The organism is Pseudomonas sp. HLG18, from assembly GCF_051903985.1.
GTDB lineage: Bacteria > Pseudomonadota > Gammaproteobacteria > Pseudomonadales > Pseudomonadaceae > Aquipseudomonas > Aquipseudomonas fluorescens_BT.
Genome location: NZ_CP195831.1, coordinates 1,752,900 through 1,807,524 on the forward strand (window position 1 = coordinate 1,752,900; position 54,625 = coordinate 1,807,524).

63 protein-coding genes and 1 tRNA gene (2 of these 64 only partly in view) are annotated in these 54,625 nt (G+C 58.8%); 50 read left to right on the forward strand and 14 right to left on the reverse strand.

The genetic code is table 11. From position 1 onward, the window contains the following. The 16 genes from ACSPX5_RS08080 to ACSPX5_RS08155 all read left to right on the forward strand — a co-directional run. On the forward strand, window positions 1–343 hold the 3' portion of the coding sequence (locus ACSPX5_RS08080; RefSeq protein WP_439821395.1) for a DnaT-like ssDNA-binding protein. The gene continues 152 nt to the left of window position 1, outside the view; only the last 343 of its 495 coding nucleotides appear in the window; its start codon lies off the left edge, out of view; its stop codon occupies window positions 341–343. Between the two features lie 73 nt (window positions 344–416). Further along, complete coding sequence (locus ACSPX5_RS08085; RefSeq protein WP_439821396.1) at window positions 417–788, forward strand: hypothetical protein; 372 nt, start codon at window positions 417–419, stop codon at window positions 786–788. 112 nt (window positions 789–900) lie between these two features. Beyond that, window positions 901–1,674: a hypothetical protein gene (locus tag ACSPX5_RS08090; RefSeq protein WP_439821397.1), complete on the forward strand. Its 774-nt coding sequence runs from the start codon at window positions 901–903 to the stop codon at window positions 1,672–1,674. Window positions 1,675–1,677: 3 nt separating this feature from the next. Next, window positions 1,678–2,655, forward strand: coding sequence for a major capsid protein (locus ACSPX5_RS08095; protein WP_103485001.1), 978 nt, complete (start codon window positions 1,678–1,680; stop codon window positions 2,653–2,655). Window positions 2,656–2,709: 54 nt separating this feature from the next. Next, window positions 2,710–3,015: a HeH/LEM domain-containing protein gene (locus tag ACSPX5_RS08100; protein WP_439821398.1), complete on the forward strand. Its 306-nt coding sequence runs from the start codon at window positions 2,710–2,712 to the stop codon at window positions 3,013–3,015. 10 nt (window positions 3,016–3,025) lie between these two features. Continuing rightward, window positions 3,026–3,403: a hypothetical protein gene (locus tag ACSPX5_RS08105; RefSeq protein WP_439821399.1), complete on the forward strand. Its 378-nt coding sequence runs from the start codon at window positions 3,026–3,028 to the stop codon at window positions 3,401–3,403. Between the two features lie 2 nt (window positions 3,404–3,405). Then, window positions 3,406–3,795, forward strand: a complete 390-nt coding sequence (locus ACSPX5_RS08110; protein ID WP_439821400.1) for a hypothetical protein — start codon at window positions 3,406–3,408, stop codon at window positions 3,793–3,795. Window position 3,796: 1 nt separating this feature from the next. Beyond that, window positions 3,797–4,381 (forward strand): hypothetical protein, encoded by a 585-nt coding sequence (locus ACSPX5_RS08115; protein WP_439821401.1) that lies wholly within the window; start codon window positions 3,797–3,799, stop codon window positions 4,379–4,381. Continuing rightward, on the forward strand, window positions 4,378–4,806 hold the full coding sequence (locus ACSPX5_RS08120; protein ID WP_439821402.1) for a phage tail terminator-like protein: 429 nt from the start codon (window positions 4,378–4,380) through the stop codon (window positions 4,804–4,806). Before ACSPX5_RS08115 ends, ACSPX5_RS08120 begins: the two co-directional genes overlap by 4 nt. A 39-nt stretch (window positions 4,807–4,845) precedes the next feature. Beyond that, entirely contained in the window at window positions 4,846–5,505 is a 660-nt protein-coding gene (locus ACSPX5_RS08125) for a phage tail protein (protein ID WP_439821403.1), read from the forward strand. Between the two features lie 9 nt (window positions 5,506–5,514). Further along, the gene (locus ACSPX5_RS08130; RefSeq protein ID WP_439821404.1) at window positions 5,515–5,895 is read left to right on the forward strand and encodes a phage tail assembly chaperone; all 381 of its coding nucleotides are present in this window, start codon (window positions 5,515–5,517) and stop codon (window positions 5,893–5,895) included. A gap of 53 nt (window positions 5,896–5,948) precedes the next feature. Then, a complete protein-coding gene (locus ACSPX5_RS08135; protein ID WP_439822014.1) occupies window positions 5,949–6,218 on the forward strand; it encodes a DUF1799 domain-containing protein in 270 nt (89 codons plus the stop codon). Between the two features lie 27 nt (window positions 6,219–6,245). Beyond that, window positions 6,246–9,296 carry a phage tail tape measure protein gene (locus ACSPX5_RS08140; protein ID WP_439821405.1) on the forward strand — a complete coding sequence of 1,017 codons (3,051 nt, stop codon included), beginning with the start codon at window positions 6,246–6,248 and terminating at the stop codon, window positions 9,294–9,296. After that, window positions 9,296–9,634, forward strand: coding sequence for a phage tail protein (locus ACSPX5_RS08145; protein ID WP_439821406.1), 339 nt, complete (start codon window positions 9,296–9,298; stop codon window positions 9,632–9,634). The genes ACSPX5_RS08140 and ACSPX5_RS08145 overlap by 1 nt, the downstream gene beginning before the upstream one ends. Before the next feature lie 9 nt (window positions 9,635–9,643). Continuing rightward, complete coding sequence (locus ACSPX5_RS08150) at window positions 9,644–10,393, forward strand: phage minor tail protein L (RefSeq protein WP_439821407.1); 750 nt, start codon at window positions 9,644–9,646, stop codon at window positions 10,391–10,393. A gap of 1 nt (window position 10,394) precedes the next feature. Next, window positions 10,395–11,150 carry a C40 family peptidase gene (locus tag ACSPX5_RS08155; RefSeq protein ID WP_439821408.1) on the forward strand — a complete coding sequence of 252 codons (756 nt, stop codon included), beginning with the start codon at window positions 10,395–10,397 and terminating at the stop codon, window positions 11,148–11,150. A 70-nt stretch (window positions 11,151–11,220) separates the two neighbouring features. Here the strand turns inward: ACSPX5_RS08155 and ACSPX5_RS08160 are convergent, their stop codons facing one another. Further along, window positions 11,221–12,267, reverse strand: coding sequence for a hypothetical protein (locus tag ACSPX5_RS08160; RefSeq protein WP_439821409.1), 1,047 nt, complete (start codon window positions 12,265–12,267; stop codon window positions 11,221–11,223). Between the two features lie 229 nt (window positions 12,268–12,496). Between ACSPX5_RS08160 and ACSPX5_RS08165 the strand changes: the two genes are divergently transcribed. The 10 genes from ACSPX5_RS08165 to ACSPX5_RS08210 all read left to right on the forward strand — a co-directional run bounded on the left by ACSPX5_RS08165 (window position 12,497) and on the right by ACSPX5_RS08210 (window position 21,753). Then, on the forward strand, window positions 12,497–12,919 hold the full coding sequence (locus ACSPX5_RS08165) for a hypothetical protein (protein ID WP_439821410.1): 423 nt from the start codon (window positions 12,497–12,499) through the stop codon (window positions 12,917–12,919). A 53-nt stretch (window positions 12,920–12,972) separates the two neighbouring features. Next, window positions 12,973–13,575 carry a tail assembly protein gene (locus ACSPX5_RS08170; RefSeq protein ID WP_439822015.1) on the forward strand — a complete coding sequence of 201 codons (603 nt, stop codon included), beginning with the start codon at window positions 12,973–12,975 and terminating at the stop codon, window positions 13,573–13,575. Window positions 13,576–13,984: 409 nt separating this feature from the next. Further along, window positions 13,985–14,482 carry a KilA-N domain-containing protein gene (locus tag ACSPX5_RS08175; protein WP_439821411.1) on the forward strand — a complete coding sequence of 166 codons (498 nt, stop codon included), beginning with the start codon at window positions 13,985–13,987 and terminating at the stop codon, window positions 14,480–14,482. A gap of 60 nt (window positions 14,483–14,542) precedes the next feature. Next, entirely contained in the window at window positions 14,543–18,148 is a 3,606-nt protein-coding gene (locus tag ACSPX5_RS08180) for a host specificity protein J (protein WP_439821412.1), read from the forward strand. Between the two features lie 310 nt (window positions 18,149–18,458). Next, window positions 18,459–19,148, forward strand: a complete 690-nt coding sequence (locus ACSPX5_RS08185; protein WP_439821413.1) for a hypothetical protein — start codon at window positions 18,459–18,461, stop codon at window positions 19,146–19,148. 55 nt (window positions 19,149–19,203) lie between these two features. Next, window positions 19,204–20,205, forward strand: coding sequence for a phage tail protein (locus ACSPX5_RS08190; protein ID WP_439821414.1), 1,002 nt, complete (start codon window positions 19,204–19,206; stop codon window positions 20,203–20,205). A gap of 13 nt (window positions 20,206–20,218) precedes the next feature. Further along, entirely contained in the window at window positions 20,219–20,509 is a 291-nt protein-coding gene (locus ACSPX5_RS08195) for a hypothetical protein (protein ID WP_439821415.1), read from the forward strand. Next, window positions 20,506–20,748, forward strand: coding sequence for a hypothetical protein (locus ACSPX5_RS08200; protein ID WP_439821416.1), 243 nt, complete (start codon window positions 20,506–20,508; stop codon window positions 20,746–20,748). Before ACSPX5_RS08195 ends, ACSPX5_RS08200 begins: the two co-directional genes overlap by 4 nt. A gap of 58 nt (window positions 20,749–20,806) precedes the next feature. Next, entirely contained in the window at window positions 20,807–21,232 is a 426-nt protein-coding gene (locus ACSPX5_RS08205) for a cell wall hydrolase (protein WP_439821417.1), read from the forward strand. Continuing rightward, entirely contained in the window at window positions 21,232–21,753 is a 522-nt protein-coding gene (locus ACSPX5_RS08210) for a lysis protein (protein WP_439821418.1), read from the forward strand. Before ACSPX5_RS08205 ends, ACSPX5_RS08210 begins: the two co-directional genes overlap by 1 nt. On the opposite strand, the gene ACSPX5_RS08215 is transcribed toward ACSPX5_RS08210, so the two are convergent. Then, a complete protein-coding gene (locus tag ACSPX5_RS08215; protein ID WP_439821419.1) occupies window positions 21,725–22,081 on the reverse strand; it encodes a hypothetical protein in 357 nt (118 codons plus the stop codon). The genes ACSPX5_RS08210 and ACSPX5_RS08215 overlap by 29 nt on opposite strands. Before the next feature lie 304 nt (window positions 22,082–22,385). Between ACSPX5_RS08215 and ACSPX5_RS08220 the strand changes: the two genes are divergently transcribed. Then, window positions 22,386–22,589, forward strand: a complete 204-nt coding sequence (locus ACSPX5_RS08220; protein WP_439821420.1) for a DUF3606 domain-containing protein — start codon at window positions 22,386–22,388, stop codon at window positions 22,587–22,589. Here the strand turns inward: ACSPX5_RS08220 and ACSPX5_RS08225 are convergent. The 6 genes from ACSPX5_RS08225 to ACSPX5_RS08250 form a co-directional block, all read right to left on the reverse strand. After that, window positions 22,570–23,934: an ATP-binding protein gene (locus tag ACSPX5_RS08225; protein WP_439821421.1), complete on the reverse strand. Its 1,365-nt coding sequence runs from the start codon at window positions 23,932–23,934 to the stop codon at window positions 22,570–22,572. The two genes, ACSPX5_RS08220 and ACSPX5_RS08225, sit on opposite strands and share 20 nt — an antisense overlap. Continuing rightward, window positions 23,910–24,575 carry a response regulator gene (locus ACSPX5_RS08230; RefSeq protein ID WP_439821422.1) on the reverse strand — a complete coding sequence of 222 codons (666 nt, stop codon included), beginning with the start codon at window positions 24,573–24,575 and terminating at the stop codon, window positions 23,910–23,912. Before ACSPX5_RS08230 ends, ACSPX5_RS08225 begins: the two co-directional genes overlap by 25 nt. A 96-nt stretch (window positions 24,576–24,671) precedes the next feature. Next, the gene (locus ACSPX5_RS08235) at window positions 24,672–25,109 is read right to left on the reverse strand and encodes a hypothetical protein (protein ID WP_439821423.1); all 438 of its coding nucleotides are present in this window, start codon (window positions 25,107–25,109) and stop codon (window positions 24,672–24,674) included. 28 nt (window positions 25,110–25,137) lie between these two features. Continuing rightward, on the reverse strand, window positions 25,138–25,902 hold the full coding sequence (locus ACSPX5_RS08240) for a COG4705 family protein (RefSeq protein ID WP_169841589.1): 765 nt from the start codon (window positions 25,900–25,902) through the stop codon (window positions 25,138–25,140). 198 nt (window positions 25,903–26,100) lie between these two features. Further along, complete coding sequence (locus ACSPX5_RS08245; RefSeq protein WP_439821424.1) at window positions 26,101–26,310, reverse strand: hypothetical protein; 210 nt, start codon at window positions 26,308–26,310, stop codon at window positions 26,101–26,103. A 209-nt stretch (window positions 26,311–26,519) separates the two neighbouring features. Continuing rightward, window positions 26,520–26,607, reverse strand: a tRNA-Ser gene (locus tag ACSPX5_RS08250). A 122-nt stretch (window positions 26,608–26,729) separates the two neighbouring features. On the opposite strand from ACSPX5_RS08250, the gene ACSPX5_RS08255 reads away from it, so the two are divergent. Beyond that, on the forward strand, window positions 26,730–27,401 hold the full coding sequence (locus ACSPX5_RS08255; protein WP_027613775.1) for a Bax inhibitor-1/YccA family protein: 672 nt from the start codon (window positions 26,730–26,732) through the stop codon (window positions 27,399–27,401). 73 nt (window positions 27,402–27,474) lie between these two features. On the opposite strand, the gene ACSPX5_RS08260 is transcribed toward ACSPX5_RS08255, so the two are convergent. Together ACSPX5_RS08260 and ACSPX5_RS08265 are read right to left on the reverse strand one after the other, a co-directional pair. Then, entirely contained in the window at window positions 27,475–27,801 is a 327-nt protein-coding gene (locus tag ACSPX5_RS08260; RefSeq protein ID WP_207867397.1) for a YceK/YidQ family lipoprotein, read from the reverse strand. 57 nt (window positions 27,802–27,858) lie between these two features. Continuing rightward, window positions 27,859–28,296, reverse strand: coding sequence for an Lrp/AsnC family transcriptional regulator (locus ACSPX5_RS08265; RefSeq protein WP_064381847.1), 438 nt, complete (start codon window positions 28,294–28,296; stop codon window positions 27,859–27,861). Window positions 28,297–28,435: 139 nt separating this feature from the next. Between ACSPX5_RS08265 and ACSPX5_RS08270 the strand changes: the two genes are divergently transcribed. Next, entirely contained in the window at window positions 28,436–29,329 is an 894-nt protein-coding gene (locus tag ACSPX5_RS08270) for a DMT family transporter (RefSeq protein WP_439821425.1), read from the forward strand. A 3-nt stretch (window positions 29,330–29,332) separates the two neighbouring features. On the opposite strand, the gene ACSPX5_RS08275 is transcribed toward ACSPX5_RS08270, so the two are convergent. Together ACSPX5_RS08275 and ACSPX5_RS08280 are read right to left on the reverse strand one after the other, a co-directional pair. Then, window positions 29,333–30,370: an FUSC family protein gene (locus ACSPX5_RS08275; protein ID WP_439821426.1), complete on the reverse strand. Its 1,038-nt coding sequence runs from the start codon at window positions 30,368–30,370 to the stop codon at window positions 29,333–29,335. A 49-nt stretch (window positions 30,371–30,419) separates the two neighbouring features. Next, the gene (locus ACSPX5_RS08280; RefSeq protein ID WP_439821427.1) at window positions 30,420–32,045 is read right to left on the reverse strand and encodes an NADP-dependent glyceraldehyde-3-phosphate dehydrogenase; all 1,626 of its coding nucleotides are present in this window, start codon (window positions 32,043–32,045) and stop codon (window positions 30,420–30,422) included. A gap of 230 nt (window positions 32,046–32,275) precedes the next feature. Between ACSPX5_RS08280 and ACSPX5_RS08285 the strand changes: the two genes are divergently transcribed. The 16 genes from ACSPX5_RS08285 to ACSPX5_RS08360 all read left to right on the forward strand — a co-directional run bounded on the left by ACSPX5_RS08285 (window position 32,276) and on the right by ACSPX5_RS08360 (window position 47,409). Further along, window positions 32,276–32,638 carry a c-type cytochrome gene (locus tag ACSPX5_RS08285; protein ID WP_439821428.1) on the forward strand — a complete coding sequence of 121 codons (363 nt, stop codon included), beginning with the start codon at window positions 32,276–32,278 and terminating at the stop codon, window positions 32,636–32,638. 76 nt (window positions 32,639–32,714) lie between these two features. Next, window positions 32,715–34,043: a D-arabinono-1,4-lactone oxidase gene (locus ACSPX5_RS08290; RefSeq protein ID WP_439822016.1), complete on the forward strand. Its 1,329-nt coding sequence runs from the start codon at window positions 32,715–32,717 to the stop codon at window positions 34,041–34,043. A gap of 74 nt (window positions 34,044–34,117) precedes the next feature. Beyond that, entirely contained in the window at window positions 34,118–35,326 is a 1,209-nt protein-coding gene (locus ACSPX5_RS08295) for a DSD1 family PLP-dependent enzyme (protein ID WP_439822017.1), read from the forward strand. Window positions 35,327–35,486: 160 nt separating this feature from the next. After that, entirely contained in the window at window positions 35,487–35,921 is a 435-nt protein-coding gene (locus ACSPX5_RS08300) for a hypothetical protein (protein WP_439821429.1), read from the forward strand. A gap of 228 nt (window positions 35,922–36,149) precedes the next feature. Beyond that, entirely contained in the window at window positions 36,150–36,761 is a 612-nt protein-coding gene (locus ACSPX5_RS08305; protein ID WP_169430218.1) for a transposase, read from the forward strand. A gap of 63 nt (window positions 36,762–36,824) precedes the next feature. Continuing rightward, window positions 36,825–38,420: a ShlB/FhaC/HecB family hemolysin secretion/activation protein gene (locus ACSPX5_RS08310; protein WP_439821430.1), complete on the forward strand. Its 1,596-nt coding sequence runs from the start codon at window positions 36,825–36,827 to the stop codon at window positions 38,418–38,420. Window positions 38,421–38,434: 14 nt separating this feature from the next. After that, entirely contained in the window at window positions 38,435–40,234 is a 1,800-nt protein-coding gene (locus tag ACSPX5_RS08315; RefSeq protein ID WP_439821431.1) for a DUF2341 domain-containing protein, read from the forward strand. An 11-nt stretch (window positions 40,235–40,245) separates the two neighbouring features. Continuing rightward, on the forward strand, window positions 40,246–40,671 hold the full coding sequence (locus tag ACSPX5_RS08320; protein ID WP_439821432.1) for an ExbD/TolR family protein: 426 nt from the start codon (window positions 40,246–40,248) through the stop codon (window positions 40,669–40,671). 3 nt (window positions 40,672–40,674) lie between these two features. Then, complete coding sequence (locus ACSPX5_RS08325) at window positions 40,675–41,382, forward strand: energy transducer TonB family protein (protein ID WP_439821433.1); 708 nt, start codon at window positions 40,675–40,677, stop codon at window positions 41,380–41,382. A 39-nt stretch (window positions 41,383–41,421) separates the two neighbouring features. Further along, window positions 41,422–43,119, forward strand: a complete 1,698-nt coding sequence (locus ACSPX5_RS08330; protein ID WP_439821434.1) for a putative porin — start codon at window positions 41,422–41,424, stop codon at window positions 43,117–43,119. A 17-nt stretch (window positions 43,120–43,136) separates the two neighbouring features. Further along, on the forward strand, window positions 43,137–43,766 hold the full coding sequence (locus ACSPX5_RS08335; RefSeq protein ID WP_439821435.1) for a DNA repair protein: 630 nt from the start codon (window positions 43,137–43,139) through the stop codon (window positions 43,764–43,766). 29 nt (window positions 43,767–43,795) lie between these two features. Then, window positions 43,796–44,263, forward strand: coding sequence for a YbjN domain-containing protein (locus tag ACSPX5_RS08340; RefSeq protein WP_221533818.1), 468 nt, complete (start codon window positions 43,796–43,798; stop codon window positions 44,261–44,263). After that, on the forward strand, window positions 44,260–45,207 hold the full coding sequence (locus ACSPX5_RS08345) for a peptidylprolyl isomerase (RefSeq protein ID WP_439821436.1): 948 nt from the start codon (window positions 44,260–44,262) through the stop codon (window positions 45,205–45,207). Before ACSPX5_RS08340 ends, ACSPX5_RS08345 begins: the two co-directional genes overlap by 4 nt. A 39-nt stretch (window positions 45,208–45,246) precedes the next feature. Beyond that, window positions 45,247–46,224: a LysR family transcriptional regulator gene (locus ACSPX5_RS08350; protein WP_439821437.1), complete on the forward strand. Its 978-nt coding sequence runs from the start codon at window positions 45,247–45,249 to the stop codon at window positions 46,222–46,224. 67 nt (window positions 46,225–46,291) lie between these two features. Further along, entirely contained in the window at window positions 46,292–46,801 is a 510-nt protein-coding gene (locus ACSPX5_RS08355) for a GNAT family N-acetyltransferase (RefSeq protein WP_439821438.1), read from the forward strand. A gap of 116 nt (window positions 46,802–46,917) precedes the next feature. Next, a complete protein-coding gene (locus ACSPX5_RS08360) occupies window positions 46,918–47,409 on the forward strand; it encodes a hypothetical protein (RefSeq protein ID WP_439821439.1) in 492 nt (163 codons plus the stop codon). 193 nt (window positions 47,410–47,602) lie between these two features. Here ACSPX5_RS08360 and ACSPX5_RS08365 read toward each other — a convergent pair whose 3' ends face one another. Beyond that, entirely contained in the window at window positions 47,603–47,824 is a 222-nt protein-coding gene (locus ACSPX5_RS08365) for a cbb3-type cytochrome c oxidase subunit 3 (protein ID WP_439821440.1), read from the reverse strand. Between the two features lie 15 nt (window positions 47,825–47,839). Then, window positions 47,840–49,267 carry a cytochrome-c oxidase, cbb3-type subunit I gene (gene ccoN, locus ACSPX5_RS08370; protein WP_439821441.1) on the reverse strand — a complete coding sequence of 476 codons (1,428 nt, stop codon included), beginning with the start codon at window positions 49,265–49,267 and terminating at the stop codon, window positions 47,840–47,842. A gap of 351 nt (window positions 49,268–49,618) precedes the next feature. Between ccoN and ACSPX5_RS08375 the strand changes: the two genes are divergently transcribed. The 5 genes from ACSPX5_RS08375 to ACSPX5_RS08395 all read left to right on the forward strand — a co-directional run. Further along, window positions 49,619–51,292: a nitrite/sulfite reductase gene (locus tag ACSPX5_RS08375; RefSeq protein WP_439821442.1), complete on the forward strand. Its 1,674-nt coding sequence runs from the start codon at window positions 49,619–49,621 to the stop codon at window positions 51,290–51,292. Next, window positions 51,289–51,768: a DUF934 domain-containing protein gene (locus ACSPX5_RS08380; RefSeq protein ID WP_439821443.1), complete on the forward strand. Its 480-nt coding sequence runs from the start codon at window positions 51,289–51,291 to the stop codon at window positions 51,766–51,768. The genes ACSPX5_RS08375 and ACSPX5_RS08380 overlap by 4 nt, the downstream gene beginning before the upstream one ends. A 131-nt stretch (window positions 51,769–51,899) precedes the next feature. Beyond that, window positions 51,900–52,565 carry a dUTP diphosphatase gene (locus ACSPX5_RS08385; protein ID WP_439821444.1) on the forward strand — a complete coding sequence of 222 codons (666 nt, stop codon included), beginning with the start codon at window positions 51,900–51,902 and terminating at the stop codon, window positions 52,563–52,565. Between the two features lie 16 nt (window positions 52,566–52,581). After that, complete coding sequence (locus tag ACSPX5_RS08390; protein ID WP_323161416.1) at window positions 52,582–53,982, forward strand: cytochrome P450; 1,401 nt, start codon at window positions 52,582–52,584, stop codon at window positions 53,980–53,982. A 23-nt stretch (window positions 53,983–54,005) separates the two neighbouring features. Then, window positions 54,006–54,625, forward strand: the 5' portion of a protein-coding gene (locus ACSPX5_RS08395) for a class I SAM-dependent methyltransferase (protein WP_207864497.1). It continues 190 nt past the right edge of the window; the window shows 620 of its 810 coding nt (coding positions 1–620); the start codon lies at window positions 54,006–54,008; its stop codon lies beyond the right edge, outside the window.

A 54,625-nucleotide genomic window follows, 5' to 3' on the forward strand; every position in this document is an offset into this window, starting at 1 on the left:
TATCAACGCACGTCAATGGAAAGGCAGCAAAGCTAAGCCCGATCAGGCCATGGCTTGGCCACGGCGTGACTGCAAGATCGAATTCCAGACGCTCTCCGACACATTTGTGCCCTTTGAAATCGAATGGGGTCAAGTACGGCTGGCGGTCGAGTTGTACGCCGCCGAGCAGGGCTTCCAGATCGAAGAGCCCACCCATTGCACCGAACCAAACGGTCGGCGCACACGGTTGAACCGTGGTACGCCCGGATTGCGCATGCGCCCGCCGCCATATGCCCCGAGCAGGACGCAGTTCGCTGACTATCTTGTGATGCGAGGGTTGTCGATCGTCTCATGCAAAGACTAAATCTGGCTGCTTTGAGTGCTCTCCCATGCTAGTGTCTTTTCGCCGCTATTGGCTTCGAGTATAGGATTTAGGCATGAAAAAGGAAGTTGGTTACTACATGCGCTCCGTCAGCATTTGCGCTGGTAGTGAGGAAGAGCTGCTGGAGTCATTAAAAAAAACGCCTGGCTATGACCTAAAGCCGTTGGAACGTCCTGCTGGTGGCGACATAAGGTATGAGCTTGTCAGTGAGGATGAAGCTGTACGCATACATGTGCATCACGTACCGGGCACAGAGAGAGCTCAGACCGTTGGTGTTTTGCCGCAAGACAAGATAGCTGTCGATAGTCCAATAGAGCTCAAAGATGATGAGCTTGTAAAATTTGCTAAAGCTTTCAAATCAGTTGATCCAGAAAATGGACCCTCTATTTCGGTGTCCACTTGTGATTACGATCTAGACAATCTCTGATCAGGACTTTCCGCTCAATCTCTTTGTAAATACCTTCAAAACCAAAACCTCGGCCATGCCGGGGTTTTTTTATGCCCGCCAGGCGGGCCAACCAAGTCCCAAGGGGATACCCATGCCATTTGAATTTGACCCGGCCGCCGCTGGCCTCACCCTCGACGCAACTCAGGCCGCAGCCCTCCAGGAGGCGCTTGGCGGAAAGGTTCAGGAGTATCTGGACAAGGAAGTAAACGGGCTCAAGTCCAAGAATCAGGAATTGCTGGGCTCCAATCGGACCATCAAAACCGAACTGGACAAGCTGAAAGGTCAGTTTGAAGGCCTGGATATCGACGCGGTGAAAGGATTGCTCGCCAAGGTCGGTCAGGACGAAGAAACAAAGCTGATCGCCGAGGGAAAGCTCGATGAGGTGATCAATCGCCGCACCGAACGCCTGCGCACCGATTCCGAGAGGCAAATCAAAGCGGCCAATGAGCGCGCAGACAAGGCCGAAGCATTCGCCGCCAAGTACAGCGACAAGGTGCTGGCCGACTCCATCCGCGCTGCCGCCATCAAGGCCGGCGCACTCCCCGAAGCTGCTGAGGACATCATCTTGCGCGCCAGGGGCACTTTCAAACTCAGTGAAGACGGCGAAGCAATTGCCACCGACCGTGACGGCGAGGTCGTTTACGGGAAGGACGGGAAAACCCCGCTGTCGCCGCTCGAATGGGCGGAATCGCTGCGCGAAACAGCAACACACCTGTGGCCAAGGGCTCAGGGTGCCGGTCCGACCGGCGATCAAGGTGGCAAGGCCACGAAGAAATGGGGCGAGTACACCGAGCAGGAGCGCGCCGCGCTGGCTCGAGACAACCCCGACGCATTCAAAAAACTCCAGGCCACCAAAGGAACCTAATCCATGGCAACTACCCAACTGACCGACATCTTCGTCGGCGACTACTACGCCTCGCTGGCGCCGGTTAACAGCCCGGAAAAGACCGCTGTTTACGAGTCGGGCATTGTGACTCGCTCGCCTGTGCTGGATGCGATCGCCTCCGGCAGTCAAGGCACCGCTGAGATCAGCTATTGGCAGGATCTCAACGCTGATGAAGCTCCGAACATCAGCAACGATGACCCGAATGACCAAGGTGAAGTCGGCAAGGTCGAGCAGGACAGCATGCGTGCTCGAGTCCTGTATCTCAACAAAGGCTACGGCGTAACCGATCTGACTGCGGAGCTGGCCAACACCGAACCACAGCAGCAGATCCGCAACCGCTTCGGCACCTACTGGACTCGCCAATGGCAGCGCTACACCCTCGGTGCCGCTCGCGGCATCATCGCCTCGAACATCGCCAATAACGGCGGTGACATGGTTATTGACGCTGGCGCAACCATCAACGCCAACGCTTTCCAGGACGCAGCGTTCACGGCGGGCGATGCTGCTGATCAGTTCGGCGCGATCGGCGTGCACTCGGTCGTGATGAACCAGATGGTCAAGCAAGACCTGATCGAGTACCTGCGCGACTCCGACGGCAAGATCATCCTGGCCACCTATCTGGGCAAGCCGGTGTTCATGGATGACGGTCTGGTCTATGGCGCTGGCAAATACCTGTCTGTGTTCTTCGGCCAGGGCGCTTTCGGTTACGGCGAAGGTGCCCCGAAGGTGCCGGTCGAGCTGGAGCGTAAGCCAGGTGGCGGCAACGGCGGCGGTGCTGAAGTGCTGTGGGAGCGGAAGACCTACATCCTCCAGCCTGCTGGTTTCAGCTGGAAGGGTTCTGAAGCCCAGAACGCCAGTCCGACCGCGACCCAATACGCCGCCGCAGCCAACTGGCAGCGCGTGTTCAGCCGCAAGCAGGTCCCATTCGCCGCCGTGATCAGCGGTACCACTACGCCGTAACTCGGCCACACAACCTGGCGCCCATATGGCGCCGGGATGCTTTTGAGGTGACTTATGAAAGTGATCTACACGGACACGCCGGGCAAAGAACGCGGTGTGTGCTACCGCCTGCTGAGCGAATTCTTCGGTGTCATCGGCTCCGCTACCGAGGTGGTCGTCGATGGCGATGCCCCGGATATCGTCGATGCCTACCAAGCAGCTGGAATCAAGGTGTCCGACGGCATTGAGCAGGAAGCCCCGGAAACTGACCCTCTGAAAATGAAGGTTCCCCAGCTGAAAGAATGGCTGACCGAGAAGGGCATCGCCTTCGATCCGACCGCCAAGAAAGAAGACCTGCAGGCCTTGGTGCCAGCGGAATAAGGACAAGCACATGACTGACTTCATCACCGTCGCCAATGTTGACGCTCAGCTCGGTCCTGGCTGGGCCGGCACCGGTGATCCGGTCCTTGCCGTGACCATGGCCAACGCCTGGCTCACGACCAAGATCAAGCGGGCTGTTCCAGATCCGGTCCCAGCCGAGATCAAAACAGCCGGCGCTCAGGTCGCCAAAGAGGCGGCGGCGGGCAAGCTGTACACGTCCACGCAGAAGGAAGTGCAGAGCAAGACGGTATCGGCGCAGTCCGGAACTTCTGTAAGCAAGACCTACGTGGCGGGCTCTACTGATCAGTCGGCTGGCGTGAATTTCGCTCTGGCGCTGCTCGATCCGTGGACCAAGCGCTCCGGCGTAATGATGCTCAAGAGGACCTGATCATGGGCATGCGCGAAGAGATCCAGGCTGAAATGGCTGAGGCGTTCGATGATCCTGATGGACTTGCCGACGCGGTGAAGCCAGTGAGAGGTGTGCGCAAGGTTGTGGGCGAGTATGACACTGACCTGGGCGGTGCGCCCGTAGTCATCACCACCTACGGCGGTCGTGGAGTATTTGGCGCCTACCTGGCCAAAGAAATCGACGGCTCCTTGATCCAGACCACCGACAAGAAGTTGCTGGTGCTGCAAAACGAACTATTCGTTTCGGAGGCGGGCGTGCCGACTGCGGTACCAGCTGCCCCAGCCATTGGCGATATCGTCAACGAGCTGCGGGTGATGAACGTCTCCGCCGACCCAGCTGATGCAACGTGGACGGCACAGCTGAGGAAATGACATGGCGACTCAAACCGGCAGCTTCGCCCTGAGCTTGGCCGAGTTCGCCGCCCAGACCAGCGAAGCCATCGACGCCAGTGTGCGCGAGATCATCATCGAGGTCGGCAGTAGCCTGATCCGCATGTCTCCAGTGGGTAACCCGGAGATCTGGGCGCAGAACGCGATTGCGGCCGAGTACAACAAGGCCGTCGACGACCACAACAGCGCTTTGCGCAGTGACCCGGCCAACCTCACGAAGGGCGGCAGGCTCAAGAAGGGCCGCAAGCTCAACGACGGCATGGACATCAAGGCGCCTGAAGGCTACGTCGGCGGCCGGTTCCGTGCGAACTGGCATCTATCCATCGGTGTGGTCGAAAACGTTACTTTCGACGAGGTGGACCCGAGCGGCGCCGAGACTGTCGCGGCCATGGTCGCCGCCATCAGCGACTTCACCGCTGGCCAGATGGTCTACCTCATCAACAACTTGCCTTACGCGATCCCGCTGGAGTTCGGACACTCGACCCAAGCCCCGAGCGGCATGGTCAGGGTAACTGTGGCTCGCTTCCAGCAGATCGTGCAGGAGGCCATCAGGAACAATCAGGTATGAGTCACGCACGCGCTCGTCAGGCCATCGAAACGAAGCTGGCCGGTTGGTCGGCTGCGCGTCCTATACGAGTGGCCTACTCGAATCAGCCATTTACACCGAATCCATCTGAAACCTATCTGCGGGCCTTCCAGCTACCAGCCAGTACCACCTGCCGCTATCTCGGCGGCGACGCCTACGAGTACACCGGCGTTTATCAGATCAGCATCGTCTGTCCATCTGCCCAGGCCATGGCCACCGCAGAGACGCTTGTTGAGGAGCTGACACGGCTCTTTCGCGTAGACACGCCGCTGGCCCGCAACGGGTTCGATGGCCTCATCACTGAGCCGGTAGATCAAGGACCAACTATCACAGAGTCGGCGACCTATACGGTCCCGACAAGCTTCACCTACGCAGGTGTCGCAGACCAACCGCCCGCTGGGGCATAACCTACCGCCGTCAGGCGGGCACTCAAGAGGAAACACACCATGGCCGCACGCTTTCCGCTGCCGAACGGCGCTGTGCTGGAGATCGCCAGCATCATGGGATCCGCCGTCCCTTTCACTGCTTTGACCAATGCGAAGCCGCCGGTAGCGGCCTCCATTGGCCACGACATCGAAAACGGCGATGTTTTGCTGATCAACTCCGGTTGGGCGCTGATCAATGACCGCGCAGTGAAGGCGTCCGGCGTTACCGCCGATGCTTTTGCGTTGGCCGGTCTCAATACCACCAACACCGACAAATTCACTGTCGGTGCAGGTTCTGGCTCTGTGATCCCGGTGTCCGGATGGACGCAAATCTCGAAAGTCACTTCTTTCACATCCTCCGGTGGTGAGCAGCAGTACCAAACCGTCGGTTACCTGGAGGATGACGATGACAAGCAGTTTCCAACGAACCGCAACCCAACCACGATTACCATTGTGGTCGAGGATCAGCCAACCGCTCAGTACGTCGAGACTGTCGAAGGCTTCGACGACACCAAAGAGCTGGCCGTCGTACGCATGAAGTTGCGCAACGGTGATCAGATCCTCTACCCGGGTTATGTGAGCATCACTCCAGATCCGACGATGGAGCGAAACAATGTCATGACTCGCACCATCAGTATCGGGCTTTCGGCTCGCTCTCTACGCTATCTGGCCGGCGCATAAGGATTTCCCATGGCAAAGATCAGGATCGCCCAGAACCCTACGTTCAAGGCTCTCGTGCACATCCCCATCGTTGGGTGTGAGCCCGAGGCAATCGAATTCACTTTCAAGTATCGGGATCGCCCGGCACTCGCCGCTCTGTTCGACGAATGGAATTTGAAGGCGAAAGAAATGCGCGAGGGATTCGGGGAAGGCACCACGTTGTCGGATGTCGTTGCTGCTGAAACCGAATATCAGGTTCAGCAGATCAAGGATCTGGTCGCTGGCTGGGCGTTCGATGACAAGTTCGACGACAAGAGCATCATTGCCCTTGTGAAGTCTTGCCAGGGCACCGCTGAGGCAGTGGTGAGTGCCTATCAGAGCGCATTTAATCAGGCCCGCTTGGGAAACTGACGGCGGCAGCCAGGGTGTTATACGAAAGTGGCCCATCTGCTGAGCAGTTGGCGATTCTCGGGCTCACGGCTGCCGACCTATCGGATGAAGGGGTTGAGGTTTGGCCTTGCAACTGGCCGGCCTTCCTCCTGTTCAACCGAATGTCCACGCAATGGCGGGTCGGCGCCGGGGGCGCCATCGGCCTCGATTACAACTGCATCCGCGACGTAGCCGGCTTCCTCGGCATCAAGAAAAAGAAACTCGCTGAAATCTTTCCTGACCTGCAGGTGCTGGAAGGCGAAGCCCTGCGCGTCATGGCGGAGGAAAGGGAAAACAGCCCGTAAGCACGGGCACTTATTCAAGGTGAGTCGATGAACATTTCCGAACTCGGCATCAAGATCGACTCGGCAGATGCAATCGAGGCAAAAACCAGCCTGGACGATATGGCGAAAGCTGGCGGTCGAGCAGAACAGTCCGCCGTTTCGCTGATGAACGAAATGCAGGCGCTGGAGAAATCGCTCTCGACCAGCGCCAAGACCACGCAGGACCTCGCGAAGCAGCGTGATGCGCTGGCAAAGCTGACCAAAACCGGTGCCTACGGCGAGGCTGAGGCCGCGAAGATCTCGGCACAGCTCGATAAGCAGCAGGTCGCTCTAGCCAAGTCGGCCATGGATGAGCAGAAGGCGCTCAATAGCCTGCTGGGTGCCATTGACCCGGCCCGCGCCGCGCTGGCTAAACTGGACACTCAGGTCGAGCAACTGGGTAAACACCTGGATGCCGGCCGGATCAGCCAGGACGAGTACAACGCCGCCCTGAGCAAGATCGACAAGGACTACGACAAGCTCAACAAAACCACCACAGGCTTCGACAAGCTGCGCCTCGGCACCCGTCAGGCGCAGGAAAACGTCGTGCAACTGGGAAATGCTTTGTCCTCAGGTGACTGGGGCAGTGGCGTCCGTGCGGTTGCTCAGTTGGGCGCCGGTGCAGGCGCCGGTGCTGCTGGGTTGCTCGCGATGCTTGCGCCAATCGCGCTCGCTACTGCGGCGGTTGGTGGGCTGGCATACGCCTTCTACAAGGGCAGCGAGGAGCAGGATAGCTACAACAAATCGCTGATCCTGACCGGCAACTATGCCGGTGTGAGCGCCGGACAGTTGGGTGACATGGCTCGCCAGGTCAGCGCTACGGTTGGCACCACTGGCCAGGCCGCAGCCGTGCTGGCGTTGCTGGCCGACAACGGCAAGATCGCTGGTGAGAGCTTCACCGGAATCACCCAGGCTGCCGTGTCGATGCAGGAAACCACTGGCAAGGCTATCAGCGAAACGGTGGCCGAGTTCGCCAAGCTCGCCGACGACCCAGTCAAGGCGTCCGCTGCGCTGAACGAGCAGTACCACTACCTGACGGCGTCGGTTTACTCGCAGATCGCCGCATTGGAGAAGCAGGGCGACCATGCCGGCGCCGTGAAACTGGCGACCGAGCAGTACGCTGATGCGATTAACGAGCGCACTCCACGCATTCTGGAAAACCTGAGTTTCTGGGAGAAAGGCTACAACGCCGTTGCGCGTGCCGCTGATGGGCTGAAGAACATCGGCCGACCGGATATCAACGCCGATATCGAGCAGGCTCGGCGCAATCTGGAATCGGCCCAGTCTGGCAATGTTGGTTTGTTCCAGAACAAGCAGGAGATGATCGATCTCTACCAGAATCGTCTCAACATGCTTGAGGATCAGAAGGCAGCGGAAGCCGACATCGCCAAGTGGCAGGGAGAGCAGGCAAAGGCCCAAGGCGATGCCGTTTCGTCGATGGCGAAAATCGACGCCCTGACCAAATCGGCATGGACGAACGAGCAAAAACGCACCGACGCGATCAAGGAGTACAAGCGGCAACTCGAAGACATTCGCAAGGTCGCACCCAACGATCCGCGCCTTAATCAGGCGGCGATCGACAAGAACCTGGCGAACATCAACGACCAGTTCAAGGATCCGAAAGCCGCTGGCACCCAGGTCGATCTGACCGGTTTCAACAACGCCAAAAACAATCTGGCGGCCATCAGCGAGGAGTACAAAAACGCCCAGAAGGAACTGGACGCGGCTCAGAAGGCCGGGCTCATTGCTCAAGCCGATTATGCCCTGAAGCGCGAAGCTCTGATCGGCAACGAGCGCGATGAAGTGACCGCAGCCTATGAGGCCGAGATCGCCGCGCTTGAAGCCGCAAAGGCGAAGAAAACCACTTCTGCTGCGCAAAGCGTTCAGCTCGACCAGAAGATCGCCGATGCGCGAGCCGGGATGGTCAAGGCGCAGAAGGAGGCTGACAGCCAACTTGAGGTTCTGGCCACGAACGAGACCGGTCGCCTTGCTCGACAAGAACGGTCGATCACGACCTACGTGCAGGCTCTGGCCCAGCAGCAGCGGGCTTTGGAACTGGCGGGACAGCGCGCCGTTCTCGGCGTCGGCCAGGGCGATCGTCAGAACGCGCTCAACAACGAGCTGAACAGCCAGCAAGACCGGTTCGCTCAGCAGTCGCTGGAGCTCGCAAACCAGAAGTCCGATCCGTCGCGGAATATGTCGGAGGAGGAGTTCACCCGTAAGTCGCGGGCGCTCGCCGACGCGAACAAGGCGGCCACCGACCAGATCCGGCAGAACTACGCGGATGTGGAGGCGGCGCAGGGTGATTGGACCAAGGGCGCAACCTCGGCCTGGGCCAATTATCTGGATTCGGCGAGCAATATTGCCGGCCAGACGAAAACCTTGTTCGGCAACGCCTTCAGTTCGATGGAAGACGCGATCGTCAACTTCGCCATGACCGGGAAACTGTCGTTTGCTGACTTCACCAAGTCGATTCTGGCGGACATGGCGCGGATCGCGACTCGGCAAGCCAGCTCGGCGTTGCTGAGCAGCTTGGTCGGTGCCGCAACCAGCTACTTCACTGGCGGTGGCGGCGGTAATGGGCTGGCTGCTGGATCTGCTGGCGCAACGTCGTCGAATCTCGGCGCTTCTTCGGCTGGATATTCCAGCAGTTACTTTCCTCAGGCCCTCGGCGGCGCGTGGTCATCCGGCGTGCAGATGTTTGCCAATGGTGGTGCCTTCACCAACAGTATCGTCAGCACACCGACCGCCTTCGGGATGGCCGGAGGCCAGTCTGGCGTCATGGGCGAAGCGGGGCCGGAGGCAATCATGCCTCTAACCAGGACCTCCAGCGGCAAGTTGGGCGTCATCGCGGCCGGCGGCGGATCCGGTACTGCAATCAGCATCAGCGCACCGGTGACGGTGGTCACTGAGGATCGCAGCTCCGAAGGGATGCAGATCGACCAGCAAGCCCTGTCGAAAAACCTCCAAACACAAATGCGAGCCGTGGCAGAAAGAGTCGTGGCCGATTCTTGGCAGCCGGGTGGTGCCAGCTTCCGACGTGCAAATGGGAGGGCCTGATGGCCATCGAGAAATTCACTTGGCCAACCGAGCGCGGGGAAACACCCGATATCAACTATCGGGTGCGCTCCTCGAGGTTCGGCAATGGCTACGCGCAGAACGTCGGCGACGGTCCGAACAACAAAGAAGACTCCTATCCGATCACCTTTGCCGGCCAGAAGGCCAAGGTACTGGAGATTATGGCGTTCCTCGATCGGCACGCTGGTGCGAAAGCGTTTCTCTGGACAACACCGCTTGGGGAGCTCGGCCTGTTCACCTGCAAAAATCCTGCTCCCACACCAATGGGCGGCGGTGTCTTCAAACTCACCGCCACGTTCGAGCGGGCATTCCAACCATAAGGGGCGATCATGCCGCTGATCAGTGACATACAGGTGCTTGAGCCTGGCAGCGAAGTGCTGCTCTTTGAATTGGACGGCACGGACTACGGCGCGGATGTTCTGCGCTTCCACGGGCACGCGATACCGCATACGGCGGCCGAGCTGATCGCCGCCGGCGACGACGCGGACCAGCTGCCGGCGAAGGCGATTTATTGGCAGGGCAACGAGTACAGCGCCTGGCCGATGCAGATTGAGGGCATCGAGGCGAATGGCGACGGCACGGCCGTGCGGCCAACCCTGTCGGTCGGCAACGTCAATGGGCGCATCACCGCGCTCTGTCTGGCGTTCGAGGATCTGCTCGAGTTCAAGCTGACGATGCGTCACACGCTTGGCACGTATCTGGACGCGGTGAACTTCCCGGCCGGCAACCCAACGGCAGATCCGACACAGGAGACGATCGAGGTCTGGTACATCGACCAGAAAACGAACGAGGACGGGGAGAATGTGAGCTGGGAGTTGGCCAGCCCGGGCGACGTCGGTAACGAGTCCATCGGCCGGCAGGCTACGACGCTGTGCCACTGGTGCCTCACCGGCGGCTACCGAGGGCCGAACTGTGGCTACACCGGACCGTACGTGACCAAGGACGGCGTCGTCACGGACAACCCTGAACTGGACGAGTGTGATGCCACCCTGGGCAAAGGTTGCATCCCGCGCTTCGGCGATGGGAACCCGCTGCCGTTCGGTGGCTTCCCGGCCGTTTCGCTGATCGCACGGAGCTGATATGCGCAAACACATTCTCAACGCGATCCAGGCGCACGCGGCGGCCGAGTACCCGAAAGAGTGCTGCGGCCTGCTGCTGGCTGTGGGCCGCAAACAGCAGTACTACCCGTGCCGCAACGTCGCCACTGAGCCGAACGAGGAATTTCGAATCGACCCAGAGGAGTACGCGGCGGCTGAGGATGTCGGCGAGGTGATCGGCGTTGTGCATTCGCATCCGGACGCCACCAGCCGCCCGTCACCGCGCGACCTGGCCATGTGCGAAGCGACAGCCATGCCATGGCACATCCTGAGCTGGCCCGAGGGCGACCTGCGAACTGTCATGCCTACCGGTGAGGTGCCGCTGCTCAAGCGCCCATTTGTACACGGCGCCTGGGACTGCTGGCAGGTCTGCGCCGATTGGTACAAGCGCGAGTGGGGGTTGGAGTTCGAAGCCTTCAAGCGGGCCGACGGCTGGTGGGAGAACAAGGAAAACCCCAGCCTGTACGAAGCGAACTACGAGGCCGCCGGCTTCTACCGCGTCGACCAGCCGCAGCGCGGCGACATGATCGTGATGGAGGTGGGGCGGACGGTTTACCCAAACCATGCCGGGATTTTCCTCGGCTCCGATCCGGCGTTGCCTAGTGAGTACGCCGCCACGTTCGGCCCAGGGCCGTTCCTGCTGCACCACCTGTATGGCAGGCCATCCGAGGTCATCGTTTTCGGTGGGCCGTGGTTGAACAAAACCAGATTAGTTTTGAGGCATCGGAACGCTCTATGATGGCATACGTCCCTCTATATCAAGTCATTTAATCTCGAACTGAATTTGTTAAGTGTTTATGTGTTGCGTGTTAATTGCGACTTTTCCATAGTTGAAATGGAAGGCTAAGGATTCGAACTAAAATACTCGTTGCTCGCTGTGCTCTCAATATACGGGCTCTCGGTTTAAGTTGGCTTAAACAATCCCTTAAAGCGCTTCTTCCTAGGCTCGGGACGAAGCCCTTGCCGGAAGCCAGCTCTTCAGGGTGTTTTAATGTAAGTCTCGCAAACTCTTCTGCAAATGGCATCGCATGCTTTGAAAGATATTCGCTTAAATAGTCCTCGTGTACGACATCAATAGCCCAAAGACGATCTTTCTGCCAATCGTCAGAGTCACCTTCATACTCATGGCGAGCAACACGAACCCATGGAGAGAGTTTTGCTGTTGAATTTGGTTTTTTTGAGTTGACGAGTACCATTGGTGCGTTTACTACAGCAATTGGAATGGTTAGCCCTGCCGAAAAGTACTGATATGTCGAACGGGGAGATCTTGAGTGTTCGAAATGGGCTGCAGCCTTAATTAAAGGCAAAACGATCCCGTTGTAGGACTCTTCTCCAGATAGCTCCAATGATTTTCCTGAGCGTCTAGCACACTTGCTAAATGTGCTAGATATAGGTGCGTCCGAAATGAATTTGTGCTTGTCTAGCCCTAGCGCCGATAACGTAGATATGGTCCAAGTAGACGGGTCGTCATCAGTGATTAACTCAATGCTCTCCGATTTTAAACCTGCAATCGTTGGAAAGTATTTTAAAGCGGGTGGGTGGTTTGATTCGAAAAAAATGAAAGGAAGATCTGACTGTTTGCACTCGATTAACAGATTTATAGCTGGCGTTACTTTTGGTTGGGGGTGGTGAATGTCAACAAGCCTTTTGCTGGCTAGAATATCTAATGACCGTAATGCACTACTGTCTCGATCCTTATATGACCATTCTTCTTGTATGTAAAATTCTGAGCTGAGAGTCTCAGTCACACGTGTTTGCAGTGGGTAGCCTGATTTAGCTATCGCCTCAAGCACGTCTGATTCATCTACACCTGCTGCAAGACAGTTGCGTGCTGGGTTTCCTACTACAGAATCCATAAATTCTTTTTCCTTAACCAAATGTTATGAAGCTGGAGCAGCATATCTTCATTAATTTCCGCGCGCCTCACCTAACACGGCTTCGAGAAAATAATGAGTTTTGCGTCTATTTGCCTCAGTAAGCCGAAAAGCTGTTAGTAGTCCATTTATTCTACGATCATCCGAACTGAGGTTGCAGTGTCAAGGGGGCACGGTGGTAGAGTTGACGATTTGCACACGAGTGACCTGCATGAAATTGATCGTAGGAGCGGTTTCGTTAGCGCTGTTGGCGGGGTGTGCATCGTCAGCTATCCCGGTTAGCCAGGCTGATCCGGTGCCGCGTGATGAGCTGTACGCGTTTCAGACCAAGCCAGCCGGCGAAAGCGGGAAGGTAACGGTTGTCCGGGACTCGGGAATGGTTGGATCTGGTTGTGACATCGTCGTGTACGTCGATGGCCGGAAGGCCGCGAAAATCGGTACTGGTCAACGCGCCTCCTTTTACCTGCCGCCGGGGAATCCAAGTATTGGAGCAGGTCTCGCTGGCTCCGGACTGTGCGGCGGGGCAGCCATTCGTACGATTTCTGCCAATGTGCAAAGTGGCAAAGAAAGCCTCTACCGAATCAGTGGAGACATGAGCGGCTTCTTTCTCGGACCGTATGTCGATTATCAATGAATCAATTCGCAATCAGCCGCCTTCGGGCGGTTTTTTTATGTCTGGAGAAAGTCATGCAATCGAGCGTTGATCACTATCAGCCGATGACTACGATCAAGCTGTCCGGATCTCTTGCGGCCAAGTTTGGCAGAGTTCATCGTCGAGTATTGGATTCTGGCCAGACCTGGGAAGCCTTCCGGGCATTGAAGGCGACGCTTGAGGGGTTCAAGGAGGAGATTCAGCGCCTTGCTCGGCTGGGCATGCGCTTCGCCGTGTTTCGCAATCGAAAGAACGTTGGCGAAGCGGAATTCGGCTTGGGTGGCGCAACCGACATTCGTATCGTGCCGGTCATCCACGGAAGCAAGAAGGCTGGGTTGATTCAAACCATTGTCGGTGCTGTCCTGATCGTTGCCGGTACGTTTCTTTCGACCACGCCATTTGGTGCGCCACTGATTGGCGCGGGTATCGGCCTTGTAGCCGGCGGCGTGATCCAGATGCTCAGTCCCCAAGCCTCAGGCCTGAAGCAAAGCGCCTCCCCCGAGAATGCCCCGTCCTACGCCTTCGGCAGCGCCAAGAACACCACGGCCAGTGGTAACCCGGTTCCGATCTGCATCGGCGAACGCCGGTGGGGCGGGATGATCATCTCGGCCTCGATCCTGGCGGAGGACAAGGCTTGACTTCCCCGAGCTTAAGTCAGTAGATTTGTGATACGTAGACGAAGTTGTAAGCAGGCGCCCCAAAGGCGCTTTTTTTGTGCCTAAAATTTAGCCCGAGCGACATCACCCGGATTGTCGCCCACTAAACCTTATACGTTCCAGAAATACAGTTATTGGCGTTTGAGATCGAAAATTCTCACCAGCGCCGAGCCAAAAAACTGTCGGGAAACAGACACCCTGAACCGGAAATGATCGATAGGTCATCCGGGCAGTAATGAGCCTCGGAAGCGCTTCTGCGCACCGGGGCTTTTTTGTGCCCAAGAATCCCTAAGGGGATACCCGTGCAGGCTAGGTTCGCTACCGAAAAGGGTCGGTTTCGCTCCGCCTACGCCCCTGCTTGCACAACTTTCCCAGGCGGAAGGAGCTCACCATGAACAACGTCATCCCATTTCATTACGAAGGCCAGGCTGTTCGGTTTAATAGCGAGGGCTGGATCAACGCGACGGATGTTGCGAAGCGCTACGGAAAGCGACCAATCGATTGGCTCAAGCAGGATGAGACCAAGCAGTACCTGAATGCCTTGGCCGACGCGCTTAATTGTGATCCTGGATCACTTTTAGAAACACGTCGTGGTCGATATCAGAGCGGTACGTGGCTTCATCCGAAATTGGCGGTCTCGTTCGCACGCTGGCTTGATCTGAAATTCGCCGTTTGGTGTGACCTTCATATAGATGCTCTGTTGCGCGGTGAGCTGGATGAAAAGCAACAGTTTGACCGGGCATGCAAGATTCTGGGGGACGCACAAGCGGTAGCCAGTCTTAGCGGAAAAGAACTCGCAAAATTCAGATGGAAAAAGCCGGAGCTAGTTCACCAAGTTGAATACTGGCGAGATCAGCTACAGCTCACCCTCGGACTCGACGCTGCGTAGCGCTGGGCAACGAAACCGGATACCCGCCATAAGCGGGTTTTTTTATGCCTGGAGGAAAGCATGGGTGCAGCGGAACAGATTGAGATCTACGGCGAGAAGGGCGGCAGTAGCAAGCCGAAGTCGCCGGTCGAAGCCAGCGACAGCCTGCGCTCGACCAACCTGGCAAAGCTGCTGATCGCGGTGGGCGAGGGCGAGTTCGACGGCGTCCCGACGGATTACGACATCTACCTGGACAACACGCCAATCCGCGATGCCAGCGGCAACTACAACTTCCCGAACGTGAAGTGGGACTGGCGCCCGGGCTCTGTGGATCAGACCTACATTCCGGGCATTCCGTCCGTTGAGAACGAGACGTCGCTGAACATTGAGCTGCGTAGCGACACGCCGTGGGTGCGCTCAATCAGCAACACCCAGCTATCGGCCGTGCGTATGCGCTTGGCGTGGCCGGCTCTGCAGCGTGTAGACGACCAGGGCAATGTTGGCGGTTACCGCATCGACTACGCCATCGACGTGGCCACCGATGGCGGCGCCTATAAGCAGGTGCTGACGGACGCGGTCGACGGCAAGACCACGACTCGCTACGAGCGCTCGCGCCGCATCGATTTGCCGACCGCCACTACGGGCTGGCAGATCCGCGTGCGCCGCCTGACGCCGAACCAGAACAGCAACAAGATCGCCGACACCATGCTGGTGGCCGGTTACACCGAGGTGATCGACGGCAAGCTGCGCTACCCGAATACCGCGCTGCTCTACATCGAATTCGACGCCGAGCAGTTCACCAACATCCCGGCCGTTACCGTGAAGTGCAAGGCCCGACGCTGGATGGTGCCGAGCAACTACGACCCGATCCAACGTACCTACACCGGGACATGGGATGGCTCGATGAAGTCGGCCTGGACCAATAACCCGGCGTGGATCACCTACGGTATCTGCACGAATGAAATGTTCGGCCTGGGCAAGCGCATCAAGCCGTTCATGGTCGACAAGTGGGAGTTGTACCGGATCGCCCAGTATTGCGACCAACTGGTGCCGAACGGCCTCGGCGGCCAAGAACCGCGCTTTCTCTGCGACATGAACCTACAGGGCAAGGCCGATGCCTGGTCACTGCTGCGTGACATCTCGGCTATTTACCGAGGCATGACCTACTGGGCTCAGGGCCAGCTGGTGATGCAGGCCGACATGCCGCGCGCGCAGGACTTCGACTATGTGTTCACCCGGGCCAACGTGATCGATGGCAAATTTTCGTACGGCAGCGCCTCGGCGAAGACCAGGTACACCCGCGCCCTGGTCAGCTACGACAATCCGGCCAACAACTACGACACCGATGTCATTCCGTTCGCCGACTTGGATCTGCAGCGTCGGTACGGCGACCGGCCGACCGAGCTGAGCGCCATTGGCTGCACCCGTGCATCCGAGGCCCAGCGCCGTGGCAAGTGGGCGATCCTCAGCAACAACCAGGACCGCACCGTGTCGTTCAAGACTGGCATGGAGGGCCTTATCCCGCTGCCGGGCCACATCATCCCGGTGGCGGATTCGCTGCTGGCGGGGCGTGAGGTCGGCGGGCGGATCTCATCGGCGGGCGGCCGTGTGGTGACGCTCGACCGTGACACCCAGGCCAAGGCCGGTGACCGGTTGATCCTCAACCTGCCTGGCGGCCGCGCCGAAGGTCGTACCGTGCAGAGCGTCAACGGCCGCGCCGTTACGGTGACCGTCGCCTACAGCGAGCCACCGGTCGCGCAGCTGCAATGGGCGCTCGACGCGGATGATCTGGCGATCCCGCTGTACCGGGTGCTGCGCACCAAGCGCACGACCGAAGGTGACTTCGAGATCAGCGCCTTGCAGTTCGAACCAAGCAAGTTCGCGCACATTGACACCGGTGCACGCCTGGAAGAGCGGCCGATCAGCGTGATTCCGATCACGGTGGTTCCGGCGCCGTCCAGCGTGACTGTTGCGTCGACGTCCTCGATTGTTCAGGGACTGGCCGTGGCCACCATGACCATCAGCTGGCCCGCCGTGGATGGCGCAGTCGGCTATGACGTGGAATGGCGCAAGGACAGCGGCAACTGGATCAAGGTGCAGCGCACCGGGATGACCAACGTTGACGTGGTGGGCATTTATGCCGGCGCCTATGTGGCCCGGGTGCGAGCGGTGAGCGCCTTCGACATCACGTCGCCGTGGCGTGCATCGATCCTGACCAACCTGAAAGGGAAGGAAGGGTTGCCGCCGGCAGTTTCTTATTTGAAAACCACCAGCAAGGTCTACGGGATTGGCCTCGAATGGGGCTTCCCATCTGGTGCTGAGGACACTCAGAGAACCGAAATCTGGAACAACAAAGTCAATGACCTTGCCTCCGCCGTGAAGCTTGCGGACTTTGCCTACCCGCAAGCCAGTCACGAAATTCAGAACATCGTGCCCGGCACCAGTCTGTTTTTCTGGGCTCGCTTGGTGGATCGTACCGGTAACGTAGGTCCGTGGTACCCGGCAGTCAACGGAGTCAATGGCCAGCCAAGTATTGATCAGTCCGAATACGAGAAATACTTCCTTGGGAAAATCCAGGCGTCGGCCCTGGGCCAGCAACTGTTCGAAGAGATCGGCAAGATTTCCGGAGACGGCACTGGCTCCGTCAATGGTCGTCTTGAAGCAGCCAGGCAGGAGCTCGAAACGCTCATTGGTGAGATTACGGACGCACTTGTCTATGACCCTACCAAGGCCTACGCAAAGGGCGAAATGGTTCGTCTGGAGGGGCGGTTGTTCTCGGCGATCAAAGCGGTGCCCGCCGGTACCACTCCGCCGAATGCGAGCTTCTGGTACGACATCGGCACCATTGCCGAAACCACCAGCGCGATGGTCTTGCAGATCCAGCAACACACCACGCAAATCGACACCCTTGACGGCAAAGTCACCGCACAGGCTTCCACGATGCAGGCGATCCGCGCCTCGCTTCGCGAAGATGACGGCTCGGGTGTATTGAACGATGCCCTGAAAGGCTGGAACAACACGGCCAGTATCGTCACGAATGAAAAGGTGCGGGTGGAGGAGGGCATTGCGCAGGCGATTCGCCTCACTACTATCGATGCTGAGGTAAAGGGTAACAAGGCGAGCCTCACCTCGCTTGAGTCGGCAGTGGTCACAGACCGAGAAGCCACGGCTCAAAAAATCCAGACAGTCACGGCTGCGACCAACTATGCCGCCGCCAAGGCGGAGACAGCCACCGTCGCCATATCTGGTCTGAATGGGCAGGTTTCGGCGCTCACCACCATCAAAACGTCAACCACTGTCAACGGGCGCACGGTGATGGCGGGACTGGCGATCGGTGTTGAAGGTCAGGAGCAAGAGTCGCAGATCCTTGCGTTCGCCCAGCGCTTCGCAATTCTCGATGAGGTCAGCGGGCAAATGGTGGCTCCGTTCGTAGTGCAGGGCGGTCAGGTGTTCATGAATACCGCGATCATAAGCGCAGCGTTCATCAAGGACCTGGTTCTTGGGATGACACTCCGCTCTGCAGCGGTGAACGCTCAAGGTCTGCCGTTGCTGGAAATCAATATTCCTGCCGGCACGCTGACACTCCGCAGCGCCGGAGGTGGCGGCTCGTCCTTACTCAACAATGATGGCCTCGCGGCGTTCGATGAGAATGGAACACTGCGGGCGAAGTTTGGGAGGCTTTCTTGATGGGGTACGGCCTAGGTACCTGGAATAAACAAGGTATTCCAGAGATTACTGAACACTCATTTACTGTCAGATTGGTATTTTCCGTTGTAGTCACGTTTGCCAACGTGAAAGGGACACAGGATTTCTCTGTTCCAGGGTGTAATCCAAGTAACGCCATGGCATTCGTATTGCCGATAAATACGCCCAAGAATACGGATCGGCAATTCGAAACGGAGATGCTAGAAGGCGTGGCTCGCGTATATAACTACACGCGCACATTTGACAGTAATCTTGCATTCGGCTCAATGCGGTTGTTTGTTGTGAGGTTTCGATGAGTGCTTTTGGCTTGAGTTTTACGAATAGCAGTAATGAAGTTGTGCTGGATTCGGAGTATGCGAGGCTTTGTGTAATATTTACGGGGCGATATTCGCCGAATTTTGGGCCGGGGAGTTATGGTTCTCTGGTTACTTTCCCGAGGCCCATCACTACCGTTGAGCAGCCTTTGATTTTTATCAGGCCCGACACGGTAAATGGGATTGTGCAGCTGGGTGCGACCGCTGCACTGCAAGGCAGCCCGGGTAACTGGACCGGCTTTGTAACGAGCATGTACAACCAGATCGGATTTTACCCGAACGGTCGCTATATCGTAGCGTCATTTGGCGCTCAGTCACTCGCTGAGTATGGCGTCAGGCTGTTCTCGGCAACGGGGCAGCCCATCTTCGATACCGGAACGCCAAGTGTGCAATTTACCCGTGCTTTCCAAAACTGGACTTACGTTATGACGGGCCGGGGGGACCAGGGTGAATACATCAATTACTACACTGTTCCTTTCGACTTTCCTGAAAATGAATACCTTTTATGTAATTCGTTTTCCATGCGAATGACGAATGCGGATAACGTGGGTCGAGGGCTGTATACGTGGTGGGATTTTCAAAAGAGGGTTTTATATGCGGTGACTATCGGCTTTTCTAACCCTTACGCGTTCTGGCTTCCTGCTATGTTTGCGAAGCTGGACGCATAACAGAGACCACACTTTATAAATAATTGCTGGCTTTAATTACCAGCGGGGGATAGCTATGCCTTGGCTCAGGGGTGGAACAGTCACCGTTACTTATGGTTCGAATACGGTTGTTGGCGCCAACGCAGACTTTGCTGCGAACGCGCGGATCGGAGATTCCTTTATCGGTCCAGACGGGTTGAACTACGAAATCGGGAACGTTGCCAGTGCGACGGTAATTTCAATAATTCCTCCATACCGGAGCGCAACAGCAAGCGGTGCGTCGTACGCGATCATGCCGGTTCAGGGCTACCCGAAAGCACTGGCAGATGCGTTCAACAGCATCAACCTCCAGTGGGGCACCAAGCTCGCGGCCCTGGGCACAACTGGTAACTACGACACTCTGCCGTTGTACAAAGGTGGTACCGGTATAGCGGTCAACACTCCAAGTGAACTGCTGGCGAACCTCGGTGCGATGCCTACAGCTGGTGGCGCTTTCTCGCCGTCTTTCAACGCCCTGAGAGTTATCACCGGAGCGGTTCCGTCCGCCAGTGGGGGCTTCATGGGTTGGAACGAGACGGGCAACGGCAGCGGCATGTCCGGTGCGGTGTCATTCACCTGCAACCAGGGCGGCGGCATAGGTGGATTCAGTTGGCGCACTGTGAACCAGGCTAACACCGCCGGTGGCCCCTTCATGACCTATTCGTATGCTGGCGTGTTGAACGTACCTGTGGGACTTCAACTGGCGGGTCGGAATGTTGTCGAAAGCGGTTCTAACGCCAACGGAACCTGGGTTCGCTTCGCCGATGGTACGCAGTTTTGCTGGTTCACCACCGGGTCGATCGGTGCAAGCACCGTTCAAGGTAACTGCTGGATCAGTACGCCTGCCACCTGGACCTATCCGGCAGTATTTGTCACCGGTTCAGAGCCTGTGGTTACAGGTGTGACGAACTCGGGCAACGGCGTTATTTCACTCAATGGGGCCCCGACAACTACAAGCGTCTCATGGTCGCGCGTGGCCTTTTACAACGACGCCACCGCCCGCGCCTCGCGCATGATGGCCGTTGGCCGATGGTTCTGACTGGAGGACATCAATGATTATCAAGCTTTCGCCCATCCGCATGGAGGGCACCATGACGCTATCCAAGGCCGGTGACGCTCTCACCATCGATGGGGAAACGTTCGACTTCACCGCGCTGCTCGAAGGGGCGGTGCTGCCCGCCGAAGCCGTCGGTTCTCCGCGTGTTGTCCAGCCGGTTGAGCGTGTCGGTGGGCAGTTGATTATCACGCTGGCGCTGCCAATCGCAGTCGATGCCGGTGAAGCCGCGTGCTTCCCGGCTGATATTGCCAACCCGCCGGATGGCGAAGTGAGTTTGCCGCGATGAATATCGATTTCAGCAAGATGGTCACCGCCGAGCAGCGAAAGGCTGAGCAGTTCGAGGCTGATCTCGAAACGGCCCGCGCCCAGCGCCGCGCAGCCTATCAGGCCGAGTCCGATCCACTACGACTGGAAATCGCCTATGACGCCATGAGCCAAGGCCTTGAGCCGGACTTCTCGCCATGGGTTGAATCGGTCGCCGCAATCAAGGCGAGGTACCCGCTGCCCGAGGCTATTCCGGCCTGATGCACCAAAGAACAACCAGCCGCCCGTGAGGCGGTTTTTTTTTCGCCTGGAGAAAATGATGACTGTGACCGAACAAGACCGAGACATTCTCGCCCGGACGATCTGGGGTGAGGCGCGCGGCGAGACATCCGCCGGCAAGGTGGCCGTGGCCTGGACCATCCGCAATCGCGTGCTGGATGGGAAGCCCAAGTCATGGTGGGGGGAGGGCTATGCCGGGGTCTGCCAGAAACCCTACCAGTTCAGCTGCTGGAACAAGGGTGACCCGAACTATCCGTTCCTCAGTGGCGCCCGGGAGATCCCGTTCCGTGAGCTGGCACAGTGCCGGATTGCTGCTGACCAGGTAATCGACGGCAAGGTGCCGGATCCTACCGGTGGTGCCACGCACTACTACGCGCTCAGCATGAAGACGGCGCCCGGCTGGGCGGCGAAAGCCAAGCAGACTCTGCAACTGGGCGGACACGTCTTTTTCAAGGATGTGCCGTGATGGCGGTGCCGTGGAGGTTGGTCGGCGCCGTGACGCTGGCGCTCATCGCCTGGGCCGGCGCCTGGCAGGCTCAGGACTGGCGCTACGGGAAGCAGTTGGCCGAGCAGGATCGTCTGCACACCGACACCCTCAATCAGTTGACTATGGCGGCGGCCACCGCGCAGCAGGCCGAGCAGGACAAGCGGCTGGCGCTCGAACAGCGGCTGGCGGCCAGTGACAAAACCCACTCCGAGAAAATGACCAATGCTCAAAAAGACCAGGCTTTGCTGCGCGATCGCCTTGCCACTTCTGATCTGCGGCTGTCAGTCCTCATCGACGCGGGTTCAGCCGGTGGCTGTTCAGTGCCTTCCGCCACCGGCGCCGGCGGCGTGGTTCATGGCCCCGTACGAGCCGAACTTGACCCGGCGCATGCTCAACGAATTGTCGCCATCACCGGTGAAGGTGACCGAGGATTGATTGCGCTGCAGGCATGTCAGTCTTACGTGAAGGCGATCAGCAATCGCGCTCCTGCGCCTCCCTGAGTAGGCGCTGGTTTTCCTGGAACAGGTGCACGTTCTGACGCTTGACATCATTCAGGACGCGAAGATCGCTCGTCAGCACGGTTGTTTGAGCTTGAAGGCGATGCACATCGGCCTGGGCTGCCAGCAGTTGTTTCCGTAGTAGGTCACGGTCTTTGTTAGTTTCGGTGTTCATCTCGACCAACTTGAATATCCGCTCCCGCTCTTCGCGAAGCTGGTGGTTCAGTTCCTCGAATTCATTTTCGTAGAGTCTGAGCTGCTGACGGCAGGTTTCGAGTGGCGTCGGGCAGCCGAGCCAGTCGTCGGTGTTTTCGATATCGGAGGGATCCACGGTAGTGCCTTGCTTTATACTGTTTGGATATACAGTAATCGAGACGCGGCGGTGCGGCGAGAGTGAGGCGACGAGCTGTAGTAAGCGGCTGCTTTCGCCCAAAAGCAGACGTAAGTAAGCAGGTGTCTCCGACAAATATTGAGCGTCGGACTAGATAGCCTTGCACTAGAAGGCGTACGTGCACGAATGGTGTTTGAAAATAAAAAAACTCGAAAGAATGTTTGCGAACCTTTTCCAAATACCTCGATTTTTACTGCTTTTCAGCTATTTTGGAGTCTAGGACTAACAAGCCAAGGACGGACCTATGCAGCAGCGAAACCTAGCGGGTAGTGTTGACGAGATCAGAATCAATGCTAATGACATGTTCGAGTGTAAGTATTGGGCCAAAAAATTTGGTGTCACTGCGAGTGAGCTTAAATCCGTGGTTAAAGCTGTGGGTGATTCCCCGAGCGCGGTCCGCAGCAGAATCGAAAAATCCGCTAAAAAACTCAGTTCGCCAGCGATATAGCACAATTAAATAGAACCGAGACGCGCAGTCCTTTCTGATTTGTCTCATCTAAAAAATTGAGCGTGACGCGTGCATCATTACGATTAGCTATCGCGCTCACAATAGACAAACCCAACCCTGAGCCAGACTCACCGGAGCCCAAACTACGGTAAAACGGGTCGAACACCAGTGCCTGTTCTTCAGGGGCGATGCCCGGTCCCGAATCCTTGATTTCGATCAGCACGCCCAACTCCACCGACTCGACACTCATATCGACCCGTCCGCCCGCCGGGGTGTAGCGAATGGCGTTGTCCACCAAGTTCTTGATCAGGATGAACAGGTCCAGCTCATTGATGACGACCTGCGCATCCTCGACACTTTCCACGCCGATATCGATGTCCTTTTCCTCGGCCAGCGGCAGCAGGTCTTCAAGCACACGGCGAAACACGCCGTGCACCGAAACCGGCGTCTCGGTGCACGGCGAAACTGATTGCGCTGCCGCCAGAGCCAGCAATTGCTCGATGAGATTACGGCTGCGCTGGATTCCCTGAGCCAGGGGGACAAAGCTGTGTTGGGCGGCCTCTGACAACGGTGCCGCCGCCAGGCGCTCGGCTTGCAGCGACAGAGCCGTCATCGGTGAGCGCAGTTCATGGGCGGCGTCGGCGATAAACCGTCGCTGCGTTTCCATGGCCTGTGCGACGCGCTTGAGTAAACGATTGATCGCCACTACGAAAGGCCGGACTTCGCTCGGCAGGTGCTGCTCATCGATCGGATGCAATGCCTGCTGGTCGCGCAGATCTATCTCTGCCGAGAGCGTCGCAATCGGCCGGAATAGCTTGCGCACCAGGTCGCCGACCACCAACAGCAGCACCGGAAACAGAATCAGAAACGGCAGCAGGCTGCGCAAGGCGCTTTCCCGCGCTTCCTTGTCGCGCACGTCGGCCTCTTGCGCTACCACGATACGTTCGCCGGTCGAGATGGTTCTGACCAACGCGCGAAAGTTTTCACCGGCAATGTTCAGTGTTGACAAGCCGTCAGCCAGGGTCACCGGAAACGGCAACGGAATGCTTACGTCATCATTGCCAGTAGCATCGGCGCTATCGGCCAGGTACTGCACGATGATCCGCGATTCTTCGTCGTCGCCGGCGATCCGTTCGGCACCGGGATAATGCAGGGTCATGTGCTGGCGGTCGAACAGCACCGCCACCTGACGCAAGCTTTCGTCCTGCATTTCGTGCGCTTCGTCGAGTGCCGAAATGAACGCAAACGCACCGGCCAGCAAGGCGACGATGAGAATCGCCAGTGACAGGGTGATGGAAAGCCGCGACTGTACCGAGTCGCTCAAACGCCTTTTGAAACCATCCATCCCATCCCCCTGACGTTCTTGATGACATGGTTTCCCAACTTTCGCCGCAATGCATGGATCAGAAACTCCACGGCATTGCTTTCCACTTCGTTGCCCCAACCGTAGATCCGGTCTTCCAGCTCGCTGCGCGAAAGTATCGCCCCCGGGCGTATCAACAGCGCTTGCAACAGCGCAAATTCGCGGCTGGAGAGCTGGACGTCGCTGATGTCAGCGGTGGCGGCCTGTTTGGAGATCAGGTTCAACGACACCTCGCCGTTGTCCAGCAGCGATTGCGCGTTGCCGCCGCGCCGGCGCAATACCGCGCGCATGCGTGCCAGCAATTCAGCCATGGCGAAGGGTTTGAGCAGGAAGTCATCAGCGCCGCCATCGAGCCCGCGCAGACGATCGTCCAGGCCATCGCGGGCGGTAATGATCAGCAACGGCACCGGATTGTTACGTGCGCGAATGGCATCCAGCACATCGAGCCCGTCCTTGCCCGGCAAGCCGAGGTCAAGCAGCACCAGGTCATAGGTCTGGGTGTCCAGCGCCGCCAGCGCGGTGAGGCCGTTTTTCACGCAGTCGGTAGCGTAGCTCGCGTCCTTCAGCGCACCTTCGATGGCATCGCCAATCATCAGATCATCTTCGACCAGCAGAATCCGCATGCACCGCTCCTGCAGAAAAGGCGCGACGGAGAGCTCCGTCGCGCCTGTATTGAAGCACTTGAGCCGGCGTTTGTCCGCCGCCGGTTGCGCCCGGACTTACTGCCGAGGGCCTTTCATCGTATCGAAAGCCTTGAGCAAGTCGTCCATCGCCGCCTTGCAATCAGCCTGCTTCGGCGAACTGGCGCGCAGAGCATCGAGCGCACGGTCGATGGCTTTGTCCAGCACATGCCAGTCAGCGGCGGCGCGCGGCTTGATGCCGGCTTCGGCGGAATCCCAGGAGCTTTCCAGATCCTTGATCCGGGTCTTCGCGTCGGGCAGGTCATTCTTTTCGACCAGCGCGCTGACGTCGGCAGCGATACTGCGGAACTCGCTGAGGTCGCCCAGTTTCGAGCCGGACTGCGCCGGCGCACTCATCGAGCTGGTCGGCGTGCCGGCAGCGGGCTTATCTGCGGGTTTCGAGCAACCGGCCAGGCTGCCGAGCAGTACCAGAGACGAGACGAGCGCGACGTGACGAATAGCGGTTTGAAAGCGCATGTTGAATTCCTTGATGGGTATCTGAAGGTTATTGAATCGCGGCCTTACGGTTGCCGACGCTGATTTGCGCGACCGCCACCAACAGCACGATGACGGTCAGAAAAATTGCGCTGGTCCAGGCGGCGCCCATGCCCAGGCCACCGTAGGTCTTGGCCTGGGTCAGCAGATCGCCGAGAGAGGCACCGAACGGGCGGGTGAGGATGTAGGCGATCCAGAAGGTCAGCACCACGTTGGCCCCGAGGCGCCAGGCCAGCAGCGTCGCTGCAATCAGCGCCCCGAAAATCACCGCACCTAGGGTGAAGCCCAGGCCCAGCGCTTCGGTGGCCAGATCGCCGGCGGCGGTGCCGAGAGCAAAGGTGCAAAGCACCGTGGACCAGTAGAAAAGTTCGCGTCGCGGCGTGTTGATCTGACGAATCGACAGGTTGTTCTCCACGGTGAACCAGATCAGGAAATTCACCGCCAGCAGCACCGAAAATACCGCCGTGCTGACATACAGGCTAATGTCGAGCATGTCGGTCATGATGTCGGTGATCTGCGTACCGACGATGCTTACAAGCACCACGGTCAACCAGTAGATCCACGGCGAATACGCGGTTTTGCGCATTTGCAGGAACAGCGCGCCACCCAGCAGCAGCGCCATGCCGACGCTGGTCCAGCCAGCGCCGAACCCCGCGTCAACGGCCAGGAAGTCGGCGCCGGTTTCACCCACGGTGGTCGATAGAATCTTGATCACCCAGAAGGCTAGTGTCACTTCGGGTACTTTATTAAGCCATCCGGCTTTTGCGGGATTCATGTGCGAGTTGCCTCTCCTGAACAGCGCTGAACTTGCGCTAAGGGGAGAATACGGCTGAAGACTTAGCTGAGACTGAGGGTTTGCTCGGTCTTGAGAGTAGGGAGAATGTGCTTCAGTAACACGCTATTAGCTCGTTAAACGCAATCTTTAATAGTCGCAAAATGGATCTGCATACTGACTACTTTTGGCCGATAGCGGTCATTCAGGAGTCATCAACACGGCCAAGGTCATCTTGATGAACTCCTCATTCCGATCGATTGCGGCCAGAGACTCGCGAACGTTTTCTGCGACGTCGGCAGATCCGCGCTGCTCCACCCATAGGGTGAGTTCCATGATGGCTGCCTCGAGGGCGAGCTGGTTTTCGTTGATTTTGAAGAGCAGAGAGGGGAGCAGATCAGAGTTGGACATTGCGGTTTCCTCCGTGAAAGAACCCAGCGTAGCACCGTGTTACATGAAGAGTGTTTTAAGTTTGGCAGGACGCCAGAGAGGAGAGTGAAAAGCTGTTAGTTATGGAACGCGTCCAGAATAGTTATGGAACACATCCTGATGTCAGCAGAAATTCTGGCACGCCAGAAACGACAAAGCCCTGAATAATCAGGGCTTTGTCGTATCAAATATGGCGGAGGCGATGGGATTCGAACTCATGGACCTGTTACAGTCGACGGTTTTCAAGACCGTTGCCTTAAACCACTCGGCCACACCTCCGTTGCGTTGCGGGCGCCATAATACCTGAATGAAACACACTGTCAAACTCTGTGCATGGCTTGTTACAGAGCGTCTGTTATGATCTTTGCGACTGAACGTTTCAAACCAACAGGAGTGTCGCCATGCGCGAACAGGATTACGCAGTTCACAACAGCGTGCAGGCTGAGCAGCTAGAGGTTAGCCGCGTCCTGCGCAACACTTATGGCCTACTGGCACTCACCCTCGCATTCAGCGGTGTGATGGCTTTCGTGGCCCAGCAGATGCGCGTCGGTTACCCGAACATTTTCGTGGTGCTGATCGGCTTTTACGGTCTGTTCTTCCTCACCAACAAGCTTCGTGATTCGGCCTGGGGCCTGGTGTCGGCGTTTGCCCTGACCGGTTTCATGGGGTTCCTGCTCGGCCCGATTCTCAACCGTTACCTGGGCATGCAGGGCGGTGCTGAAGTGGTCAGCTCCGCGTTCGCGATGACGGCACTGGTGTTCGGTGGCCTGTCGGCCTACGTGCTGATCACCCGCAAGGACATGAGCTTCCTCGGTGGCTTCATCACCGCCGGTTTCTTCGTGTTGCTGGGTGCGACGCTGGCGAGCATGTTCTTCCAGATCAGCGGCCTGCAACTGGCGATCAGCGCAGGTTTCGTACTGTTCTCGTCGGTGTGCATTCTGTTTCAGACCAGCGCCATCATCCACGGCGGCGAGCGCAACTACATCATGGCGACCATCAGCCTGTATGTATCGATCTACAACCTGTTCATCAGCTTGTTGCAGATCTTCGGCATCATGAGCCGCGACGACTGATCGACTGAATCGGCGTTAACGAAAAACCCGCGAAAGCGGGTTTTTTGTTGCCTGCAAAAACGTGATCAGACGATCAATTGATGATCATGCTGCCATCGGTGTGTTGCTTGTAGATCGTGTAGGGCAGCAGCAAGGTATCGAGCACCCCCGAGACCGCCGCATCGACCAGCAGGCCGGGAGAAGCGTTCTTGTAGTTGAACGCATCGACGTCATCCGGTTTTTCTGCGTGCAGCATGCAAAAATCGTAAGTCGCGCCGCTGTAGATGCGCGGGACGGCACCACAGTAGGTTTTCTGGTTCTTCAGTTGATTCACGGAGACCCTGTCGCTGAACGCCACGGTCTGCACCGTCCCGCACCCGGCGAGCATCAGTGTTGCCAGCATCATTGCCTGCGTTTTCATATCGCCGTTCCTTAGCCGGAAAAACCACAATTTACACCGTACATGCTTGAAAAGTATTCAGGCCATCGGCGGCAACCGTCGCTTGACCGGTGTTTTCTTGACGATGGCCGTATTGGTCTCGGCCAGGGTATTGAGGCGGTCGAGCAGGGTGTCCAGTTGCTCCATCGACCGCACATGCAGACGGGCAATGAAGCAGTCCTCGCCGGTGACCTTGTCGCACTCGGTGAACTCGGGAATCGACAGGATCTGCCTTTCCACCTCCTGCAATTGCCCCGGTAACGGGCGCACCCGGACGATGGCCTGCAACTGGTAGCCGAAGCATTTCGGGTCGATCTCCACGGTGTAGCCCTTGAGCACGCCGCGCTCCTCCAGCCGGCGCAAGCGCTCGGCCACGCTCGGTGACGACAATCCGCTGATCTGTGCCAGGGCCTTGAGCGAGCGTCGGGAGTCTTCCATCAAGGCTCCGATCAGAATCTGGTCGATATCGTCGGTCATGCAAAAAACTCCCGCATTAGGTGAATGGCGAAAACCACCCTTGATAAAAAAGGCAGAAATCGAGTTTAGCCTGCCTTTTGCGCTGGAGAAGCCCCGATCTCGCTTGGCATACTTTTGCCACACATTAAGGAGATTGATGATGGAAAAAACAATCCGGCGCGGCTCATTCGAAATGACCGCTGCCATGCTGATATCCGGGACGATCGGCTGGTTCGTGCTGGTGTCCGGTCAACCGGTACTCGATGTGGTGTTCTGGCGCTGTGTATTCGGTTCCGGCACTTTGCTGCTGATTTGCGCCGCTTTCGGTTTCTTGCGCCCGGGCATTCTGACCCGCACCACGTTCCTGTTGGCGGTACTCAGCGGCATGGCGATTGTTGGCAACTGGGTGCTGTTGTTCGCCTCGTATTCCCGGGCTTCGATCGCCATTGGCACGGCGGTGTACAACGTGCAGCCGTTCATGCTGGTGGGATTGGCCACCCTGTTTCTCGGCGAGAAAATCACCCTGCAAAAGCTGTTCTGGCTGGGGATTTCATTTATGGGAATGCTGGCCATCGTCAGTGCCCATGGCGTGCAAGGCGAGGGCGGCAATGATTACCTGATGGGGATCGCGCTGGCGCTGGGGGCGGCGTTTCTGTACGCCATTGCCGCATTGATCATCAAGCGCCTGACCGGCACTCCCCCGCACTTGATTGCGTTGATACAGGTCTGCACCGGCGTGCTGCTGCTCGCGCCGTTCGCACATTTTTCAGCGCTGCCGCAGGCGCCCATTGCCTGGGCCAGCCTGGTGACGCTGGGCATCGTTCACACCGGTCTGATGTATGTATTGCTCTACGGCGCGATCCAGAAACTGCCGACGGCACTGACCGGCGCACTGTCGTTCATCTATCCGATTGCGGCGATTTTCGTCGACTGGTTCGCCTTCGGCCATCAACTGCAGACCCTGCAATGGATCGGCGTGGCGGCGATCCTGCTGGCCGCCGCCGGGATGCAACAGGGCTGGGGCTTCAAGTCGCGGCGTCTGGCGGCGCAGTAACGCTCAGATGTTCCAGCGCGGTGCGGTTTTCGCCAGGCGCTGGCGCATCTCGCCGATGTTGGACGCCAGTTGCCGGGTCAGCAGACGGTAACCGTCGAGCGGGCTGTAGACCGGCGCGTCGAGGCTGGCGTCCGGCAATTCCAGCGGGCGCCCAAGGCGCTGGGTCGCACCGGTTTTCAAGGCCCGGGCCATGCCGATCAGTTGCACACGGATCTGCCGGTGCTCGGCCTTCAAGGCCGATTGCAAGTGGGCCATCGCGTCAAGATCGTTGCTGTCCGGTCGGGTATTGCCGAGGATTTCAAGCGTGCTGATGCACATGCGCAGGTTGCGCTGGATCGCGTCCAGTTCGGTCATCGAAACCTTCACTTCCTTGGACACTGACGGCATCAACGAGCGCAGCTGCACCATCACGGTGTTCAACCGGCCCATCAGTTTCAGATGTTCATCGGCCGAAACCGGTTCACCGCTGATGATCCGCCCGTACACCGTGGCGCAATCGCGCAAGGCATCGGCCAGGTTGTAGCGCCACGAATACACCGCGTACAGCGGCAGGGCGAAGGAAAAGGCCAGGGCCAGGGCGATACCGATCAGGATATCGACCCCGCGCCACAGCCCGTCAGTGATCGGATTGTCGCCATGCCCGGCGACAATGAAAACGGTGATGGCCGAGAGCAGGGCGGTGTAGCCGCCCTTGCCGATGGCGTGATACGAGAAGAATCCGCACACCACCGCCATTGCAAAATAGGTCAGCCACGGCATGCCCAGCCACGCCTGTTGCGCCACCAGCAACAGACCGACGCCGGCGCCGATCAAGGTGCCGGTGGCGCGTTCGGCGGCTTTCTTGCCGATGTTGCCGTGGTGCTGCAAGCCGCCGATGACCACGAGCATGGTCACCGACGCCCATTCGCCGTGGGGCAGGTTGATGCCGGTGGTCAGCAGGATTGTCGCCAGCAACCCCAGCGCCACCCGCACCGCGTGAATCAACCGTGCGTGCCGGTAGCGACGGTACGGGTCCAGCAGCGGCCGCAGGATCCGCCGCAACAGCGGCGGCCAGCGGTGAGGGCTGAAAGTGCTCAGCGTTTATTCCTCCTCAGAAGATGTAATCGGTGGCGATGAAGTTCGAATCCCGCCCGCGAATGATTTCGCTGATCAGGTCCTTGTTGGGCTCCTGGAACTTGGTCGCCACCAGGGTGCGGATCGAAAACACCCGCAGCGCATCGTGTACCGACAGCGTGCCTTCGGCGGAGTTCTTGCGCCCGTTGAACGGGTAGGTGTCCGGGCCCCGCTGGCACTGGGCATTCAGGTTGATCCGCCCGACCTGGTTGGCGAAAGTGTCGACCAGTCGGCCGACGGCCACCGGATTGGTGCCGAAGATGCTCAGTTGCTGGCCGAAGTCCGACTCCAGAACATAGTCGATCACGGTATCGAGATGACGGTACGGCACGATCGGCACCACCGGGCCAAATTGCTCTTCCTGATAGACACGCATCTGCGGCGTCACCGGGTACAGCACCGCCGGGTAGAAGAACGAGGCCCGTGCTTCACCGCCATTCGGGTTGACCACCTGGGCGCCTTTGCTGTGCGCGTCAGCCACCAGACTGTGCAGATAATCGACCTTGCCCGATTCCGGCAGCGGCGTCAGCGAAACCCCGCTGTCCCACGGCATGCCCGGTTTGAGGCTGGACAGTTTCGCGTTGAATTTCTCGATGAAGCTTTCGACCACGTCTTCATGCACAAAAAGGATCTTCAACGCAGTGCAGCGCTGGCCGTTGAACGACAGCGAACCGGTGACCGCTTCGCTGACCGCGTTATCCAGATCCACCTCGGGCAGGACGATGCCGGGGTTCTTCGCATCCAGCCCCAATGCTGCACGCAGGCGGTGCGGTTTCGGGTGCAGTTTTTTCAGGTCGCTGGCGGCCTTGTTGGTGCCGATGAAGGCGAAGATGTCGATCTTGCCGCTGGCCATCAGCGCGCTGACGGTCTCGCGACCGCTGCCGTAGATCACGTTGATCACGCCGGTGGGGAAGCTGTCGCGGAAGGCTTCAAGCAGCGGACGGATCAGCAACACGCCGAGCTTGGCCGGTTTGAACACCACGGTGTTGCCCATGATCAGCGCTGGAATCAGCGTGGTGAAGGTTTCGTTCAGCGGATAGTTGTAAGGCCCCATGCACAGCGCCACGCCGAGCGGTACGCGGCGGATCTGGCCGAGGGTGTCCTGTTCCAGCTCGAAGCGGCTGGAGCGGCGGTCGAGTTCTTTCAGTGCGTTGATGGTATCGACGATGTAGTCGCAGGTGCGGTCGAACTCTTTCTCCGAGTCCTTGAGGTTCTTGCCGATTTCCCACATCAGCAGTTTCACCACGGCGTCGCGCTGTTGGCGCATGCGCCCGAGGAAGGCTTCGACGTGCTGGATGCGCTCGGCCACGCGCAGGGTCGGCCAGAGGCCCTGGCCACGGTCGTAGGCACGCACGGCGGCGTCGAGGGCGGTGAGGGCGGTGTCGGCGTCCAGCAGCGGCGTACTGCCGAGGATCACTTGTTCGTCGCCGTTGTCGCCGTGCAGATAGACCGGACTGCGCACGGTGGCGAGCGGGCCGTCCCAGCGGCGCAATTCGCCGTCGACCAGATATTCGCGTTGCTCGATCTGACCGTCGAGGCGGTATTTTTCCGGGATGTCGCTGACAGAAGGGAACAGATTGCCAAGGATGTTTGCTGTGGTCATGTCGCTACCCCGTAGAAGATGTCGGCGGGCCGATTGGAAAAGGCTTTACAGGTTATACGCCTGAATTCACTGAAATTTAAACCCGCAAATGTCACGGGAATGTCACGCGGGCATGAGCCCTGACTGGCCCCGGATGCCCCCCTCACTGTCCCGCAATGCCCTCAACCCGCCGCCGTCGCTGCCTTATGGTGTGATCACAACAATAAGCAGCACCTCACGCGAGGATCTTTATGCGGGCATTCCGATTCACCTGGCTGCTGATGCTGGCCGTTGCGCTGGCCGGTTGTGGCGAAGATGCCAAACCCCCGACCTCATCCGGCATCGCCCGTAGCGCCATGCCGTCCGACCCGGCGCTGGCGCAGATCTACGCCAACAGTTGCCAGCTCTGTCACGCCAATCCCGCCGCCAACGCGCCGCTGACCGGTGACCGCAAGGCCTGGGAACCGCGCATCCGGCAGGGCGCCGACACGCTGCTCGACCACGCCATCAATGGCTACAACGGCATGCCGCCGATGGGCCAGTGCGTCGAGTGCTCGGAAGAACAATTCCTTCAGTTGATCGGCTTCATGGCCGACCAGCCGCTCCCACAATAAGGATCCTGGCATGCCGATAGATCTGACACGCCGGCAGTTGTTGCAACGGGCAAGCATCGTCGGGGCGTTCAGCGCGCTGGCTTCCAATCCGGCGCTGGGCCAGTTGATGCGCGCACCGCGGCTGATTCCCTGGCGCAACTGGTCGGGCGGGCAAAGTTGCCTGCCGGCGGCGCGGGTGGCACCGAAGAATCTGGATGAATTGACCGCAGTCATCCAACAGGCCCCCGGCAAAATTCGCCCGGTCGGCTCGGCGCATTCCTTCAGCGCGCTGGTACCCACCGACGGCACGCTGCTGTCGCTGAGCTACTTCAACGGTCTGCTCGATCACGACCCGAAAACCCTGCAAGCCGAATTCGCCGCCGGCACGCCGATGTCGCGCATGGGCAGGCCGCTCAAGGACATCGGCCAGGCTCTGCAAAACATGGCCGACATCGACTATCAGACCCTCGCCGGGGCCATTTCCACCTCGACCCACGGCACCGGCAAAACTTTCCAGTCCTACTCGGCTCACGTCTGCGGGATGCAACTGGTGACCGCCAGCGGCGAAGTGCTGGACTGCGACAGCCAACGCCATCCCGAAGTATTCAACGCCGCCCGGGTATCCCTCGGCGCGTTGGGCGTGGCGACCAAAATCCGCCTGCAAAACCGCCCGGCCTATCGCCTGCGAGAAACCCAGTGGATCGCCAAAACCGAAGAGCTGCTGGAAGACCTGGACAAGAACACAAGCGAAAACCAGCACTGGGAAATGCTCGTTGTCACCCATTCCGACTATGCCTTGTCGATCGCGCTCAACGAGACCACCGATCCGCCCACACCGCCGATCCCACCCGAAGAGGAGGGCGGCAACGAGTTCGTGACCCTGATCGAGAAGATCGACAAATACGGCAGCGATTTCCCGGGCCTGCGCAGTTCGCTGCTCAACAGCCTGCGGCATCTGGCGAGTTTCGAGGATCGGATCGGCGACTCGTTCGACATCTACGCCAACGTGCGCACCGTGCGCTTCAACGAAATGGAATATTCGGTGCCCGCCGAACATGGCCCGGCGTGCCTGCGCGAGATTCTCAAACTGATCCGCGACAAGGACCTGCGCACCTGGTTTCCCATCGAGTACCGCTACGTCAAGGCCGACGATATTCCGCTGAGCATGTTCGAGGGCCGCGACAGCTGTTCGATTTCGGTGCACCAGCATTATCAGATGGATCATCACAATTTTTTTGCGGCGGTCGAGCCGATCTTCTGGAAGTACAACGGCCGGCCGCACTGGGGCAAGTTGCACACGCTCAATGCCCGCACGTTGCAAACGCTCTATCCGCGCTGGCAGGAATTCATTCAGGTACGCCAGGCGCTAGACCCCAGCGGCAAGTTTCTCAACGGGCATCTGTCGTCGATTCTGGGGGTGAGCTGATGGCGGTCAATCGACGTAATTTCGTGCTCGGGACTTTGGGTGTTGGCGCTTTGCTGGTGGGGGTTGGCGCATGGCTGCGACCGGGGGATCGCGGCGGGCCTTACAGCGAATATTTCCGGGCGCTGAACAATGAACTCAAGACCAAAGGCCCGATGCGGCCGGTGTTGCTGATCGACCTGGATCGCCTCGATCACAACATTGATGTGGTCATGCGCTCGGTCAAACGTGGCGGCAAGCAACTGCGGCTGGTGGAAAAATCGCTGCCATCGCCGGGTCTGCTCAGCTACATCGGCCAGCGCGCCGGGACGCAGCGACTGATGTCGTTTCATCAGCCATTTCTCAACCACGATGCGGTCACCTTCCCGCAGTCGGACATCCTGCTCGGCAAGCCACTGCCGGTGCGCTCGGCAGAGCTGTTTTATCAGACCCACAAAGGTCCGTTCGATCCCGCGAAACAACTGCAATGGCTGCTCGACGGCCCCGAACGTCTGCAGCAATACTTTGCACTGGCTCAGGGATTGGGCACGCGGATGCGGATCAATATCGAGCTGGACGTCGGCCTGCACCGGGGCGGCGTCAGTGACCTTAACGTGCTCGGGCAGATGCTCGCGCTGATCGCCGCCAACCCGCAGCACCTGGAGTTTGCCGGGTTCATGGGCTACGACCCGTTCGTGGGCATGGGCGTGCCGGGGATTCTCGGCTCGCCCGACGAACTGTTTGCCAAAGTGATGGTGATTTATCAGCGTTGTGTCGACTTCACCCGGCAACAGTACCCGGCGTTGTGGCATGACGGCCTGTGCCTGAACACTGCGGGGAGTCCGAGTTACCGCATGCATGAAAACGAAAATCTCAGCAGCGAAGTGTCGGTGGGGACGGCGATGCTCAAACCGACGCACTATGACCTGCCGTCGCTGAGCGAGCATGTGCCCGCGGTCTACATCGCCACGCCCGTTCTAAAAAGCACCGGCCCAGTGAACATCCCGGCGCTGGACAACAAGTCCAAGCTGTTCTCGTGGTGGGACACCAACCAGCGCCAGACCTTCTTCATCTACGGCGGCAACTGGATGGCCGAGTTCGAATCGCCGCCGGGATTGCAGAGCAACGGCGTGTACGGGCGCAGTTCGAATCAGGAGATGGTAAATGGCTCAAATGCTGTGGGGCTGAACGCAGACGATCAGGTCTTTCTACGACCAACCCAGACAGAGGCGGTATTACTGCAATTCGGTGATCTGTTGGCAGTGCGAGGGGGCAAAATTGTAGATGTGTGGCCGGTTTATTTCTGAAACTCAAAAATAACGTATCACTTAATTCACAAGTACCTCGCGCGTCTACTGTCAGATATGACAGTAGACGCGCGAGGCCTTTGGGGTATTTTAAAAAGGCAAAGTCATGAGTCCCCTCTTTATTCAACAGAGGGCTTGTCTATTTATCAGGGATGTCAAAATGAACACAGAAACAGTTACTCCACCTGCAAATGATTATATCGTGATAAAAATTGACGATCAGCAGGATTTCAGGGTCGACCATAAAACGTTTGAACTGAGTGGCAATAGTATCAGTGTTACCGCGCGTGAAGGTCGTGGCGGTAATATGGAACCCAAGCAGGATCTTTTTTTCAGCTGTCCAGGATACTCTGGGCACTATGCTTTTGATGCTCTATTGAATGCTATGTTTCAGCAGCATTCGGATATGTACTTTTTCAAATACGCCCCCATTAACGGGGGAGGTGCGGTTGTTATGCGTAACCCGGCCGCTGCACATGGTGCTTTTAGTATGGAAATGAAGTTGTTTTACAATAGCGGTCCAATAGGTATTATTGTTCCGGAGTTAATCAGGGTTCACGTTGCTTTCAATTTTGATTTGAATCCACAGACTTGATAACGTTTTTTAGTCAATATCAAATGCGTTATGCAGGCCGATTAATCGGGCGGCCTGCATAACGCATTTTTTGTATGGCGATAGTCGCCATCCATCCTCTTTCGAACATGAAGCTTTCATGACAAAAGTTCGGTAGCACATCGCCAGTCCGGTCATGCCTATGTAACGCGCTTGAGGGGCCCTTTGGGCGCTTTTCACAAGCCGAGGCGGGACGCCGGGAGTGAGGCAATGGGGACTATGGAACGCTACTCGAAAGTGGGCATGCAGGAACTCGATCAACGCCTGTCGAAGATCGTCGAAGCCGCGCGCAAGAAGCCGGTTTCGGTGTATCGCTACGGCGCGCCGTGGGTCTGGATCGTGTCGCAGGATGACTGGCAGGGCGCCTTGAAAGAGGTCTCCAGCTACATTCCGTCGGGTCATTCGCTGGTGCTGTTGCGCCCGCAGATCGATGACCTGTTCGACGCTCACGGCGACCTCCTGCACGACCTCAATGCCCAGCCCGGCATGCTGATCCCGGCGCAAACGGTGATGCATATTCTGCTCCTGCAACTGCTGTATTCGGTGCCCAGCGAGCAGCAGCTCTACGAACAACTCAATTACAACCTGCTGTTCCGCTGGTTCGTCGGCCTGGGCCTGAACCAGAAAGTCTGGAGCTTCAACGTCCTCAGTCGCGACATCGCCACGCTGCTCAACGAGCCGCGTGCGGTGCAGCTCATCCAGAAAATCATCGGCGAAGTGTTCTGCGGCGCGCTGCTGCAAATGCCCGAGTTCTCGTTGAACTTCGCGCTCCTGCACACATGGCTGGGCAAGCACGCCTGCGCCCCGCAAGTCAGCAATTAACAGCGACCAGCAATTGACGCAACAGAGACGCCAACAGGTTCATCGCGAATTTCAGGGGGTAGTGTGGAGCAGATTTTCACGTCACGGCTGGCGCTGTGGGGCTGGCTGCTGGTGACGGCCGTCGTGCAGCCGGCGTTCGCCGATGAGGCCGAAAACGCAGCGGCGCAGCGTCTGGTGGACGTCAACGAATACTTTGTGCGTGGCAATACCGTGCTCGATGCGCGGGCGATCGAGGAAGCGGTGTACCCGTTTCTCGGCCCGCAAAAAGCCTTGAGCGACATTGAAGGCGCCCGCGATGCGTTGCAGAAGGCCTATCAGGAACGCGGCTACCAATCGGTGTTCGTCGAATTGCCGGAGCAGGCGGTGGCCGACGGCATCGTCTACCTGCAAGTCAGCGAAACCAAGGTCGGCCGGGTGCGCGTGGTCGGCGCCAAACACTATTCGCCGCTGGATATCCGCGACAACGTCCCGGCGCTGAAGGAAGGCGAGGTGCCGGACTTCGCCAAGGTCCAGGGCGAACTGGCGCAACTCAACAAGACCCCGGGCCGGCAGGTGATGCCGCTGGTTCGCGAAGGTCAGCGCCCCGGCACCATGGACGTGGACTTGCAGGTCGAAGACCAGAACCCGTGGACCGCCAGCGTGGGGCTGAACAACGACTACAGCGCCGACACCGAAAAGCTTCGTGCAGTCACCAGCCTCGGCTACAACAACCTCTGGCAACTCGGCCACAGCATCAACCTGACTTTCTTCACCGCGCCGCAGGACACCGACAACGCCAAGGTCTGGTCCGGCTCCTACAGCGCGCCGCTGACCGACCGCTGGAGCGTGCAGTTCTCCGGTTATCAGTCCGACAGCAACGTCGCCACCATCGGCGGCAGCAACGTGCTCGGCAAGGGCCATTCCTATGGCGTAGCGGCGATCTACACGATCCCGTCCAGCGGCAACTGGTCGAACTCGCTGTCGGCCGGCATCGACTTCAAGGACTTCGACGAACGTCTGACCCTGTCCGGCGAGAGCGACCAGGTGCCGCTCAAGTACGCGCCGTTCACCTTCGCTTACAACGGCTATCGCTACAGCGAAAAAAGCCAGTTAGGCCTGGGGCTGAGCCTGGTCGCGGCCACCCGCAGCCTCTTCGGCTACGGCAGCTCCGACGAAGACTTCGACTACAAGCGCTACCGCGCCAAACCGAGTTTCGCCGTGCTCAAGGGCGACACCAGTTTCACCTGGACCTTCGACAACGACTGGCAGAGCGCGAGCAAAGCCGCGTTCCAGCTGGCGTCGGGGCCGCTGGTCTCCAACGAACAATTCTCTGCCGGCGGCGCGACTTCGGTACGCGGTTATCTGGCCGCCGAGCGCACCGGTGATGACGGTGTGTTGCTCAGTCAGGAAGTCCGTACACCGTCGCTGGCCAAGTACACCGGCACCTGGATGCAGGACTGGCGTTTCTACGCCTTTGCCGAAGGCGCGCAACTGTACCTGCGCGACGAACTGCCGGACCAGGACGCCAGTTACGCCCTGGCCAGTGTCGGCCTCGGCACCCGCGCCAGCCTGAGCAAATGGCTGTCCGGCAGCCTCGACTGGGGCTACCCGTTACTCGAAGGGCCGAACACCTCGAAACAGGAATCGCGCCTGCACTTCAACCTTCAGGCCACTTTCTAACAAGGAGCACTTCCATGCAGCGCCTTTTCCTTTCGTTGTTGATCTGCCTGGGCTTTGTGCTCCCGGCCACGGCCCAGGCCTGGTGGCAGGACGACTGGCACTACCGCAAACAGATCGCCGTCGACACCACGCCGCAAGGCGCCGCGATCAATCAGGCGCTCGGCCGTACCGCGCTGCTGGTGCGCCTGCACACCGGCAACTTCACCTTCGACGGCGTGAAAGAGGACGGCTCGGACCTGCGCTTCGTCGCCGCCGACGACAAGACCGTGCTCAACCACCAGATCGAAAGCTTCGACGCGCTGATGGGCATGGCGCTGATCTGGGTCGATGTGCCGAATGTCGAGGGCGGTCAGCGTCAGGACATCTGGATGTATTACGGCAACCAGAAGGCCCCGGCCACCGGCAATGGCCAACTGACGTTCGATCCGAATTACACCGCGCTCTACCACTTCGACGGCGCCACCGGCACCCCGGCCAAAGACACCACCGCCTATGGCAACACCGCGCAGAGTGCGACCGGCGCCGCGATTGACGGCGTGGTAGGGCGTGCCTTGCAGTTCAGCGGTCAGCCGTTGCTGTTGCCGGCCAGTCCGTCGTTGCAGCACAGCGCCGGCAGCGCGTTTACCTTCAGTGCCTGGCTGCGACTGGATCAGGCCAACGGCGAACAACTGATTCTGGCCCGCCGCGAAGGCGCCAACAGCCTGCTGGTCGGTGTGAATCAGGGCGTGCCGTTCGTGGAGATCGACGGCCAGCGCGCCGTCGCCACCCAGCCGCTGAATCCGGGCCAATGGCAGCACGTCACCCTGACCGCCGAAGGCGCAAAAGTGACGCTGTACATCAACGGTCGCGAAGGCGCGGCACTGGCCCAGGCGATGCCGGCGTTCAACTCGGTCATGGCTATCGGCGCGGATCTGCACGACGGTCCTTTCCAGCCGTTCGTGGGCGCCATCGACGAACTGCGCCTGTCGAAAGTCGCCCGTCCGGCGCCGCTGTTGCTGGCCGACGCCACTTCCCAGGGTGCCGAGTCGAAACTGGTCGCCTACGGCGTCGATGAGGAACAGTCCGGCTTCGGTTTCGGCAGCCTCGGCTTCCTGCTCAACGCGGTGCCGGTGGACGCCTGGGTGATCATCGCGGTGCTGGTGCTGATGATGTTCCAGTCGTGGATCATCATGCTGCGCAAGAACCGCACCCTCAGCCGCGTCACTGCCGCCAACGAAGACTTCCGCGTGCAATTCGCCAAGGTCGGCACACGGCTGGAAATGTTCGCCGACGACACCCAACTCGCCCAGCGTTTGCAGCACTCGCCGCTGTGGCGTCTGTATCAAGTGGCAGTGAAAGAGATCCGCACCCGCCGCGAGCAGGGCGCCGACACCTCGTCGGTTTCAGCGGCGACCATCGAAGCGATCCGCTGCTCGATGGACGGCGTGCGCACCCGGGAAAACCAGCAACTGAGCTCGAAACTCTCGACCCTGTCCAACGCCATCGCTGGCGGCCCATATATCGGTCTGCTCGGCACCGTGCTGGGGATCATGGTGGTGTTCCTCGGCACGGCCATGGCCGGCGACGTCAACATCAACGCCATCGCTCCGGGTATGGCCGCCGCTTTGCTGGCCACGGCCATGGGCCTGTTCGTCGCGATCCCGGCGCTGTTTGGCTACAACCGCCTGATCACCCGCAACAAGGAAGTCAGCGCTGACATGCGCGTATTCGTCGACGAGTTCATCACCCGTCTGGCGGAGATGCACGGCGAAGGCCAGTCCAGTGAAGCGGCGCATCAGCGCGGTCAGCACGCCAACCACTCCGTACCGGCCTGAGGAGCAAAGACATGGCGTCCGTAAATGCCTCCCACGACGATGACGAAGATGCTGCAGTGGACAGCATCAACATCACGCCACTGGTGGACGTGCTGATGGTGGTGCTGGTGATGTTCATCCTCACCGCCACCGCGCAGGTCTCCGGGATCCAGATCAACCTGCCCAAGGCCAGCGCCGCCGTGTCGCTGTCCGAGGCCAAGACCAAGGCGATTTCGGTCAACGACGGCGGCCAGGTGTTCCTCGACGCCTACCCGGTGACGTTGCCTGAACTGGAAGAGCGCCTGCGCATCGAGAAGGCGCGGAACCCGGACTTCCCGGTGATCGTGCGCGGCGACGCCACGGTGCAGTACCAGAAGGTTATCGAAGTGCTGGATCTGTTGCGCCGGCTCGAACTGTCCCAGGTCGGTCTCGTCACCGGCAAACCGACGCAGGGCTGAGTCATGACTGCACAGATGCCAATCGAGCCTTTGCCGGTGAAGAAGTCGCCACTGCGTTACGTGAAGTGGGGCGCCGGACTGCTGCTGGGCGCCATTGCGGCATTCCTGTTGTGGCAGTGGGCCAACGACATGAGCGGCATCCGCCGCGAAGCGCCGAAGGTGCCGACGATTATTCCGTTGCCGCCACCACCACCACCTCCGCCGCCGGAAAAACCGCCGGAACCGGAAACCCCGGTGGAAGAAAAAGTCGTTGAGCCGGAGCCGACACCCGAGCCACAGGAAGTGAAACCCGAGGAAGAAGCGCCGCCATCGCCGGCGGACGACCTGGCCAACCCGATGCAGATTGACGGCGACGCCCAGAGCGGCAGCGACGCCTTCAACATCGGCGCGGGCAAGGGCGGCGGCATGGCCGGCTCCGGCGGTGGGCGGCTGGGCAACGGCACCTACAGCCAGTTCCTCGCGTTCACTTTCCAGAAGCTGCTGCGCGAGAACCCCGACCTGCGCAACCTGGCGTTTTCGCTGCAGGCCGATGTGTGGCTGAGCAGCGTCGGCGAGATCACCCGGGTCGAGCTGGTCAAGTCCAGCGGCAATCCCGAAATCGATACGCAAGTGCTCGCCGCGCTGCGCAATGCGCCTGCTTTAAGCGAACGGCCACCGGCCTCCATCACCTTGCCTGTGCGCATGTCCCTGCAAGGGCGGCGTCCGGGTTAACCGAATTCATAAAGCTGTATGAAAAGGAGTTGTGTGCAGATGATTTCCAACGTGAATCGATTGTCCCTGGCGGTCGGCATGGTCATCGCGACCCTGGTCGGTCAGGCCGCGGCAGCGCCAGCGCCCTCGGAGAACGCCACGATCAATCTGATCCGCTTGCTGGTCGAGCAGGGCATTCTGAAACAGGACAAGGCCGACGCACTGATCGCCCAGGCCCAGAACGAAGCGGCCCAGGCCAAGCAGGCCGCGGCGTCCACCGCTGTGGCCGCCGGGCCGGTCGCCGCTCCGGGCGATGTGCGGGTGCAATACGTGCCGGCTGCGGTGCGCGACCAGATTCGTGATCAGGTCAAGGCTGAAGTCATGGCGACCGCCAAGCAGGAAAACTGGGCCGCGCCCAACACCTTCCCGGACTGGGCGTCGCGCATCAGCTTCGACGGCGACATCCGTCTGCGTGACGAATCGCGCTACTACTCGGACAGCAACAGCAACGAAATCGTCGACTTCGCGCGCCTCAACAACAACGGCCCGTACGACGTGAACCCCAACAGCAGCACCGCGTTGCCGCCGTTGCTCAACACCCGTGAAGACCGCACCAACCTGTTTCGCCTGCGCGCGCGGCTGGGCATGAAAGCGGACATTTCGCCGCAATGGACCGCCGGCATCCGCATCGGCACCGGCTCGGACAACAACCCGGTGTCGACCACCCAAAACCTCGGTGGCGGTTTTGCCAAGAAAGACATCTGGCTCGATCAGGGTTACCTGACCTGGAAACCGTCGGATGAACTGACCCTGACCGGTGGCCGCTTCGCCAACCCGTTCATGTCCACCGACATGCTGTATTCCAACGACCTGAACTTCGATGGCGTGGCGGCGATTTTCGACCACAAGCTGAGCCGCGACTGGGGTGTGTTCGGTACCGTCGGCGCGTTCCCGGTGGATTACACCAACGACACCACCACCAGCAACGGCTTCGACAAGGAAGAAAGCGACAACAAATGGCTGTACGGCGCACAGGTCGGCGCCAAGTGGGCGATCAACAGCAACAACCGCTTGAAAGGCGCATTGGCCTATTACCGCTTCCAGGACATCCAGGGTGAGCGCTCCAGCCCCTGCGAACCCTGGGCCGGCGCACCGGGTTGCGACAGCGACGGCACCCGCGCGGCATTCATGCAGAAGGGCAACAGTGTGTTCCTGCTGCGCGACATCACGCCGAACCCGCTTAACCCGACGACCACGCCGCAGCCGCAATTCGTTGGCCTCGCTTCCGAGTTCAACCTGCTGGACCTGAACCTGGTCTGGGATGCCGACCTGCCGGAAGACTTCAAACTGCGCAGCCAGGGCAACTACATCCACAACCTCGGCTACGACGAAGGCGATATGCGCAAGCGTTCGGCCGGGCAACTGGTCAACAACCTCGACAGCAACGGCAACATCGAAAGCGGCGCCAATGCGTGGATGGTGCAGTTCACCCTCGGCAATGCGCTGGACCTGAAGAAGCAGGGCGACTGGAACCTGTTCGCCGGCTACAAGTACATCCAGCCTGACGCCTTGCCGGACGGCTTCAACGACTCGTCGTTCCACCTCGGCGGCACTAACGCCAAAGGCTACATACTCGGTGGCAACTACGGTCTGGCGAAGAACGTCTACGCCACCGGTCGCTGGATGAGCACCGAAGCGGTGTATGGCGCGCCGTTCGACATCGACGTCTTGCAGCTCGAGATCAACACGCGCTTCTAAGGCGCCGGGAGAGGGATATGAACACTCGGTACTTTTTGCTCGGACTTGGATTGCTGGTCGCCAGCGGGGCCAGTGCCGAAGGCATGGAGGAGCGTCTGCGCACCCAGTTGCGCAGCACCACCCAGCAACTGCAAACCCTGCAAAGCCAGCAGGCTCAGGCCAGCGCCGCGCAACTGGCGGCGCAGAACGAAGCCAAGGCAGCCCAGGCGCAAATCAAGCAATTGACCGCCGAACTGGCCAAGGCCAAAGGCCTGGCCGAGCAACTGGCCGGGCAGCAGCAAGCCCTGCACAGCCAGACCCAGGCGCAAGTCGCGGCCAGCAACGAGCAGACCGGCAAATTCAAGAAAGCCTACGACGAGCTGTTGGTCATGGCCCGTGCCAAAGAGGCAGAACGGTCTAAGCTTCAAGCGCAATTGACTGAACGTGACACACAAGTGCAGCAATGTTCGGTCAAGAATCAGCAGATGTACGGCGTGGCCAAGCAGATTCTCGCCGCCTACGAAAACATCGATGTGGCCGAGGTGATGAAGATCCGCCAGCCCTTCGCCGGCAGCGCCCGGGTCAAGTTCGATGAATTGGCTCAGGGCTTCGGCGATGAACTGTACAAGACTCAATTCGATGCGCCGCAAGCCGCGATCGCGCACTGATTAAAAGACTCATAAACAAGGAAGAAGTCATGACTCAATTGATCTCCCATGTCTCCCCGCAATCCCTGACCGAAGTGCTGCAAGCCGCCGGTTACCGCGTCAACCAGACCGAACAGAACGGCATCGTCCAGTTGCTCAGCGCCAGTCAGGGCATCGGTTACGCCGTGCGTTTCGGCAACCCGGCGGTGGCGGAGCAGGGCAGCTATGTCGACTTCACCTTCAGCTGCGCCTTGCGCGTACAGGGTGAGTTGCCGGCCGGTGTGGCCGAGCAGTGGAACGCAACCCGCCGGTTTGCCCGGTTGTCGTTGCAGGGCGAGTTTCTGGTGATGGAAATGGACGTGGTGGTGGCCGCGGGCGTGAGCAGCGATTACCTGCGCGGCAACCTGGAATTGTGGGATCGCCTGCTTCAGGAATTCATCGTGTACCTGCGTGATTTCACCCAGAACGCTGCTGCCGCCCAGGCTCCAAAGGTTGAGCAAGAGGAAGTCGCGCTGTGACCAAACCTGCCATGGTAATCAGCGCCGCTGCGGTGGCGCTGTTGGTGGCGGCCGTGGCGCTGGTGGTGCGGCCGGGCAATGACCCGGTCGCCGCCCAGCAACCGGCGCCGGTCATTACGGCGAACAGTGGGCCTGCGGTGGCGCGGTTGGGCAATCAGCAGGTGTCGCCGGAGGAATTGCAGGCGCTGCTGGCCGCCGTACCGCCACAGACCCGCGAGCAACTGCGCGGTAATCGTGAGGCGCTGGAGCGCTGGATTCGTTCACGCCTGGCCGAAAAAGCCGTGCTCGAACAGGCCGATGCCCAGGGCTGGGCGCAGCGTCCGGACGTGCTTCGGCAGACCCGCGCCGCCACCGAACAGATCGTGTTTCGCGACTATTTGCAGTCGGTGAGCAAAGTGCCGGCGGACTATCCGAGCGCCGCCGAGTTGCAGCAGGCGTATGACACGGGCAAGGCCAACTGGCAGACGCCGGCGCTGTATCGGGTCAGCCAGATTTTCCTTGGGGTGAATGAGCCGCAGAACCTTGAGGCCGTGCGCAAGCAGGCAACGGAGTTGAGCAAGAAAGCCCAGGCAACCCCGGCGGACTTTGCAGCACTGGCCAAGGAGTTTTCTCAGGATCGCCTGACTGCCGAACGCGGGGGCGATACCGGCCTTCAACCGTTGCAGCAACTGGTGCCGGAAGTGCGTGGTGCGGTGGCGCGACTCAAGGTTGGCGCGGTCTCCGATCCCGTGCAAAGCAGCGCCGGTTTCCACGTGATCAAACTCACCGAACAACAACCGGCCCGCACCGCGACCCTCGACGAGTTGCGCGATCAACTGACCCAGGCCTTGCGGGCACAGCGTCAGGAACAGATCGCTCAGGCTTATCTCGACGGCATGCTCAATACCGCGACGCTGAGCATTGACGGGGCCGAGCTCAACAAGGTGCTGGAGACCAAACCCTAAGCGCTGCACACCAAAACAAAGATCGACAGGGAGTCATCGATGTCATTCACCGAACCCGCAGCACGACAGAGCAGCGCCGATTTCCGCTGGCCACAGGACAAGGAAGAGCCCTGGCTGGCGCAAGCCGCGACCCTCGACGGCGACGTCGCGCAATACTTTCTGGTCAGCGCCCGTTGCGGCTGTTTCATGCAAGCCGCCCGCAGCCTCAACGTGCGCTCGACCTTGCTGCGCAAACAACTGGCGCAGCTCGAACAACAACTGCAATGCGCGCTGTTCAGCTTTCAGGGCAGCGCCTTGAGCCTGACCCGCGAAGGCCAGCAATTGCAGGCGCAACTGGTGGCCTTGGCCCACGAACGCAAACTCCCGGTGATCGAGCAACCTCTGATAAGGCTGGCCGTCGCCGAATCGATCCTGCACGACATCCTCGGCCGCGACCTCATCGCACTGCTGCGCCGCAACGCCAGCGTGCGCCTGGAAATCATCGCCCTCGACAGCGAACTGGCCCTGCATGCGGTCAGCGCCGACATCGTGCTCTGGCTCGCCCACGGCGAAACCCCGCAACCCGGCCCGACCTTCGCCACCAGCGAACCGCAACGCCTCGCGCAACTGGAATACCAGCCGCACATCGCCAAACGCTATTCCCGTGTCACTGCACGGCCAGAAAGTCCGGATGACCTTGCCGATTTCATGCTGGTGCAATGGCAGCATGACCGGCAGATCGACAGCTTCCGGCCGTGGAATGAGCTGGTCGAACAGCGGTTGGCCGGGGTGGTGCAGATGCAGTCTTACGAGCTGATGCTGGAGATGATTCGTTGCAGCGCGTGCATCGGGTTGCTGCCGATGTACATGAGCCGGTTTGATCGCGGGCTGGTGGCGTTGCCGGGGTTGTTTGGGGAGGCGATGCGGTTGCAGGCGTGGTTGGCGGTGAACAGTGAGTCGCAGAATGTCGGGGAGGTGCAGACCTTGGTGGAGTTGATTCAACGCACATTCAATGAGCGACAGGAGTGGTTCGAGTAAGTCTCGCCAGGATCAGTTGCGCCGGTTTACAGTGACCGGCCACGCACTGATCCAGGAGGGATCTTTCATGCCTGAGCACAACCCCGCCATTCACCTCGAACGCTTCAGCGAGTCCCACGTCGAAGGCGTCACCGCGCTTTACAACGACCCGGCCGTGACTCGGCAGGTGTTGCAAATGCCGTTTCAGTCTGCCGAGATCTGGCGCCAACGGCTGATGGCCGAAAACGAACGGATGGTGAAGCTGGTGGCGCTGCATCAAGGTGCGGTGATCGGGCATCTCGGGCTGGAGGCTTTTTCGCGGATTCGCCGCAGCCATGCCGGCAGTGTCGGCATGGCCGTCGCGGTGGCGTGGCAGGGCAAGGGTGTCGGTTCGACGTTGTTGGCGGCGGCGCTGGAGATTGCGGACAACTGGATGAACCTGCACCGGGTCGAGCTTTCGGTGTACGCCGACAACGAAGCGGCCATTGGTCTCTATCGCAAGTTCGGCTTCGAAACCGAAGGCCTGTTCCGCGATTATGCGGTGCGTGACGGGCAATGGGTCGACACCCTGAGCATGGCGCGGTTGCGCAAGCGCTGACCTTTTGTCAGTCCATGGCCGAAGTGGCGATCGTGCAGGCAAATGACTTGCACGGTCGACCTCGGCATCTGCCATGCTCGACGTCCGCAGCACTGCTTCCTTGAAGGAACACCGCAATGGACGACGTACAGCAGCTGGGCGAAATGCTTCGCCACTATGCCGACAGCGAAGCGCACAAGAAGCAACTGTTCGAGACGCAATCGGCGACCTGGGCCTCACGGATTACCGAATTGTTCGGGCAGATTCAGCAATGGCTGGAGCCGGTGCAGGCGCCGGGTTTGCTGGAGGTGGGTCGGGAGGCTTATGTGGCGTTCGGGCCGAGCATTCCGGTTGAGACCTCAACCTTCAAGACTGAAAAACTGAGCATCGTGATCGCCGGCAAACCGGTGGAGTTCGTGCCGGATGTGATGGGCAGTGGCGGGCAGATTTCGCTGGCGGTGATGGGGCTGACGGCGGCGCGGTACGGGAGTGTTTCGTTGGTGGGGTTGCCGAGCGGGGAGTGGCAGTGGCGTAAGACCAATGGGTTGAAGGATCCGGATACCTTTGCCTTCGACGCGAATTTTCTCGCGCAGCAATTGCAGAGCCTGATTCCCCGAGACCGCACCTAAGATCAAAAGCTTACCCCCTCACCCCAGCCCTCTCCCCCAAGGGGGCGAGGGGGAAAGGGAGCAGATCTTCGTCGTTGTTGATATTGCATTCACCTTCGATATTTCAGGTCGGTGTATTTCGAGTAAACAACTCGGTCAGTCCCCTCTCCCTCCGGGAGAGGGCTAGGGTGAGGGGGGCTGCCCCTGACACACTTCACATCTCAAGATTGACCCACCCCGGCTGCGCCACCTCCGGCGCCACCGCTTTCACGGTTTTACCGGTAGCCATCTCAACTCGCCGCGCCACCTCCGGATCATCGGCAAACGGCGTCAGACTCGCATCATCCAGGCTTTCAGCCGTTTCGTGGCGCAGGCAGTACTCCACTGACAGCCACAGAAACAGCACGCCCAATACATTCAAGACAATATCGAACATGACCAGCTCCCTTGATCAGGCGATCTGCGCTTCACGGTGGGCAATCGCAACATCCGCCACCCGCACCGTGCGCCATACGTTGTAGGCCATCAGCAACATGCCCGTCAGGAAGAACACCCCGCCGGCAAACCGTACGACAAACCCCGGATGGCTGGCCTGCAGCGCTTCAACGAACGAGTAGGTCAACGTGCCGTCCTCGTTGATCGCCCGCCACATCAGGCCCTGGGTAATCCCGTTGACCCACATCGACGCGATGTACAACACCGTGCCAATGGTCGCCAGCCAGAAGTGCAGGTTGATCAACGGCGTACTGTGCATCCGTTCGCGGCCGAACACTTTGGGCACCATGTGATAGGTGGCGCCGAAGGTGATCATCGCCACCCAGCCCAACGCACCGGCATGCACGTGGCCGATGGTCCAGTCGGTGTAGTGGGAGAGGGCGTTGACGGTCTTGATCGCCATCATCGGGCCTTCGAAGGTCGACATGCCGTAGAACGCCAGCGACAGGACGAGGAAGCGCAGGATCGGGTCAGTGCGCAACTGATGCCAGGCGCCCGAGAGGGTCATCATCCCGTTGATCATCCCGCCCCAGCTCGGGGCCAGCAGGATCAGCGACATCGCCATGCCCAGCGACTGCGCCCAGTCCGGCAGTGCGGTGTAGTGCAAATGGTGCGGGCCGGCCCAGATGTACAGGGTGATCAGCGCCCAGAAGTGCACGATCGACAACCGGTACGAGTACACCGGCCGATTCACTTGCTTGGGCACGAAGTAATACATCATCCCGAGGAACCCTGTGGTCAGGAAGAACCCCACCGCGTTGTGCCCGTACCACCATTGCACCATCGCGTCGGTGGCGCCGGAATACACCGGATAGGACTTGAACCAGTCCACCGGAATCGACAGGTGATTGACCACGTGCAGCATGGCGATCACCAGAATGAAGGCGCCGAAGAACCAGTTGCCGACGTAGATGTGTTTGGTCTTGCGTTGCACCACCGTGGTGAAGAACACGATGGCGTATGCAACCCAGACCACCGCCATCCACACTGCGCCGGAAAACTCGATCTCGGCGTATTCCTTGGTGGTGGTGTAGCCCATCGGCAAGGTGACCAGCATGATCACGATCACCGATTGCCAGCCCCAGAAGGTGAACGCGGCGAGTTTGTCCGAGTACAGCCGCACCTGGCAGGTACGCTGTACCGCGTAGTAACTGGCGGCGAATTGCGCGCTGCCGGCGAAACCAAAAATCACCAGGCTGGTGTGCAACGGTCGCAAGCGGCCGAAGGTGGTCCACGGCAGGTCCATATTCATGTCCGGCCATACCAGTTGCGAGGCGATCCATACCCCCATCGCCATGCCCACGACACCCCAGAAAACAGTCGCGATGACGAATTGGCGGACGACCTTGTAGTTATAAGCCTGTCCGATTGTTGCTGTGCTCATGGTCAGTTCATCCACGGTTGCAAAGTCTTGCCAGGCCACCCGGTCTGGCACGAGCTGCACTGTAGAAACCCCACCGGAAACAAAACAGGCTCAGGAAATGTTCATTTATACGGATCAGATCCAAGCGCTGCCTGCGGCCATCTGCCGCGGCCTGATACGGTTTTTATGCGTTCAGGTGAATCTGTTGCGTGCTGCGCCGCTCGTCCATAGTCGTAAAAAATCCTGTGGGAGCGGGCTTGCTCGCGAATGCGGAGTGTCAGCCAACAAGTCAGTTGCCTGACACTCCGCATTCGCGAGCAAGCCCGCTCCCACAGTTTTGACCGTGATCAAAACTGATGAGGTAGCCGCTGCATGTATCAATACGATGATTACGACCGGGCGCTGGTGTTCGAGCGCGTTGCGCAGTTTCGCGATCAGGTCGAGCGCTTCATGGCCGGGGAGTTGAGCGAAGAAGAATTTCTGCCGCTGCGCCTGCAAAACGGCCTGTACATGCAAAAACACGCCTACATGCTGCGGGTGGCGATTCCCTACGGCACCCTGAGTGCCGAACAAATGCGCACCCTGGCGAGCATTGCCAGTGACTACGATCGTGGCTACGGCCACTTCACCACCCGGCAGAACATGCAGTTCAACTGGATCGAACTGCACGAAGTGCCGGACATTCTCGAACGTCTGGCGCAGGTCAACATGCATGCGATCCAGACCTCGGGCAACTGTGTACGCAACATCACCACCGAAGCCTTCGCCGGAGTGGCGGCGGACGAGCTGATCGACCCGCGTCCGCTGGCCGAGATCCTGCGGCAATGGTCGACGATCAACCCGGAATTTCTGTTCCTGCCGCGCAAGTTCAAGATCGCCATCTGCTCGGCGAAGCAGGATCGCGCGGCGATCATGATGCATGACATCGGCCTGTACCTTTACCCCGGTCACGACGGGCAGATGTTGCTGCGAGTGATTGTCGGCGGGGGGCTGGGGCGTACGCCGATCCTCGGTCTGCAGATCCGCGACGGCCTGCCTTGGCAGCACTTGCTGTCCTACGTCGAGGCAGTGTTGCGGGTCTACAACCGCCACGGCCGGCGCGACAACAAGTACAAGGCGCGGATCAAGATTCTGGTCAAGGCGCTGGGCATTGAAGCGTTCGCCAAGGAAGTCGAAGAAGAATGGCAACACCTCAAGGACGGCCCCGCGCAGTTGACCGAAGATGAGTACCAGCGCGTCGCCAGTGCTTTCGTGCCGCCGAGCTATCGCACGCTGGCGGGCACCGATCTGGAATACGGCACGCACCTGGCCGACAACCCGGCGTTCGCCCGCTGGGTCGCGCGCAACGTGCAACCGCACAAAGTGCCGGGCTACACCAGCGTGGTGCTGTCGACCAAACCGGGCCTGGCCTCGCCGCCGGGGGATGTGACCGGTTTGCAGATGCTGGCGGTGGCCGACTGGTCCGAGCGTTTCGGTTTCGGCGAGATTCGCATCGCCCACGAGCAGAACATCGTATTGCCGGATGTGCCCAAGTCCGAGCTGTTCGCGCTGTGGCAATTGGCGAAAGAGCAGGGGTTGGGTGCCGCCAACGTCGGCCTGCTGACCGACATCATTGCCTGCCCCGGCGGCGATTTCTGTGCGCTGGCCAATGCCAAGTCGATCCCGATCGCCCAGGCGATTCAGGCGCGTTTCGACAACCTCGATTACCTGCATGATCTGGGCGACATCAGCCTGAACATCTCCGGCTGCATGAACGCCTGCGGCCATCATCACATCGGCAACATCGGGATCCTGGGCGTCGATAAAAACGGCAGCGAGTGGTACCAGATCACCCTCGGCGGCGCCCAGGGCAAAAACAGCGCACTGGGCAAAGTCATCGGCCCGTCGTTCAGCGCCGACGAGGTGCCACAGGTGATCGAGCGGATCATTGGCACTTTCGTGCGTTATCGCGAGGCGGAAGAGCTGTTCGTCGATACCGTGGCGCGCATCGGGCTGGAGCCATTCAAGGAACGGGTTTACCCGAAAGCCCTGGAGGTATCGGCATGAACAATCTGCTGCGGATGGAGGAGAGCGGGGCGCGGATTGTGCAGGATGATCCGTGGACGCTGATCCGCTCGCCTGAAACGGCTGACAGCACTGAAATGTTGATTCTGCCGCTGGCCCACTGGCTCGAATCCCCCTCGCGCCATGCGGTCTGGCTGGGCCCGGACGACGGCGTTGAAAGCCTGTTGCCGTGGCTGGCATCGCTGCCGCTGATCGCCCTCGACTTCCCGAGCTTTCGCGACGGCCGCGCTTACAGCCAGGCCTACCTGTTGCGCAGTCGTTTCGGCTGGAAAGGCGAGTTGCGGGCCATTGGCGATGTGCTGCGCGATCAGTTGAGCCACATGCGCCAGTGCGGTTTCGACAGCTTCGCGGTGCGCGAGGACAAATCCGCCGAGGATGCGCTCAAGGGACTGGCGGGAATGAGCGTGTTGTACGGGCGCTCGGTGATCGAGCCGCGGCCGTTGTTTCGAAGGCGCTGATCCTTAACACTTGGTCTGGAAATTGTCACCTGTCATATATGACAGTGTGCGATTCCGATTTATTGCGCTCTAATCTGAACCAAGGATTCAGATGCAACTATCAACGTTTCTGTTCGCGACGGAGGAGCATGATGGAAAAGCTTCGCTATGAGCAGGCATTTTGGATTGTGTCGCAACAGAATTTATTGAATGAGAGCGTGGATCCAAATTGGAGGCAGGCAAATTATGCGTGTTGTCGTGCCCTTATCGTCGAAGCAGTCGAGGCCCTCGAATTTTACGATTGGAAGTGGTGGGCTAAAACTGAAACAGACTATTTCCAGATGCAACTCGAACTGGTTGACGTACTGTGTTTCGCAATTTCTTTCTATATAAAACAACACCCCGGTGAACTGAGGGTCATTGCTGAGTCGCTAGCGCTTGAATCTAATCCGGATCTTCAGGTGTGCCGTTATCAACGTAAATCTGTGAAGCTCGTCGATTGTGATATTCCAAGGTTGCTGGATATAGTCATTGGTTATGCATCGATGAGGTGTATTCGATTGCCGTTGCTCGAACGATTATTTTTATTGAGTGGGTTGATTAGCTGGGAAGAAATAATTTTACGCTATCGGCAGAAATATGCGCTCCATGTCTATCGCCAAGTTAATGGTTATCGAGTGGGTCGATATAACAAATTTTGGCCACTTGTTGAGGATTCTAACTATTTGCAAGGCGTGGTGACGGGGTGCTGTTCGATAACGACGCAGGAGAAATTAATTAAAGGTTTGGAACACTTATATCGAGCGTCACACCAGTAGAGTCAGTGAGGGCGTAATGTTATCGATCAAAAAACTTCCGTCGCCGGCTGGCATTCCCTTGCTCGGGAATATTCTACAGATCAAGCCGTCACGCATTTATCAAGTCTTGTGTGACTGGGCAAGAGAACTTGGTGGGTTTTATACCTTTAAAATTGGATCTAAATGTATTCTCGTTGTGACTGAGCCTGACGTTATGGCTGAAGTGCTTCACGAGCGGCCGGGGAAATTCAGACGCTGGGTAAAGATGGAAGAGCTAGGGCTTGAAGTGGGAGCGGATGGGGTTTTTGTAGCCGAGGGGGATAAGTGGCGCCGGCATCGAAGGCTGATCACACCGACGTTCAATTTGTTGCACATAAAAAATGCGTGGGAGGCGATCGACGCTACAACCCGACGCTTACAACAACGCTGGTTAAATTTTGCGGTTGATGGTAGTTCGGTTGATATGCGTCAGGAAGCTATGAGTTATACCGTTGATGTAGTGACTGGATTTGCTTTTGGTTATGAACTTAACACGCTGGAAGAGTCTGCTGGAGAGTTACAGGGCGCGCTATCTTCGTTTCTGCAAACAGCCGCTCGCCGTCAAGCAGCGGTGTTTCCTTATTGGCGATATATAACGCTGAAGTCTGATCGCGAGTTCAACGTGGCGCTGACGAGGATTAATCACTTGGTGAGCGGTTTCATCAAGAGCGCACGCGAACGTATGGAAAATGGTTCGTCGCCTCCATTGCCGCCAGTAAATATGATCGAAAAACTGGTTGCCCACCAAAACAGCGCAGGTAGTGAATTACTATCTGATGGCGAGATTATCGGCAACGTTCTGACCTTTTTATTAGCAGGGGAGGACACAACGGCTAATACGATTGCCTGGGCCGTCTATTTTATTGCCAGACACCCCGTAGTTCAGGAAAAGTTGCAAATGGAAGTGGACCGAGTGCTAAACAGTACCGCCGTAATTCCTACGATAGATCAGCTGGATAAGCTGCCTTACGCGCACGCAATAATTCAGGAAACTATGCGCCTCAAGCCGGTTTTTCCGTTACTAACACTTGAACCAAATGAAGATGTGGAAATTCAGGGTGTAGAAGTCTTGAAAGGCACACCTGTTTTTTTGTTAATCGGTTACCCGGGCCAGGATACACGGCACTTCATCCACGCCGGAGAGTTTCTCCCGGAACGATGGCTCGATAGTCAAGCATATGAGCAGGACAATAAGAAAGCGTGCACTCCGTTTGGCATCGGACCTCGACACTGTCCGGGACATCAACTTGCGATGCATGAAGCGCTGATGGCCATTTCAATGTTGGCGAAGAACTTTGACGTAAAAGCTGATGAAAGCGCAGGCCCGACAGAAGAAACTTATGCGTTCACACTTTGTCCTTCGCATGTTTCAGTCTGTTTAATGAAACGTCACGAATAGGTTTTACTTCAGTCGAGGTAAGTATGGGTGAGCAACGTCAGGTTTATTTGATGGGGGAAGGTGCAGCTGAGCAAGAGCGCTTGGCAATACTTTCCGATATTTACGAACAAGGCAGCGTCAGATTCTTGCGTAGCCAATTACCGCCTGATGCCAAAACCGTGTTGGATATTGGTTGCGGTCATGGCCAGATGTCGTGCTGGCTAGGGAGGGAGTATCCTTCGATGCAGGTAATAGGAGGGGACTCTTCGGGTTCGCAATTGCATATCTGCGATCAACTTCTCAAGGCTGGCAATTTATCCAATGTCAGGTTCGAAAACTTGAATCTGATGGATACCTGGCAAGACAGGCAGCAAGTTGATGTTTTGTATGCTCGGTACGTACTTATGCATATTCCAGACTGGAATAGTGCATTCGCAAATATGTTGTCCGTTTGCCGCGCGGGTGGGTCTATTTTGCTTGAAGAGCCCGGATTTCCGTTCGTCAGTTATCCAGCGCATGACTCTTTGAATAAGGCCAACGAGTGGGGGCAGGAGTTGACTAAGAAAATGGGGATGCGCTTTGACTGTATTGAGCCATTGTGGTCTTACGTTCATGGGTTGGACGGTGTCGCTGTAGATCACTGGGCATTCGACCAGCCTTTTTT

Bases quoted from the DNA above. Each gene is read 5' to 3' on its own strand.
- ACSPX5_RS08160 (WP_439821409.1), bottom strand. From the start codon at position 12,267: ATGGATTCTGTAGTAGGAAACCCAGCACGCAACTGTCTTGCAGCAGGT.
- ACSPX5_RS08300 (WP_439821429.1), top strand. From the start codon at position 35,487: ATGAACACAGAAACAGTTACTCCACCTGCAAATGATTATATCGTGATA.
- ACSPX5_RS08265 (WP_064381847.1), bottom strand. From the start codon at position 28,296: ATGACCGACGATATCGACCAGATTCTGATCGGAGCCTTGATGGAAGAC.
- ACSPX5_RS08180 (WP_439821412.1), top strand. From the start codon at position 14,543: ATGGGTGCAGCGGAACAGATTGAGATCTACGGCGAGAAGGGCGGCAGT.
- ACSPX5_RS08125 (WP_439821403.1), top strand. From the start codon at position 4,846: ATGGCCGCACGCTTTCCGCTGCCGAACGGCGCTGTGCTGGAGATCGCC.
- ACSPX5_RS08115 (WP_439821401.1), top strand. From the start codon at position 3,797: ATGGCGACTCAAACCGGCAGCTTCGCCCTGAGCTTGGCCGAGTTCGCC.
- ACSPX5_RS08380 (WP_439821443.1), top strand. From the start codon at position 51,289: ATGAACAATCTGCTGCGGATGGAGGAGAGCGGGGCGCGGATTGTGCAG.
- ACSPX5_RS08200 (WP_439821416.1), top strand. From the start codon at position 20,506: ATGAATATCGATTTCAGCAAGATGGTCACCGCCGAGCAGCGAAAGGCT.
- ACSPX5_RS08270 (WP_439821425.1), top strand. From the start codon at position 28,436: ATGGAAAAAACAATCCGGCGCGGCTCATTCGAAATGACCGCTGCCATG.
- ACSPX5_RS08350 (WP_439821437.1), top strand. From the start codon at position 45,247: ATGTCATTCACCGAACCCGCAGCACGACAGAGCAGCGCCGATTTCCGC.
- ACSPX5_RS08235 (WP_439821423.1), bottom strand. From the start codon at position 25,109: ATGCGCTTTCAAACCGCTATTCGTCACGTCGCGCTCGTCTCGTCTCTG.
- ACSPX5_RS08095 (WP_103485001.1), top strand. From the start codon at position 1,678: ATGGCAACTACCCAACTGACCGACATCTTCGTCGGCGACTACTACGCC.
- ccoN (WP_439821441.1), bottom strand. From the start codon at position 49,267: ATGAGCACAGCAACAATCGGACAGGCTTATAACTACAAGGTCGTCCGC.
- ACSPX5_RS08305 (WP_169430218.1), top strand. From the start codon at position 36,150: ATGGGGACTATGGAACGCTACTCGAAAGTGGGCATGCAGGAACTCGAT.
- ACSPX5_RS08325 (WP_439821433.1), top strand. From the start codon at position 40,675: ATGACTGCACAGATGCCAATCGAGCCTTTGCCGGTGAAGAAGTCGCCA.
- ACSPX5_RS08170 (WP_439822015.1), top strand. From the start codon at position 12,973: ATGCAATCGAGCGTTGATCACTATCAGCCGATGACTACGATCAAGCTG.
- ACSPX5_RS08330 (WP_439821434.1), top strand. From the start codon at position 41,422: ATGATTTCCAACGTGAATCGATTGTCCCTGGCGGTCGGCATGGTCATC.
- ACSPX5_RS08360 (WP_439821439.1), top strand. From the start codon at position 46,918: ATGGACGACGTACAGCAGCTGGGCGAAATGCTTCGCCACTATGCCGAC.
- ACSPX5_RS08285 (WP_439821428.1), top strand. From the start codon at position 32,276: ATGCGGGCATTCCGATTCACCTGGCTGCTGATGCTGGCCGTTGCGCTG.
- ACSPX5_RS08090 (WP_439821397.1), top strand. From the start codon at position 901: ATGCCATTTGAATTTGACCCGGCCGCCGCTGGCCTCACCCTCGACGCA.
- ACSPX5_RS08210 (WP_439821418.1), top strand. From the start codon at position 21,232: ATGGCGGTGCCGTGGAGGTTGGTCGGCGCCGTGACGCTGGCGCTCATC.
- ACSPX5_RS08085 (WP_439821396.1), top strand. From the start codon at position 417: ATGAAAAAGGAAGTTGGTTACTACATGCGCTCCGTCAGCATTTGCGCT.
- ACSPX5_RS08225 (WP_439821421.1), bottom strand. From the start codon at position 23,934: ATGGATGGTTTCAAAAGGCGTTTGAGCGACTCGGTACAGTCGCGGCTT.
- ACSPX5_RS08255 (WP_027613775.1), top strand. From the start codon at position 26,730: ATGCGCGAACAGGATTACGCAGTTCACAACAGCGTGCAGGCTGAGCAG.
- ACSPX5_RS08260 (WP_207867397.1), bottom strand. From the start codon at position 27,801: ATGAAAACGCAGGCAATGATGCTGGCAACACTGATGCTCGCCGGGTGC.
- ACSPX5_RS08185 (WP_439821413.1), top strand. From the start codon at position 18,459: ATGAGTGCTTTTGGCTTGAGTTTTACGAATAGCAGTAATGAAGTTGTG.
- ACSPX5_RS08335 (WP_439821435.1), top strand. From the start codon at position 43,137: ATGAACACTCGGTACTTTTTGCTCGGACTTGGATTGCTGGTCGCCAGC.
- ACSPX5_RS08130 (WP_439821404.1), top strand. From the start codon at position 5,515: ATGGCAAAGATCAGGATCGCCCAGAACCCTACGTTCAAGGCTCTCGTG.
- ACSPX5_RS08105 (WP_439821399.1), top strand. From the start codon at position 3,026: ATGACTGACTTCATCACCGTCGCCAATGTTGACGCTCAGCTCGGTCCT.
- ACSPX5_RS08140 (WP_439821405.1), top strand. From the start codon at position 6,246: ATGAACATTTCCGAACTCGGCATCAAGATCGACTCGGCAGATGCAATC.
- ACSPX5_RS08280 (WP_439821427.1), bottom strand. From the start codon at position 32,045: ATGACCACAGCAAACATCCTTGGCAATCTGTTCCCTTCTGTCAGCGAC.
- ACSPX5_RS08205 (WP_439821417.1), top strand. From the start codon at position 20,807: ATGACTGTGACCGAACAAGACCGAGACATTCTCGCCCGGACGATCTGG.
- ACSPX5_RS08165 (WP_439821410.1), top strand. From the start codon at position 12,497: ATGAAATTGATCGTAGGAGCGGTTTCGTTAGCGCTGTTGGCGGGGTGT.
- ACSPX5_RS08355 (WP_439821438.1), top strand. From the start codon at position 46,292: ATGCCTGAGCACAACCCCGCCATTCACCTCGAACGCTTCAGCGAGTCC.
- ACSPX5_RS08110 (WP_439821400.1), top strand. From the start codon at position 3,406: ATGGGCATGCGCGAAGAGATCCAGGCTGAAATGGCTGAGGCGTTCGAT.
- ACSPX5_RS08315 (WP_439821431.1), top strand. From the start codon at position 38,435: ATGCAGCGCCTTTTCCTTTCGTTGTTGATCTGCCTGGGCTTTGTGCTC.
- ACSPX5_RS08195 (WP_439821415.1), top strand. From the start codon at position 20,219: ATGATTATCAAGCTTTCGCCCATCCGCATGGAGGGCACCATGACGCTA.
- ACSPX5_RS08175 (WP_439821411.1), top strand. From the start codon at position 13,985: ATGAACAACGTCATCCCATTTCATTACGAAGGCCAGGCTGTTCGGTTT.
- ACSPX5_RS08120 (WP_439821402.1), top strand. From the start codon at position 4,378: ATGAGTCACGCACGCGCTCGTCAGGCCATCGAAACGAAGCTGGCCGGT.
- ACSPX5_RS08245 (WP_439821424.1), bottom strand. From the start codon at position 26,310: ATGTCCAACTCTGATCTGCTCCCCTCTCTGCTCTTCAAAATCAACGAA.
- ACSPX5_RS08365 (WP_439821440.1), bottom strand. From the start codon at position 47,824: ATGTTCGATATTGTCTTGAATGTATTGGGCGTGCTGTTTCTGTGGCTG.
- ACSPX5_RS08220 (WP_439821420.1), top strand. From the start codon at position 22,386: ATGCAGCAGCGAAACCTAGCGGGTAGTGTTGACGAGATCAGAATCAAT.
- ACSPX5_RS08320 (WP_439821432.1), top strand. From the start codon at position 40,246: ATGGCGTCCGTAAATGCCTCCCACGACGATGACGAAGATGCTGCAGTG.
- ACSPX5_RS08390 (WP_323161416.1), top strand. From the start codon at position 52,582: ATGTTATCGATCAAAAAACTTCCGTCGCCGGCTGGCATTCCCTTGCTC.
- ACSPX5_RS08155 (WP_439821408.1), top strand. From the start codon at position 10,395: ATGCGCAAACACATTCTCAACGCGATCCAGGCGCACGCGGCGGCCGAG.
- ACSPX5_RS08385 (WP_439821444.1), top strand. From the start codon at position 51,900: ATGGAAAAGCTTCGCTATGAGCAGGCATTTTGGATTGTGTCGCAACAG.
- ACSPX5_RS08150 (WP_439821407.1), top strand. From the start codon at position 9,644: ATGCCGCTGATCAGTGACATACAGGTGCTTGAGCCTGGCAGCGAAGTG.
- ACSPX5_RS08145 (WP_439821406.1), top strand. From the start codon at position 9,296: ATGGCCATCGAGAAATTCACTTGGCCAACCGAGCGCGGGGAAACACCC.
- ACSPX5_RS08230 (WP_439821422.1), bottom strand. From the start codon at position 24,575: ATGCGGATTCTGCTGGTCGAAGATGATCTGATGATTGGCGATGCCATC.
- ACSPX5_RS08240 (WP_169841589.1), bottom strand. From the start codon at position 25,902: ATGAATCCCGCAAAAGCCGGATGGCTTAATAAAGTACCCGAAGTGACA.
- ACSPX5_RS08100 (WP_439821398.1), top strand. From the start codon at position 2,710: ATGAAAGTGATCTACACGGACACGCCGGGCAAAGAACGCGGTGTGTGC.
- ACSPX5_RS08340 (WP_221533818.1), top strand. From the start codon at position 43,796: ATGACTCAATTGATCTCCCATGTCTCCCCGCAATCCCTGACCGAAGTG.
- ACSPX5_RS08190 (WP_439821414.1), top strand. From the start codon at position 19,204: ATGCCTTGGCTCAGGGGTGGAACAGTCACCGTTACTTATGGTTCGAAT.
- ACSPX5_RS08375 (WP_439821442.1), top strand. From the start codon at position 49,619: ATGTATCAATACGATGATTACGACCGGGCGCTGGTGTTCGAGCGCGTT.